The organism is Vogesella oryzae (assembly GCF_902829295.1).
Taxonomy (GTDB): Bacteria; Pseudomonadota; Gammaproteobacteria; order Burkholderiales; family Chromobacteriaceae; genus Vogesella; species Vogesella oryzae.
In genome coordinates, this window is sequence record NZ_CADEPL010000003.1 from 1 (window position 1) to 55,653 (window position 55,653).

Consider the following 55,653-nt stretch of genomic DNA (forward strand, 5'->3'; position numbering starts at 1 on the left):
GCTGGTTGGGGAGCGGGCTGGCCAACGTCTGCGCCAGCTTCAGCCGCCGTGCCAGCGCGGCATAGCGTCCGGGCAGCAGCCAGCCGACGCGGTAGCCCGGCGCCAGCGATTTGGAAAAGGTACCGCACAACAGCACGCGGCCAGTGGAGTCCGCCGCGCGCAGCGGCTGCGGCATCGGCTCGGCAAATCCCAGCTGGCGGTAGGCATCGTCTTCGATCACCGCCACATCGTACTGTGCGGCCAGCGCCAGCAACTGCTGGCGGACCGCTTCCGGCAGGCAGCGGCCGTGCGGATGGGCGAAGGCGGTCATCAGCGCGATGCCCTGCACCTCGCCACGCGCCAGCGCGGCCGCCAGCGGCGCGGTATCCAGCGTGCCGTCCGCCGCCGGCAACAAGGGCAGCAATGCGACGCCGTGTTCGGCCAGCCAGCCGAGCAGGCCGGGAAACGCCGGCAGCAGCACTGCCAGGGTTGGCCGCACCACGCCGTGGGTGACGGCGGCAATCGCCAGCGACAGCGCCTCCATGCCGCCGCAGGTGATCAGCACTTCGTCGGCGTGCAGCTCCCAGCCTTCGGCGGCGGCCTGGCGCGCCAGCTGGCGGCGCAGCGCCGGCAGCCCGGCCAGTGCCGGCTCGGCCAGCGCCTCGTGGTAGTGGCGCATGGCGCCGACAAAGGCATGGCTCAGCGCGCGGGTGTCGTACAAGGCGGGATGGGGGAACGGCGCGCCCAGCGGCGCGATCAGCTGGTCGCCGGCGGTGCCGGCATCGGCGGCCACCACATAGCCGCGCCGCGGCTGCGCCTCGGCATACCCCAGCCGTTCCAGTTCGTAATAGGCGCGACGGGCGGTATTGAGGCTGACGGCATGCTGCTGCATCAGCTGTCGCAGCGAAGGCAGCGCGTCGCCACGGCGATAGTCGCCGCGTTCGATCGCGCTGATGATGCCCTGCACCAGTTGGCCGTATTTGCTCACATGCCGTCTTTCACCCGAAAACGGCGATTATGCCGTGTGCACGCCTGGGCCGGCGAATCAGCGTTGCGGCCGCTCCAGCGCGGCATAGACATCCTGCCGCGTGCTCGCCTGCATGGCGGCGAATTCGCCGCTGTCGCGCATTTTCTTCAGCTCGCGGTTGAAGCGCGCCACCAGCTCGGCGGCGTGCGGGTTCTTGCGCGAGATGGCGACACACAGCGGCGTGCTCCAGTAGGCGCGATCCTGCGGCACGATGCGCGCGGCCTGCTCCGGCAACAGGTTGAGCCGGGTGGTCAGCATGCCGGCCTCGCTTTCCATCGGAAACAGGTCGATGCGGCCGGCGGCCAGCTTGCGCAGGTTGCTGACGTCGTCGCCGGCCACGTCCACGTGCAGCACGCCTTTTTCCTGCAACTGGGTGAAGGTGTCGGAGTAGAAATTGCCGGCGGTGATGCCGAAGCGCTGGCCGGACAGGTCGGCCAGCGTCTGCCACGGGTAGTTCTCGCCGCGGCGCTGGAACAGCACCATGCGGAACGGCAGCACTTCATCGCTAAACAGCAGATCGCGCTGGCGATCCTCGTTCGGCGTCCAGCCGATACTGCCATCCACGTCGCCGTTGCGCGCCAGCTGGATGGCGCGGTTGTTCGGGTACCAGCTGTAGCGCACCTTGACGTTGCCACGGCGGAATACCTCGGTCACCAGCCGCGACATGATGCCGCCGTAGCGCAGCTTCTCGCCCAGCAACGGCAAATACTCCTGGTTGGATAAATGCACACTCAGCGGAACGTCGGTCGCCAGCGCCCAGCACGGCAGCAGCCACAGCCAGCCCAGTAAAAGCTTGCGCCACATAATGCTTCCCTTGTTACCCCTTCTTTTTATAGTCGTAGCGTAAACCGTTACCGGCACGGGCGATATGCGGCAAGCGGCCAGTTGCGGCCAACTACGACTGGCGCAGGCTGCGCGGCGTCTGCCCGGTGAGGCGCTTGAAGAAGCGGATGAAGTAGGCCGGCTCGGTAAAACCCAGCTGGTCGGCGATCTGGTTCACGTTCAGCGTGGTGTATACCAGCAGGCGCTTGGCCTCCAGCAACAGGCGCTGGTGCAGCAGCTGCAGCGCGGTGTGCCCGGTCTGGCGGCGGCAGACGCCGTTGAGGTAGGCGGTGGACACCCCCAGCTGGTGCGCGTAGCGGCTCACCGCCCAGTGCTCGCGATAGTGCTTTTCCAGCAGCACGCCGAAGCGCTGCAGGTGCTGGCTGCCGCGATCCGGCCGCTCGGCCGGCCCGTCGCCCTGCGGCAGCTGCCGGCTGAGCCACACCAGCAGCGCGCACACCAGCGAGCGCAGCAGCACGTCGCGCCCCGGCGCCGGGTTGGCGTATTCGGCGGCGATCGCGGCAAACAGGCTGTCCAGATAATGGCCGTCGCGCCCCACCGGGTAGCAGTGCGGCTGCTGCAGCACCGGCGCGCAGACCCCCAGCTCCTGCTGCAGCCAGCTCACCAGCGGCGCGGCCAGGGTCAGCACATAGCCCTCGATGTCGGCATGGAAGCGGAAGCCGTGCACGCTCAGCGCCGGCACCAGCTGGATCGCCGGTTGCGCCACGCGGGTGTGCAGCCCCTCGACAAACAGCTCGGCCGGCCCGCGCCGCACATACAACAGCTGCCACAGATCGCTGTGGCGATGGCGCTCGATTTCCCAGCCGTACAGCTGGCTGCGGCTGGAAATGGTTTCGCAGTGCAGCAGATCCACCGTCGGCCAGTCGTTGCCTTCACCATACAGCTTGAATACCGGCACCCCGGCCAGCCCTGCCTGCATGCCACGCTCCTTCAGTTTCCAAAAGTCCTGTTTTTGTACGCGATATTGCCTGTTTTGTCTGCCGCCACTCACGAAAAATACAGTCACAGCGCGCCGGTAATTGCGCGACTACAAAACAGAACACACACAGGAGTCACCATGAACATGCGTACCAAGGTCGCCATCATCGGCGCCGGGCCGTCCGGCCTGCTGCTGGGCCAGCTGCTGCACAAGGCCGGCATCGACAACATCATTCTGGAACGCCAGACCCCGGATTACGTGCTGGGCCGCATCCGCGCCGGCGTGCTGGAGCAGGGCATGGTCAACATGATGCGCGAGGCCGGCGTGGCCGAACGCATGGACCGCGAAGGGCTGGTGCATGAAGGCATCGAGCTGATCTACAACGGCAAGCGCGACCGCATCGACCTGAAGGCGCTGACCGGCGGCGACACCGTGGTGGTGTACGGCCAGACCGAAGTCACCCGCGACCTGATGGAAGCGCGCGCCGCCAGCGGCGCACTGACCATCTACCAGGCGGCCAACGTGCAGCCGCACGAGCTGAAGGGCGAGCAACCGTACATCACCTTCGAGAAAAACGGCGAGACCGTGCGCCTGGATTGCGACTACATCGCCGGCTGCGACGGTTTCCACGGCGTGTCGCGACAGAGCATCCCGGCCGAAGTGCTGAAGCACTACGAGCGCGTGTACCCGTTCGGCTGGCTGGGGCTGCTGTCCGACACCCCGCCGGTCAACGACGAGCTGATCTACGCCCAGCACGAGCGCGGTTTCGTGCTGTGCAGCCAGCGCTCGCACACCCGCAGCCGCTACTACCTGCAGGTGCCGCTCACCGACAAAGTGGAAGACTGGTCCGACCAGCGCTTCTGGGACGAACTGAAGACCCGCCTGCCGCAGGATGTAGCCGACAAGCTGGTCACCGGCCCGTCGCTGGAGAAGAGCATCGCCCCGCTGCGCAGCTACGTGGTGGAACCGATGCAGTACGGCAAGCTGTTCCTGGTCGGCGACGCCGCCCACATCGTGCCGCCGACCGGCGCCAAGGGTCTGAACCTGGCCGCCTCCGACGTGTGCTACCTGTATCGCATCCTGGTGAAGGTGTACCAGGAAGGCCGCACCGATCTGCTGGAGAAATATTCCGAGCTGGCGCTGCGCCGCATCTGGAAGGCCGAGCGCTTCTCCTGGTTCATGACCACGCTGCTGCACGACTTCCCGCAGGCCGATGCCTTCGACCAGCGCATGCAGCGCAGTGACTATGACTACTACACCGGCTCGGACGCCGGGCGTAAGACCATTGCCGAGAACTACGTCGGCCTGCCGTTCGAGGAAATCGACTAAGACCGCGATTACTGCTCCCGGTTTTGCTCTTTGCCAGCACCTGCGCCTGACAGGTGCTGGCTTTTTTATTGGCTCCCCGCATGCCGGCCGAAGTGGCACTGGGCAGGGAGCCACCACCGCGGCAGCATCGGGGCATCCCCAAGCCCCCACGGAGCGATGCATGCCGTTCTACCAGCCCCCGTCCTTTACCGCCGCGGCCAACGTTGGCCGCAGGCTGGCCGCCGAGTTTCCGTTCGCCACCCTGATTACCCAGCAGCCGGAGAGCCCGTGGCTCAGCCATCTGGTACTGCTGCCGGACCCGCAGCAGCCGGACTGCCTGCTCGGTCACCTCGCCGCCGCCAACGGCCACAGCGCCGCGCTGCTGGCGGCGCCGAGCGTGGCGATTTTCCACGGCGAACACGACTACATCTCGCCGCGCTGGTATGTGACGCCAGGCATGGTGCCGACCTGGAACTACCGCGTGGCGCATGCCCACGGCCAGGCCGAGGCGCTCAGCGGCGCCGAGCTGTCCGCACTGCTGGCACAGTTGGCCGCGCACTTCGAAGGCAGCGAGGGCTGGACGCCGGCGGCGGTGCCCGCGGCGGCACTGGCGGCGATGCAGCGCGCCATCGTCGGCTTCCGCCTGCGGGTCAGTCACTGGGAGGTGAAGGAGAAACTCAGTCAGAACCGCGCACCACAGGACGTGGCGGCGGTGATCGCGGCGCTGCAGGCTGGCGATGGCAGCCAGCAGCAACTGGCCGCCCGCATGGCGTCAGCTGCTGCCGCGCGCCACTAGCCCGGCGGATGCCTCGCCGATGCCGAGCTGGTCGTAAACCTGCTGCCGCGTCCTGGTGATCAGGCGCGCCAGCTCGCCACTACTGCGCATCTTGCGCAGCTCGCGATTGAAACGGGCCAGCAGCTCGGGCGCCTGCGGGTTCTTGCGCGACAGCGCCACGCACAGCGGCGTGGTCCAGTATTCGCGGGCCTGCGGCACCAGCTTGCGCGCCTGCACCGAGCGCAGCTGGCTGTGCACCAGCAGCTGCCCGGCCTCCCATTCCATCGGGAACAAGTCGATGCGGCCAACCAGCAGCTTGCGCAGATTGCTGTTGTCGTCACCGGCGATGTCCACTTTCAGCACCCCTTGCTGCTGCAGGCGGCTGAAATCGTCGGAGTAGAAGTTGCCGGCGGTAATGCCGATGCGGTAGGGAGCCAGATCGGCCAGCGTCTGCCACGGATAGCTCTCGCCGACGCGCTGGAACAGCACCATGCGGAACGGCACCACCTGCTCGCTGAACAGCAGGTCTTGCTGCCGCTCTTCGTTCGGCGTCCAGCCCAGGCTGCCGTCGCTGCCGCCACTGCGCGCCAGCTGGAGGGCACGGTTGTTCGGATACCAGCTGTAGCTGACGCTGACATTTCCGCGCCGGAACACCTCGCGCACCACCGCCGACATGATGCCGCCCTGCGCCAGCTGCTCGCCAAGGAACGGCGGATAGGCGGGATTGGAAAAACGCACCTGCAGCGGCGTCTCGGCGCCCAGCGTGGACAGCGGACACAGCAGCAGGAACAACAGCATTAAATTGCGCGACATTGTCATATTTATCTCAGGCGCTGCCATTTTTTGGCCATCAGCAGCCTATCGCAAGCAGTTGCTGCCGCCAAGAGGCAATACCGGCTAGCGTCATGAGCGCGGCGGGGGCAAAAGCGGTACACTGCCGACCCTGACCGCAACCTTCCCCCGCGAAAGCCCGCCATGGCACTCAAAGCCACCATCTACAAAGCCGATCTCGCCATCTCCGACATGGACCGCGGCTACTACGCCAGCCACAACCTGACGCTGGCGCAGCACCCGTCGGAAACCATCGAACGCATGATGCTGCGCCTCGCGGTGTTCGCGCTGCATGCCGACGAGCGGCTGCAGTTCAGCAAGGGCATCAGCGCCGACGACGAGCCGGATCTGTGGCGCAAGAATTACGGCGACGAGGTGGAGCAGTGGATCGAACTGGGCGAGCCGGACGAGAAGCGCCTGCGCCAGATCTGCGGCCGCGCCGAAGCGGTATGGATCTACAGCTACGGCGGCCGTGCCGCCGACATCTGGTGGGAAGGCATGGCCGGCAAGGCCAGCCGCTTCGACCACCTCAACATCATGAGCGTGCCGCCGGAAACGCTGGCCGAACTGGCCACGCTGTGCCAGCGCAATATGCAGCTCACCGCCACGGTGCAGGACGGCGCGCTGTGGTTCAGCAGCGAGCAGGGCAGTGTCACCGTCACCCCGCAGCGGCTGTACGGCAGCGGCGAGCGCTAAGCCTGCGCGGCGGCATTGAGTCCGCCGGGTTCGGCTGCTATAGACACATCAACCAGCCACTGCGAACCCGAACATGCGCCGTCTGCTTGCCCTGCTGGTGCTGCTGCTGACCCAGCCTGTGCTGGCCACTGCGGCGCCGTTGTTGCGGCTGTCCACCATCAATCAGGAACCGGTCGGCGATACCGCCGCCGCCGTGCTGCAGCGTGCCTATGCACAGCTGGGCATCAAGCTGGAACTGGTTCATCTGCCGGCAATACGGGCGCTGGCCGCGGCCAACCGTGGCGAAACCGATGGCGACGTGGCGCGCTATAGCGACATCGAGGTCGACAACCCGCAGCTGCTGCGGGTGCCGGTGCCGATCATGCAGCTGGAAATATCCGCCGTTACCCGCGGGCTGGCGTTTCCGCTCAGCGGCAGCGCCAGCCTGGCGCCCTATCGGGTATGCGTCCGGCGCGGCATCAAGCCCACCGACGATTACACCCAGGACCTGAACCGCTTTACCAGCAACAGCGAGTCGCACATGCTGGTGATGCTGCTCGCCGGCCGCTGCCAGGTTGCCCTGCTAAGCCAGTACGTCTGGCCGGAAGTCGAGCGCCTGTCCGCCGGCCCGCTGCGCCTGATCCAGCCACCGCTGCTGCACATCACGCTGTACCACTATCTGCACCAGCGGCACGCCGCGCTGCTGCCCCGGATCACCCGCGTGCTGCAGACGATGCAGCGCCACGGCGAGATCCGCCGCATCGTGGCGCAGGCGGAACAGCCGCTGCAGCTGGCGCGCCAGCGTCAGACCCTGCCCTGAGCCAGCAACAGCGCAAAACCGCGCCGCGCCATTTGCTCGCCATCGCTGCGGCCCAGCAGCTGGCGATCGTGATGCGCACTCTGCACCAGACCGAACAGCATGAAGGCCAGCAAGGCCGGATCGCTGCCGGGCGGCAGTTCGCCATTGTCGGCGGCATCCTGCAGCATGCGCTGCAAGGTGTCGCGCAGCCGGGCCTGGCCGGCGATCAGCGCGTCGCGCCCCACCCCCGGCTGATCGTCGAATTCGTAACACGCCGCCAGCAGCGGGCAGCCGCCGGGATAGCGCCCGCCTGCCAGCCGGCCGACCCAGCCATCGAACAGCGCCGTCAGCCGCGCCAGTCCGCGCGGCAGTGACAGCACCGGCTGCAGCGTTTCGGCGACAAACTGCGCCTGCGCCGCCTCCACCACCGCCAGTTGCAACGCTTCCTTGCTGCCGAAGTGGGCAAACAGCCCGCTCTTGGACATGCCGCTGGCACTGGCCAGCTCGCCGATGGTGAGCGCGGCAATGCCGTTGCTGCTGGCCAATGCCACCGCCTGTTGCAGGATTGCCTCCCGCGTCACTGCCTTTTTGCTCATTGTTGTTGCCTTGACTGCCATTTACTGCAAAATAGCACGATCGTTCTTTTTTGAAAGCCCCCGATCATGACCGTGTTCGACAAGGAAGTAGAAATCCGCTGGGCGGATATCGACGCCAACCAGCACCTGCGCCACAGCGCCTATGCCGACCTGTGCGCGCACAGCCGCATCGAATGGCTGCAGGCGGCCGGTTTCGGCCCGCAGCAGTTCAAGGCGCTGGCCTTCGGTCCGGTGCTGTTCCGCGAGAGCACCGAGTATCGCCGCGAAATCCACCTCGGCGAGCGTATCACCATCCGCCTGAGCCTGGCCGCTGCCAGCCCGGACAATGGCCGCTGGACTTTCCGCCACGAGCTGTACAAGCCGGATGGCCAGCTGGCGGCAATCCACGAAGTCACCGGCGCGTGGATGGACCTGGCGGCACGCAAGCTGATTCCGCCACCGGCCGCGCTGCAGTCGCTGCTGGCCGAACTGGCGCACAGCGCCGATTTCGTCGCGCTGCCGCAGCCGACTTACAAGTAAACCCGCCGGAGCCCTGCCATGACTGTTGCCACCATGATCGCCATCGCCGTGGTCGCGTTGATCCACGTTTACATCCTGGTGCTGGAAATGCTGCTGTGGACGCGGCCGGCCGGGCGCCGCGCCTTCGGCCTGAGCGAGCAGTTCGCCGCCGACAGCAAGGTGCTGGCGGCCAACCAGGGGCTGTACAACGGCTTTCTCGCCGCCGGGCTGCTGTGGAGCCTGCTGCCGGGCAGCCCGGCCGGCATCGCCCCGTTCTTTCTCGGCTGCGTGCTGCTCGCCGGCGTGTTCGGCGCGCTGACCGCCAGCCGCAAGATCCTGTACGTGCAGGCGCTACCGGCCGCCATCGCGCTACTGTTACTGGCGCGGTAACCCTGCGGCCAACGTTGGCCGCATCAGCGCCACAGCCGCGGCAGCCAGCCACGGCGCGGCGCCGGCAGCGCGCGGTATACCGCCTCTACCAGCTCGTCGATCAGCTCGGCGTCCGGCACCGGTTGCCGCGCCGCCACCGTATCGCGGCTGCCGGACGGGGTCAGACTCAGCTCGCGCCCGCGGCGCGCCACGCGGTAGCCGCTGGCACAGTTGGGGCAGTACACCGTGGCACCGTCGCCGCTGCGGCGCGGCACCGCGATGATCGGGCCGCACATCGTGCAGTGTTGCAGCGGAATGCCGGCCTCGCTGTGGCCGATGATGTGCGCCAGCCGCCCGCCCTTGCCCAGCGCCAGCAAGGCGCGGCCGGCGGTGACATCGAACTGGCTGCCGAGGTGGTCCTCGATGATCTGCAGCGCGCGCTCCGGCGGCATGCCGGCGCGGTAGGGGCGGCTGCTGGTCATGGCATCGAAGGCATCGCACACCCCGACGATGCGTGCCGCCTGCGGAATGGCGTCGCCGGCCAGCCCCTGCGGGTAGCCGCGGCCATCCGGCGTTTCGTGGTGCATGAACACCGCCTCGTACGCCAGGCTGGACAGCGGGTGGCCGGCCAGCAGGTCGGCGCCCACCCGCGGATGGGTCTTGATGATGTCGTATTCCTCGTCGCTGAGCCGCTCGCGTTTGTTGAGGATCGCGTCCGGCACCCCGACCTTGCCCAGATCGTGCAGGAAACCGCCCAGCTCGATGCGCGCCACCTCTTCCGAGGGCAGGTGCATGGCCTGCGCCAGCTGGCGGGAAAACTGCGATACCCGCCACAGATGGCCGCCGGTGTAGGCGTCGCGCGCCTCCACCACCATCGCCATGGTGTACAACGATTTGAGCAATTCTGCCGCGTAGTTCATCCGCTTCTCCACAGGTTGGCCGCAATGCGTATCCGTCGCACCGGGTGACGGATTCTTACAGCATAGCCGGCAGGGCGGCGGGCAAACGCGTACAATGCCGCCATCCGGCCGGAGCGTGTGCTACCGGCCGCCCTTTTTTCCGGAAAGAAGCCATGTCCAACCTGACCGAACTGCTGCAGGCCGCCGATAGCCATCGCGCCGAACTGCTTGCCCGCCTGGCGGAAGAAAAAACCACCGCCTACCGTCTGTTCCACGGCAGTGCCGAAGGCCGTCCCGGCCTGACCATCGACCGTTACGGCGATGTGCTGCTGATGCAGACCTTCCACCACCCGCTGAGCGACGACGAGCACGCCGCCATCCTGGCGCATTACGCGCCGCTGGGACTGCACCCGGTGTACAACGATCGCAGCGGCGCCAACTCGCGCATCGGCAACCCGCTGCCGCCGGAAGAGCTGGAACAGGCGCAGCTGCCGCGCACCATCAGCGAGATGGGGGTGAACTACCACTTCCAGGCGCGCCATCAGGGCCAGGACCCGTGGCTGTTCCTCGACCTGCGCGCCGGCCGCCGCCGCGTGATGCAGCTGGCCGAGGGCAAGAGCGTGCTCAACCTGTTCGCCTACACCGGCGGCGTGGGCGTTGCCGCGGCCAAGGCCGACGCCAGCTTCGTGATGAACGTGGACTTTGCCGAATCCAGCCTGCAGGTGGCGCGCGCCAATGCCAAGCTCAACGCACTGGCCACCCGCCCGCGCTGCGTGCAGAGCGACTGCTTTGCCGCGCTGCGCCAGCTGTCCGGCATCGGCCAGCCGAAGATGGTACGCGGCAAGAAAATGCCGCCGTTCCCGGAGCTGGAAGCCCGCCAGTTCGACGTGGTATTCCTCGACCCGCCGCGCTACGCCAAGAGCCCGTTCGGCGTGGTGGACCTGATCAACGACTACCCGGCGCTGTTCAAGCCGGCACTGCTGGCCACCGCGCCCGGCGGCGTGCTGATCTGCTGCAACAACGTGGCACAGGTGGACCGCGATGCCTGGCTGGCACAGCTCAAGCGCAGCGCCGAGAAAGCCGGCCGCCCGGTACACGACGCGGAATGGATCACCCCGGAAGACGACTTCCCCAGCTTCGACGGTCAGCCGCCGCTGAAGATGGTGCTGCTGCACGTGTAAGACCTGCGGCCAACCAGGTTGGCCGCAAGCGCCGGCAGGCAAGCATGCCGTTCACCCTCGCGGGTGGACGGCATTTTTCATGGCCGCGGCATGCCTGCGCTGCCGGCGAGCGCTGCTGCTGGCGTTACAGACAACTTCATGATTGGCGAAGGGTTTCCTACACTGAGACTGGTACCCGGAGAAAACCCATGCAAGCTCCAGCCACGCCTGCCGGCGAGAAGGCCAGACTCGCCCTGCTACACCGCACCGCCCTGCTGGACACGCCGGCAGAACCGGAACTGGACCGTATCGTCAGCCTGGCGGCGGCGATGTTCGGCACCCCTACCGCGCTGCTGAGTCTGGTCGATCACGACCGGCAATGGTTCAAGGCGCGCCACGGCATGGCACTGACCGAAACGCCGCGCGAGTTATCGCTGTGCGGCCACGTGGTGGCCGACGGCAACATGCTGGTGGTGGAGGATACCCGGCAGGATGCCCGCTTTGCCGACAATCCGCTGGTCACCAGCCTCGGCATGCGCTTCTACGCCGGCGCGCCGCTGCTGCTGGATGACAACCATGTCATTGGCACCCTGTGTCTCAACGATAGCCAGCCACGGCAATTCGGCGCCCACGAGCAACACCAGCTGCAGCTGCTGGCCGATACCGTGTGCGTGCTGCTGCGCCAGCGCATGGCCAACCACGCCATCAGCCAGCAATGCGAGCGGCTGGTCAGCGTCAACCAGGCGCAGGCCGGCTTTCTGCTGGACCGCAATATGGAGCCGGCCTGCGCCTGGTTGACGCTGACCAGCGCGCAGGATGGCACGCACGCGCTGCAGCGGCCGCAAGGCGCGGTTGATGCCGACCGCCACCAGCAGTGCCGCCACCGCGCCGATCAGCCACTGCTGTAGCAGCAGTTCGCGGAACAGCTGCCGCGCCAGCGCCTGGCGGGAGAGGGTGGTTTCGCTGACCTGCACCAGCAGCAGCCGTTGGCCGCCGCCATAGTGCAGAGGCTGCGCCAAGACTACGCTGCGGATGGCTTCGCCGCTGAAATGGGCATCGTAGAAACGCAGCTCGCCGGCGGCAGGCAACTGCGCCGGCAGCGGCAGCTCGGCATCGCCGGTAATGGTGGAGCCGCCGGCAAATCCGATGCGGTAGAACACGCGGTCCTGGAAGTGCGGGTCGAACATCTCCAGCGCCGCCACCGGCAGATCGACCACCAGTTCGCCATCCTGCAGCGTGATGCGCTCGGCAATGCTGCGCGCCGAGGCCTGCAAGGTGCGGTCGAAGGCGGCGTTGGCCGCATCGCGCGCGTTGTCCTGTGCCAGCCAGGCCGTGGCGGCGGCCAGCGGCAGCAGCGGCAGCACCACCCATTGCACCAGCTCGCGGCGCAGCGAGCACTTCATTTGGCCACGTCCAGCATATAACCCAGCCCGCGCAGGGTGAGGATCACCACGCCGCTGTCGGCCAGCTTCTTGCGCAGACGATGCACATAGATTTCCATCGCTTCCGCACTCAGCTCCTGATCCAGCCGCACGATCTGCTCGGCCAGGGTGTCCTTGCTCACCGGCTTGCCCTGGCGGTAGAGCAGTACTTCCAGCACCGCCATCTCGCGCGGGGTCAGCGCCAAAGGTTGGCCGCGCACGCTGTAGCGTTTGCTGTCCGGCTCGAAGCGCAACTCGCCACACTGCAGCGCGCCGTCTTCCTTGCCCTGCGAACGGCGCAGCAGCGCGCGCACCCGCGCTTCCAGCTCGGCCAGCTCGAACGGCTTGCCGAGGTAGTCGTCGGCGCCCAGATCGAGGCCATGTACCCGCGCATCCACCCCGGTCTGCGCGGTCAGCACCAGCACCGGCACCTTGTTGCCGCGCCGGCGCAGGCGCTTGAGCACCTCGAAACCGTCCATGCGCGGCAGGCCGATGTCGAGGATCACCAGCGAATACGGCTCGTAGCCCAGCAGTTGGTCTGCCTGCACGCCGTCGGCGGCGACATCCACCGCATGGCCGGAGGCGGACAAGGCCTTTTGCAGCCACAGCGCGATATCCGGATTGTCTTCCACCAGCAACAGTCTCATGCTCTCGCTCTCTTGTTTTTGCCTGTCATGTTGTGCGCCTGCCCGCGGCAGCCTGTGCTGCGGGAAGCCGTGTGTTCTTTTATCGTATCACCCGTGCCAATGGCTGCCGCAGCCGGCACCATGGCACGGCGACATTGTTGCACGCAGCAACGCGATAATCCGCTATCGACAGCGCAATGAAAGCCGGTCTGGCCAGACTGGCGTGACACAGAAGGAAACCCGCATGAAGCGCTTGCACCTGGTGCTATTACTGCTGGCAGCCAGCCCGGCGCTGGCCGGTGTCGTGCCGCGCAGCACGCAGGAAGAAACCGCGCGCCGCGAGCAGCGGCTGGTGGTGGACTCCACCACCGACCGCGAGCAGGTAACACCGCTACTGGCGGCGTTTCGCCAGCGTTATCCCTACCTGCAGGTGGAGTACCGCGATCTGTCCGGCGCCGATATTTATCGCCGCGCCTTCACCGCTACCCAGCATGGTGATGTGCTGTGGAGCTCGGCGATGGACCTGCAGATCAAGCTGGTCAACCTGGGACTGGCACAGCGCTACAGCTCGCCGCAAAAACTGGCGCTGCCCGGCTGGGCATCGTGGCGTGACGAAGTCTACGGCACCACCTTCGAGCCTATCGTGCTGGCCTACAACCGCCAGCGCATCGCCGATGACAACATGCCGGACAGCCACACCGCACTGCGCCGCGTGCTGCGGGCCGGCACCTGGCGGGTAGCCAGCTACGACGTGGAAAGCTCCGGTGCCGGCTATTTTTTCTTCAGCCAGGATTCACGGCACAACCCGGAGTTCTGGGATCTGGCGACGGTGCTGGGACGCAGCATCCGCTACCAGGAAGGCAACAGCCTGACCCTGCTCAAGCGCCTGCAGCGCGGCGAGGCCGATATCGCCTATAACGTGCTGGGGCCGTATGCGTTGAGCTTTGCCCGCCAGCATCCTGAGGTGGGCTGGTTGCTACCGCAGGATTACACGCTGGTGGTCAGCCGCCTGCAGCTGATCCACAAACGGGCACAGCATCCGGCGGCGGCGCAGTTGTGGATGGATTTTGTGCTGTCGCGCGACGGGCAGCAGGTCCTGGCCAAAGCCAGCGGCCTGCCGCCGATCCGCGATGACCTGCCGCGCTGGTTTGGCAATATCGATCTGACACAACAGGCCGCCAGACTGCGGCCGATCCAGGTCGGTAGCGGCCTGCTGGTGTATCTGGACGCCGCCAAGCGCAGCCTGTTCCTGAAACGCTGGCGCGAGCAATTGCCGGCCGCAGCGCAACCGTGAGGGTTGCGGCCAACCTTGTCGCGGCGGCGCGGGCCACCGTGTGTGCTCCCGTTAGCCGCAGTGTTGTAGCTCCCAGCCGCCGGCAGTCGCCATGACAAAGGGGGCCGCAGCCCCCTGTGCCGTGCCTGCCGCGCTACAGCAATGGCAGCAGAATCAGCGCCACCAGCAGGCTCCACACCAGCGCGCCGACGCTGAACACGGTGTAGGCCAGCGATTCGGTCCGCACCGAATCATCGTGCTCGAACAGCGCATCCAGCCCGTGATACAGCAGCAACGCCGAAGCCACCAACCCCAGCACGCCAACCGCGGCATTGAACAGCGGCCACGGCAGCAGCAGCCCCAGCGACGACAGCCAGATCGGCAGCGCGGTGAGGCCGGCCAGCCGGTAGCAATCGGCATATGGCGGGCGGGCGGCGGCATGCACCGCCTTGCGGATAAACGCGGCCATCAGGTGCACGCTGCCCCAGCAGGCCAGCCAGAACAGCAGCACCATCATGTCCCAGCCCGGCAGCGACAGCGCCGGCGAGTAGACGTGGCCATTGATATGGCCGGCATACAGCAGCATCGCGGCGCACAGCGTGGAGGCCGGCAGCACCACGCGCATGAAGCTGTGCATCAGATCGGGGTGGCGGCCGGCCAGTTCGTCCCAGCCGTGGTGGGACGACAGCAACATTCGGAACGGGGTAAGCGGGGTCATGGCGGTACTCCCAGGCAAAGGGCGGGTGACACTTTATTTATATCGCAGCACGATACAAATACAAGCCGGTGCGCCAGCCAGGTGCGCGCTGCCTCGCCACGAGGCACGCCTGCACCAGCTTCTGGCCGCCAGCCCCGCCGGGCGCTGCCGAATCCGGGCACGGCTTTTGCAAAGTAACGCGCAATACCTTGCGCCGGAGATCACCATGCTCGCCTGCTTTGCCAAACCCAAACCCGCCCACACCAGTGAAGCGGTGATATTCAATTACCAGCGCCCGACGCGTGCGCGGCTGGTGGCACAGGACAACAAGGGCGGCCTGTGGCTGGTGGAAGCGTTCGATCCGCTGCACAAGGTGTGGGTATGGCAGGACGAGAGCCACAATATGGAAAAGGCGGTGGACGATGCCCGCCGCCTGAGTCTGTTTCCGGGCTGAGCCGCCGCCAGCCTGGCGGCCAACGTTGGCCGCAGCCAGTCATATCGCCGGATCGCCGTCCGGCGTGGCCTGCAACAGGATTTCCAGCGAGGCGAAGCCGCCCAGCTGGCGCAGCGCCAGCAGTTCGTCACGATGCGCGCGCGCCATTTCTTCCACCAGCTGCTCGCCGCGCGGCAGCAGGCTCACTTCCACACAGCGCTTGTCGTCGCGGCCCGGCGTGCGCTGCACCAGCCCAAGCGCCTCGCAACGCGACACCAGACCGACCACGCTGTGGTGCTGGGTCTGCAACCGTTCCGCCAGCTCGGCCACCGTCGCCCAGTCGCGCCCCGGATAGCCGCGCAGCTGCAGCAGCACCTGGTACTGCTGCGGTGTCAGCCCGTGCTGCAACGCCAGATCTTCACTGAAACGCAGAAAGCGCCGCAGGCGGTAGCGGAAATCGGCAAGCCGCTGGTAATCGTCCTTGCTGAGCGGGGCAGGTTGGGTCATGGCACGGTGGCGTGGGCAAACAAGCGCCACCGTATCACACTTCACCATGCTGCTCGACTTGAGCGGCGTAGCACACCGGCGACGCCAGTGTGTCGCCAGCCGCCTGCCATTGCACGGCGGCCAACCGTGCGGCGAGAAACTCGGCCAGCGCCTGCGCCGGATTGGGGTCGTCCGCCGAGGTATCGTGCAGCAACACCAGCTCGCCGTATTGCAGCGCCGCCTGCAGCAGCGGCTGCCAGCGTGCCGGGTTGGCCGCCAGATCCGCCCAGTAGCTGTCGCAGAAGCAGTCCCAGCGCCCGGCATCGCGCTGCAGCCAGCTCATCAGCCCCGCCGCCGGCGCCAGCCGCGGCAACCAGTGGGCGCGGGTGATGCTGCGCCGTGGCAGGCCGACCGGCCAGCTGGCGGTCACCAGAAAAACATTGTCGGCGCGCTGGCGGTAATCGGCAGCCGCCAGCAGACGAATGCTTGGCGTCATGATGTGCTCCTTGCGAGGTCTGGCCGCCGGCGATTGCCGCAGCATTAATGTATCGTAGAACGATATATTTACCCCGGCATTGATCCAGAACACTTTCTGCCCAGTTAACGCCAGCCATAAAAAAAGCGGGCCTTGCGGCCCGCTCAACACCCTCGAAACATTGTCCGTTACGCTGCCGCCCCCTTGCGGGCAGACGGCGACGCTTCGAACCCTTTGCGCAGCTCGGCCAGTTTCAAGCGGGCCTGCTTCAGGCCGGCATCCTTGACGTGGCCGAAGCCGCGAACCCCTTCGTACTGCTTGACCATCTCGGTGGCGGTTGCCAGGTTGCCCAGCTGCAGCTTGCCGATCAGCTCGTCCACCAGCTGCTCGAACTCGACGATCAGCGCGCGCTCCAGCTTGCGGTCGGCCTGCCAGCCGAACGGATCCAGCGCGCTGCCGCGCAGGCCCTTGAAGCGGGCGATGATGCCCATCGCCTTCAGTGCCCACGGGCCGAGGTTGATCTTGCGCGGCTGATGGCCGGTCATCCAGCTGGCACCGAAGTGGAAGGTGAGCTTGAGATCGCCGTCGAACTGCGCCGCCAGCTCGCGCTGGAATTCGCCATCGCTGTACAGCCGTGCCACTTCGTACTCGTCCTTGTAGGCCAGCAGGTGGTAGTAGTTTTTCGCCACCGCCAGCGTCAGCACGCTGCTGGCCGGATTCACCTGCTCCTCGGCCTGCTTCACGCGCTCCACGAGTGCCTTGTAGCGAGCGGCCAGTTTCTCGTCCTGATAGGCCACCAGCTCCTTGCTGCGGTGATGCAGTACGCCTTCCACCGTTTCACGTGGAACGAACTGCACCACGGCGGACGGCGCTACCAGCGCTTCCACCTTGGCCTGGTCATGGGCGGCATGACGGCCCCAGGCAAACGCGTCCTGGTTGAATTTCACCGCCGCGCCATTCAACTCGATGGCGTGCATGATCGCTTCCAGCGATACCGGCACCAGCCCGCGCTGCCAGGCAAAACCCAGCATGAACATGTTGGCCGCAATGCCATCGCCCAGCAGGCTGGTGGCGATACGGGTGGCGTTGACCTCGGCAAAGTTGGCCGCACCCACCGATTCGATGATGGCGTCCTTCATGGCCTTGGCCGGGAAGCGCACGTCCGGATTCTTCAGGAAGGCGCTGGTCGGCGATTCGTAGCTGTTCACCACCGCATGGCTGAAGCCGTCGCGCATCTTGGCCATCGCTTCCTCGGCGGCGGTCACCACCAGGTCGCAGCCCAGCACCAGGTTGGCGTCGCCGGCGGCAATGCGTACCGCGTGCAGCTTGTCCTGCGTGTCGGCGATGCGCACGTGCGACCACACCGAGCCGCCTTTTTGCGCGAGGCCAGCCATATCCAGCACCGTCACCCCTTTGTTGTCGAGGTGGGCGGCCATGCCCAGCACCTGGCCGATGGTCACCACACCGGTACCGCCGATGCCGGTGACCATGATGCCGTACGGCTCGTGTGACGACGGCAGCTGCGGCATCGGCAGTTCGCCCATGCTGTCCAGGCTGGCCTTGCCGTTGCTGCCTTTTTTCAGCTTGGCGCCGGCAACCGACACGAAGCTCGGGCAGAAGCCTTCCACGCAGCTGAAGTCCTTGTTGCAGCTGCTCTGGTCGATCTTGCGCTTGCGGCCGAGCGCGGTTTCCACCGGTAGTACCGACAGGCAGCCGGATTTCTTGCTGCAGTCGCCACAGCCTTCGCACACACGCTCGTTGATGAAGACGCGGCGATCCGGATCCGGATATTCCTTGCGCTTGCGACGGCGGCGTTTCTCGGCGGCACAGGTCTGGTCATGGATCAGGATGGTGACGCCTTCGATCTCGCGCAGTTCGCGCTGCACGCGGTCCAGCTCGCGGCGATGGAACACTTCCACCCCCGGCGCCAGATTGTCTTTCAGGCCATGCGCGGTACGGTACTTATCCGGATCATCGCTGGTGATCACGATGCGGCTGACGCCTTCGGCATGCACCTGACGGGTAATCATCGGCACATCCAGATAACCGTCCACATGTTGGCCGCCGGTCATCGCCACTGCGTCGTTGTACAGGATCTTGTAGGTGATGTTGACCTTGCCTGCTACCGCGGCGCGGATGGCCAGCAGGCCGGAGTGGAAGTAGGTGCCGTCACCGAGGTTGGTGAAAATGTGCTTGGTGGTGGTGAACGGCGCCTGGCCCAGCCAGGTAATGCCTTCGCCGCCCATCTGGGTAAAGGTCTTGGTGCTGTCGCCCTCGATCCAGTGCGCCATGTAGTGGCAGCCGATGCCGGCCACCGCGCGGCTGCCTTCCGGCACCTTGGTGCTGGTGTTGTGCGGGCAGCCGGAGCAGTAATGCGGAATACGCGCGATAGCTTCGCGCGGCTGCACCAGCTGCGCTTCTTTTTCTTCGTAGAACTTCAGCCGGTCGTGGATCACCGGGCTGTCGTAGATATTGGCCAGCCGTTTGGCGATGGCGCGGGCGATCATCGCCGGGGTCAGCTCGCCGGCCGCCGGCAGCAGCCAGTCGCCGTGCGGCAGCGCCCATTCGCCTTTCTCGGCGAACTTGCCCACCACGCGCGGCCGTACGTCGTCGCGCCAGTTGTACAGCTGTTCCTTCAGCTGGTACTCGATGATCTGGCGCTTTTCTTCCACCACCAGGATCTCGTCCAGCCCTTCGGCAAAGTGGCGCACGCCTTCCGGCTCCAGCGGCCACACCATGCCCACCTTGAAAATGCGCAGGCCGATGTCCGCGGCCAACGCCTCGTCGATGCCGAGGTCGTCCAGCGCCTGCATTACGTCGAGGTAGCTCTTGCCGCAGGTGATGATGCCCAGGCGCGCCTTGGGCGAATCCAGGGTGATATGGTTGAGCTTGTTGACGCGCGCATAGGCCAGCGCCGCATACAGGCGGTGGTGCAGCACGCGTTTTTCCTGCGCCAGCGGGGTATCCGGCCAGCGGATGGACAGCCCGTCTTCCGGCAGCGGGAAGTCGTCCGGAATCACGCAGTTGACGCGTTCCGGGCTGATATCGACCACTGCCGAGCTTTCGATGGTGTCGGTAATCGCCTTGATCGACACCCAGCAACCGGAATAGCGGCTCATCGCCCAGCCGTGCAGACCGAAGTCGATCACTTCCTGCACCCCGGACGGCGACAGCACCGGGATCATGCTGGCAGCCAGGATGTGGTCGGACTGGTGCGGGAAGGTGGAAGACTTGGCGGCATGGTCGTCGCCGCAGATCAGCAGCACACCGCCGTTCTTGCTGGTACCGGCTACGTTGCCGTGCTTGATCACGTCGCCGGAGCGGTCGACCCCCGGCCCCTTGCCGTACCACATGGCGTACACGCCGTCGTACTTGGCGCCATCGAACATGTTCACCTGCTGGGTGCCCCATACCGCGGTGGCGGCCAGGTCTTCGTTGAGGCCCGGGTGGAACACCACATTGTGCGCGGTCAGGTACTTTTCGGCCTTCTGCATGTTCTGGTCGACGTTGCCCAGCGGCGAGCCGCGGTAGCCGGTAACGTAGCCGGCGGTATTGAGGCCGGCGGCGCGGTCGCGCTCCTGCTGCATCATCGGCAGGCGCACCAGCGCCTGAATACCATTGAGCAACACTTGGCCGGTGGGGGCGGTGTACTTGTCTTCCAGTTCGACGTGGCGAATCGACATGGTTTCTCCTCCATGTTTTTGCTTGTGGCAACGGGTCGGGTGAGCCTTGTGAGCGGTCCCGATCTGGCATGCTCTCTGTCTTTATAGGTGGCTGGACGTCTGTGCGTCGGCTGCTGCGGACATTAATTGACGTAAACGTAAACGTCAAAGTGTTTGTCGTTTTTTGCGGTCTCTACCGAATGGACTGCGGCAAATGTGCCATTGCAGCAAATGCGACCTGAACAGTGCGTTTCCGGTACAGCAATTGAGCGCGGCAAGGCAGATGGTTACAGTGCAGGCTCTATTCCTGCCGCCCGGCCACAAGCCGCTGCGGCCAACGTTGGTCACTATCATGTCGAACACCCATCACGAAACCAGCCGCGGTGTGCTGTACACCATCGGCGCCTTCTTTATCTGGGGGCTGTTTCCGCTGTACTGGAAGCCGCTGCACCAGGTGCCTGCACTGCAGATCATGTGCCACCGCGTGGTGTGGTCGGCACTGTTCGTTACCTTCATCCTGCTGTGGCAGCGCAATTGGGCGTGGCTGGGCCAGGCGCTGCGCGAACCGCGCCGCGTCGCCATCTTCGCGCTGTCGTCGCTGCTGCTGTCCGGCAACTGGCTGATCTACATCTGGGCAGTGAATGCCGGCCACGTGGTGGAGAGCAGCCTCGGCTACTTCATCAATCCGCTGGTCAACGTGCTGCTGGGACGGGTGTTCCTCGCCGAGCGGCTCACCCGGCCGCAGACTGCCGCGGTGGCGCTGGCCGCCATCGGGGTCGGCTGGATCACGCTTCATTCCGGCACGCTGCCGTGGATCGCGCTGAGCCTGGCCGGTACCTTCGGCTGCTACGGCCTGCTGCGCAAGAAAGCGCCGCTGCCATCACTGGAAGGGCTGGCGCTGGAAACCTACCTGCTGACACCGCTGGCGCTGGGCATGCTGCTGTGGTTCCAGTGGCAGGGCAGCGGCGCTTTCGGCCACCAGGAGCTCGGCAAGGATGCGCTGTTGCTGGGTGCCGGCGTGGTGACTGCCGTGCCGTTGCTGATGTTCGCCAGCGGCGCACGCCGCCTGAAGCTGGCCACCGTCGGCCTGATCCAGTACCTGGCGCCTTCCATCGTGCTGGCGCTGGGCGTGTGGTTGTACGGCGAACCCTTCGACCAGGCGCACGCGGTCGGTTTTGCGCTGATCTGGCTGGCGCTGGCGCTGTACTCCGGCCACGGTCTGTTGAGCTACTGGAAAGAACGCCAATTGCAGCAGGCATGACTACAGCCCTGCTTTAGCTGTGACAGCACAGCGCCGGCAAGCGTTCAGCACGCACAAGATGCGGCCAACCTGGCAACGGGTTGGCCGTTTTTGTTTCCGCGGTAGCGACATGCCGAAACATTAATGACATTTACATCAAATATGACAATCGCTAAAATGGTGAAAAATAATTTTTATAAACAAAACCTTGTCGCCGGAGCCTGTCATGCCATTCCACCCACCACCATCAGAACATCTGCTCAGGGACATCCTGCCGGATGAAATGCCCGCCAGCGAATACCAGTACCTGCGGCAGCAATTGCTGCAGGGCGCCGCACTGGATCAGCCGGCACCAGCCGCCGGCAAAACCGCCGCGCCAACGTCATCGCCACTGCGCTGGCTGTGGCTGAAACTTGCCGCCAGAGCCTGATACCGCAAACCTCGGCGGCGGCACACACACTGTTCTGCCGCCGGCGCTTGTCGCCATGACCAACCAGCAGTAGCGTTAGCGGCTGCAAGGGAGTCAGACATGGCCATCGAATTCGATACCGACAAGCAGCGGCTGGACCGCGACATGGTGTACCGCTACCTGAGCGAGGAATCCTACTGGGCGCGTGGCCTGCCGCGCGACATCTTCGAGCGCTCGCTGGACGGCGCACTGTGCATCGGCGGCTACGACCAGCACGGCCAGCAGGTGGCGTTTGCACGCGTGATCAGCGATTTCGCCACCTTCGCCTATCTCGGCGACGTGTTCGTACTGGACAGCGTGCGCGGCCAGGGCGCGGGCAAGGCGCTGATGACCTACATCCAGCAGCACCCGCAACTGCAAACCCTGCGCCGCTTCATGCTGGCCACCGCCGATGCCCACGGCCTGTACGCGCAATATGGTTTTACCGCACTGAGCGCGCCGGAGTGGATCATGGAAAAGCGGGACCCGGACGTGTACCAAAGGTTGGCCGCAGAGCGGGGCCAGGCATGACGCACAAGGTTTTCTGGGACGACCCGTACCAGACTGAACTCGCCACCCGCATCGCCACGGTGGATGGCAACCGCGTCACGCTGCAAGCCACCATCTTCTACGCCGAAAGCGGCGGCCAGGAGAGCGACCGCGGCAGCATCGCCGGCCTGCCGGTGCAGCAAGCGGAAAAGCAAGGCCGCGACATCGTCTACACCCTGCCCGCTGGCCACGGCCTGCATGCCGGAGATGCCGTCGCGGTACGCATCGACTGGCCACGCCGTTACCGGCTGATGCGGCTGCACTTCGCCGCCGAACTGGCGCTGGAAACCATCTACCGCGACTTTGACGGCGTACAGAAAATCGGCGCCCACATCGGCGAACACAAGGCGCGTATCGACTTTGCACTGCCGCAGCCGATCACCTCGCAGCTGGCCGCCATTACTGCCAAAGTGCAGGCGCTGATCGACGCCGATTCCGCCATCATCAGCGCGTTTTCCGATGCGGCCAACGAGCGCCGCTATTGGGAAGTACCCGGCTACTGCCGCGTACCCTGCGGCGGCACCCACCTGCAGCGCACCGGCGAGGTTGGCCGCATCGCGCTGAAACGCAAGAACGTTGGCCGCGGCAAGGAGCGGGTGGAAATTACCCTGCTGGCGGAGACGGCGCATGACTGAACACCACTTGCACGGCAGCTGCCTGTGTGGCGGCGTGCGCTATCAGGTGGACCGGCTGGATCTGCCGATCCAGCATTGCCACTGCCACACCTGCCGCAAGGCGCATGCCGCCGCCTATGCCAGCACCGCCGGCGTGCTGCGCCAGCATTTCCGCTGGCTGCAGGGGCAGCAGCTGCTCAGCAGCTATGAATCGTCCACTGGCAAACTACGCCACTTCTGCCGCGTTTGCGGCAGCCAGCTGCTGGCGGAGCGGCCAGCCCAGTCGCATGTGATCCTGCGCGTCGCCACCCTGGACGAGGCTCCGCCACAACGACCTGCCGCACATATCTGGTGTAGTCATGATGTGGCCTGGCTGGCACATGATGGCGTGCCGAGCTTTGCCGAATGGCAAGCCTAGGCACAAACCGCCAGTGGCCGGTGCTCAAGCTCATCCTCGACGCGGCACCGGCTGCTGGCTACTCCATTGCACCGCCAGCACACTGCCCAACACCAGCAACAGCCCGCCCAATGCCCAGCCGCGCAGCGACTGCCCCAGCAACAGCCAGCCCAGCAACACCGCACACAGCGGGCTGAGCAGCCCCAGCGACGACACCGCCACCGCCGGTAGCCGCGCCACGCCGCGGAACCACAACGCATAAGCCAGCAGCGCGCCGGCCAGCGACAAATAGCCATAACCCAGCCACTGCCGGGGGGCCAGTAACGGGAGTGGCGGGTCCAGCTGCCAGGCCAGCGGCGCCAGTAACACACCGCCCAGCAACAACTGCCAGCCGGTCAACGCCAGCACCGGCAAGCTGCTGCCCCAGCGACGGGTAAGATACGTCCCACAGGCCATACAGGCCGCACCACCCAGTGCGGCTAACACGCCGAGAGCATCCCAGTGGGCCGCCGGCGATAGCAGCAACAGTGCCATGCCTGCCATGCCTCCGCCGGCAGCCAGCAGCGCCAGCCGACGCGGGGCTTGCTGCTCAAGCAGCCACAGCAGCGCCATCACCAGCAGCGGCTGGCAGGCACCGACCACGGCAGCAATACCGCCGGGCAAGCGATAGGCCGCCACGAACAGCAGCGCCTGGAACACGCCGATGTTCAGCGCCGATAGCAGCCACAACCGCCACCATTCACCCGCTTGCGGTCGCCGCCGGCTCCACGCCAGCAGCAACAGGCCAGCCGGCAACACGCGCAGCAGTGCGGCGGTGAACGGCCGCTCCGGTGGCAGCAGTTCGGTGGTAACAATGTAGGTGGAACCCCAGATGGCAGGTGCGAGGGCGGTCACGGCGACATCGCGCCAGAAGCGGGAGCTGGTAGTCATCTCAATTACCTTGAATTCAAGATATAATTTACGCTACCGCAAAACAATCTTGAATTCAAGACAAATAGCAAGGAAGCCGCATGCAACGCACAGATACCTCCGGCGACGCTGTCGCCGCCATCCTGCAGCAATGGCAGCGCGAACGGCCGGATCTGGATGCCAGCCCGATGGGCATCATCGGCCGGCTGGGGCGCTGCACCGCGCTGCTGCGCGGCCGGCTGGACGAAACCTTTTCCCGTTTCGACCTCAGCAGCTGGGAGTTCGACGTACTGGCTACCCTGCGTCGCGCCGGCAGCCCCCACTGCCTGGCGCCGACCACCTTGTTCCGCACGCTGATGATCACCTCCGGCACCATGACCCGCCAACTGCAACAGCTGGAAGGCCGCGGTCTGATCAGCCGCCAGCCCAACCCGGACGATGCCCGTAGCCAGCTGGTGCAACTCAGCCCCGCCGGTCTGGCGTTGATCGACGAGGCCGTGGCCGCGCACGTTGCCAACGAACACGCCATCCTGGCGCCGCTGGCAGCGGCAGAACGCGCACAACTGGAGCAAAGCCTGATTCGCTTGCTGGCGATACTGGAAACCCCGGGAGACTGAGCATGCTGTTCTACGATCTGGCGGCATTGGGCGCCGCCGGCTGCTGGGCACTCAGCTCCATCATCGGAGCCACCCCGTCGCGGCAGCTGGGCTCCTTCGGCTTCACCCGCATCCGCCTCAGCCTGCTTACCCTGCTGCTGGGCAGCATCGCGCTGGCCAGCGGCGGCTGGCAAGGCCTGAGCAGCAGCCAGCTGGCACTGTTGGCCGCCTCCGGCCTCACCGGCATTTTTCTCGGCGACACACTGATGTTCGCCGCCATGAACCTCATCGGCCCGCGCCGCACCGGCCTGCTGTTCGCTACCCATTCGGTGTTCTCGGTGTGTCTCGGGGTGATGCTGCTCAGCGAAACCCTCAGTCTGGCGGCGGCGGCCGGCAGCGTGCTGGTATTTGCCGGCGTGTTGGCCGCCATCGCCTTCGGTCGCCGCGACAACCCGCAGCATCACTGGGAGCACAGCCACGGCCTCAAGGCAGGCGTGGCGCTGGCCTTGGGCGCGGCGCTGTGCCAGGCACTGGGCACCTTGCTGGCCAAACCGGTGATGGCCGCCGGCATTGACCCGATTGCGGCCAACGGTCTGCGCATCGCCATCAGCTGCGCGGCGCACTGGCTGCTGTGGTTCAGCGGCAATCGCCACGCACGGCTGCAAAGCCCGCTGCAACCGCGACTGTTCGGCCAGACCGTGCTCAACGGTCTGGTGGGCCAGGGCGTAGGCATGACACTGGTGATGCTGGCACTGAAAGGCGGCAATGTCGCCAGCGTCGGCATGCTGTCGGCGATGACGCCGGTGCTGATCCTGCCGATGCTGTGGGCAGTGATGGGCCAGCGTCCGCCGGCGCTGGCCTGGCTGGGCGCCGCCGCCAGCGTGGCCGGCAGCATGCTGATCGTGCTGCGCTAAGACCCGGCTTCACATACTTGCGGCCAACCCGGACCAGGTTGGCCGGGTTGGCCGCACGTTTTTTAGCGACTGCCAAACCGGCGGCATTGTGTCGCCAGCAGCAACAATCCTTTTCTCCAACAGCGGTTTATTCACCACCACTGCGGCGGCACAATGCCGCTTACCCCACCCGCAGCCAAGGAACACCGCATGACCGCCAGCAGCCTGCCACCCGCTATCGAAGATACCGCCTCCGGCCTGATCTACCGTGCACTGCCACGAGACAACACGCAAGCGGCCGAAGTGTTGCTGTTGCTGCTGCATGGTGTCGGCGGCAACGAGCTGAACCTGGCCGGCCTGCAGCCACTACTGGACGAGCGGGTACAGCTGGTACTGCTGCGGGCGCCGCTGGTGTTCGGGCCGCAGCAGTATGGCTGGTTCCAGGTCAGCTTCGGTCCGGATGGCCCGCGCATCGATGCCCAGCAGGCGGAAAGCAGCCGCCGTCAGCTGCTGCAGCTGTGCACCAGCCTGCAGCAGCAATACGGCATCAATGCCGCGCATACCGTGCTGGCCGGTTTCAGCCAGGGCGGCATCATGAGTGCCGGTGTGGCGCTGACCGCACCGGACAGCGTCGCCGGCTTCAGCCTGCTGAGCGGACGCATCCTGCCGGAAATCGCACCGATCATCGGCGAAAAATCGGCGTTATCGCAGTTAACAGCATTCATCGGCCACGGCGAGCTGGACGACAAACTGCCGATTGCCTGGGCCGAGCGGGCCGATGCCTGGCTCACCGAGCTGGGAGTACCACACCAGCTGCAGCGCTATGCCCACGGCCACCAGCTGGGTGCCGAGATGGCACAGGATTTTGCCGCCTGGCTGGCGGCGGGCAGCTGGTTCAGCGCCGGCTGAACCCGGCGGGCTGCACTCAGGACAGCAGGCTCATCAGCCAGTCCGGGTGCAGCATCCAGCCAAAGAATCCAGCCATCCCGAATACGGCGCCAAATGTGCCGAAAGCCCAGGCCACCACTAGTGGCAGCCACATGTCGACCAATGCCGCTACCGCTGCGCAGGCAATGCCGATAGAAATCGCCGCATCACTGAGGTCGAACTGGTCATCGTGGAAGTTCAGCCGGTTGTATTCCGCCTCGCGATCCTTGGCCTTCGCGGCAGTCGCCGGGATCGCCTGGTTGTAGGCAGCAATTTTCTGCTGCAGTTCGTTGCGCTGGCGAGCCAGCGACGCTACCAGCGCCGGATTGGACGCCCCTGCAATTTCCAGCTGCTGTAATGTGCTTTCGGCCAGCGATTTCTTGATGCTGCGGCTCTGGTATTCCGACCACAAATCCACCGCATCCGATTTGGCCAGCTGCATTGCCTGCACCAGGTTGTCGTCCTTGATCTTGGCAATACCCATGAACACCGATAGCAACACGACAGTCATTGCTACCGCGGTGTTGATTCGCCGCTGACGGCCTTCCACACTCAGTTCTACTTCCATGGCACGCTCCGACCGGTTTCACTAGCAGCCAGTATCGCGGCGGCAGCGACGGGCGACTGCAACGATAGGTAGCAACGGGTAACCGCTTGCAATGCAAACGGCCAGGCATTGGCCTGGCCGTGGTCGCGAAGCGATGCTGGCGCTACTGGTTGGCACGCACCCAGCGGTGCCACTGGGCGAACAATGCCGGATCCAGCGCGGCAATGGCGGAACGTTTCCACACCGTATCCGCCCAGTAGTCGTCGGTATTCAGGCTGGCGATACGGCCACCGGCTTCTTCCAGGATCACCGCACCGGCGGCGTAATCCCACAGCCGCTGCCCGCCGTGCAGGTACAGGTCGTAACGGCCGGCGGCGAGGAAGCACCAGTCCAGGGTGCTGGAGCCCATGCTGCGCTGGCTGCCGAACGGCGCCACGCTGCCCATGCGTGCCGCCAGTTTGCCGGAACGCAGATATTTGATTTCCACCGCGGCGATGGCGTCGCCCATGCTGTTGGCCATCGATTTCAGTGGCAGACGCTGCCCGTTGAGATAGGCACCGTGGCCGCGGCGGGCATAGAACACTTCGTCCGACACCGGGTTGTAGATCACCCCCAGCTCGCTTTTGCCATCCACCATCAGCGCTACCGAGATGGCGAAGTACGGCAGGCCGTTGACGAAGTTGGTGGTGCCATCGATCGGGTCCACTACCCACAGCCCATGGGGGTTGGCCGCCCACAGCGCGTCCTGCTCCTCGATGCTCATTTCCTCGCCCAGCACCGGGTGCGGCAGGATCTGCGGCAACTGTTGCTGCAGCGCCGACTGGCAGGCCAGGTCCGCCTCGGTAAACAGCGAGCCGTCTTCCTTGCGCGTTTTGCCCACGCGCAGGAACCGCGGCATCACCTCGCTCTGGGCTACCGCGCGTACGACCTTGATCACCTCGTCGACTACCTGCAAAGCTCTCTCCCGCTGTGGTGGTATGGAACCGCGGCGGGTAGCCGCGGTAACGCCGATGGTCCGGATGCGGACCCTGCTGCACGCCGTGGTTGTTGCAACTGCAGCAAAACAAGCAAAATACCGTCATCGACAGTTACGGGCAACACGCAATGCCAAGGTTTTTCATCGACGCTGTGTTGACCACGGCAGAACAGTACGCGCTGCCGGACACGGTGGTGCGCCACATCCAGGTGCTGCGCCTGCGCGAGGGCGATGCCATCACCCTGTTCAATGGCCGTGGCGGCGAATTCCAGGCCACGCTTACCAGCATCGGCAAACGCGACGCCAGCTGCGACATCCAGCGTTTTGACGACACCAGCCGCGAGTCGCCGGTATGGCTGGGACTGGCGCAGGCCATTTCCAGCGGCGACCGCATGGAGTTCACGCTGCAGAAAGGCGTGGAAATGGGCGTCAACGTGTTCCAGCCGCTGGCTACCGAGCGCAGCATCGTCAAGCTGGCCGGCGACCGCGCCGACAAGCGCGTGCAACGCTGGCAGGAAATCGTCATCGCCGCCTGCGAACAGAGCGGCCGCAACGTAATCCCGCAGGTGTTGCCGATCCTGACCCTGAAGCAATGGTTGGCCGCACTGCCGCCAGCCGATGCCCACCTGCTGCTGTCGCCGCTGGGTACCCGCCGTCTGGCCGATATCGCGCAGCAGCCAACACAGGCGTGGCTGCTGGCCGGGCCGGAAGGCGGGCTGTCTGCCGCCGAGGAAAACGCGGCGATCAGCGCCGGCTGGACCCCGCTGAAACTGGGTCCGCGCATCCTGCGTACCGAGACCGCGGCGCTGGCCGCGGTGGGTGCCATCCAGACCGTGTGGGGCGACTACAGCGTCTGAGCCGTTGCCACCGCCGCAACAGGCTGGCAACCGTCGCACCGGCACGGTTTAAAACATTTGGCATAAATGTCTTTTGCATAGAAAATGATCGCAGATTCAACAGCGATTGCTTTCAGACATGCGTATACAGGGCAGACTTCACAACTGGCATGACGAACTGGGTATCGGTTTCATCACCCCGCGCCATGGCGGCAAACCCGCCTTTGCACAGCGCCGCGCCTTCCGCCATCTGCAGCGGCCGCCACGCAATGGCGATTTGCTGAGTTACTGCGTGAGCCGCGATCCGCAAGGGCGTCTTAGCGCGCTCGACATCCGCCAGCAGGAGGTACGCATGCCGCGCTTCAGACCACCCTACGCGCCGCCCCGGCGGCAGCGCGGTATATCGCCACTACTGTTGCTGTTTGTCCTGCTGCTAGCAGGTAGCACTTTGCTGGGCTATCTGCCGGCAGCAATCGGCGGGCTGTACCTGCTGTTGAGCCTGCTGACCTACGCGGTGTACGCCCGCGACAAGCGCGCCGCGCAACAAAACCGCTGGCGTGTCCGCGAAAACACCTTGCACCTGCTGGCCGTGCTGGGCGGCTGGCCCGGTGCGCTGCTGGCGCAGCAACGCTTGCGCCACAAGTCCAGCAAGCCGGGTTTCCAGTGGCGCTACAAGGTCAGCATTGCGGCCAACCTTGGCCTGCTGCTGTGGCTGCAATACACCATCAGCCGCTGATTACTCGCCACCGGCAGCCTGCCACTGCCGTAGCTGCGCCCTGCCGGCGGCGACCTCCAGCCGCGCCCAGGCACCATTGAGCAGGCTCCACTGCGGCGGCACATGGCCGATATCGGCATCCACCACCACCGGGCAGGCCAGTCCGGCCAAGGCCTGCAACAAGACATCCTGGTAACCCAAATCGCAGTCCGCGGTCGTATCCGGCCCGCTGCTGCGTCCCAGCACCAGCCCCGCCAGATCCTCGAGCACCCCGGCCAGCCGCATGCCGCTCAGCGCGCGCAGCAATTCATACGGCGCCAGCTCGCAGTTTTCCAGATACAGCAGCGTTGGTTGCTGCTTGAACGCCGTCAGATCGAAATACGGCGTACCCACCAGCCGCGACAACACATCCAGACAGCCGCCCAGCAATCTGCCTTCGATAACGGCGCTGTCGCTGCCCAGCACGCGTACGCGGCTGCTTTCCGTTACGCTGGGGTCGCCAAAGCGCCAGAAACGCGTGGCGGCCTGTTGCTGTGGCGGCAAACCGTATTGCCAGCTATGCCACAGCGGTTGCATTTCCTGAACCCGTGCCGGATCGGCCAGATCAAACACATTGGGAGAGTGCAGCGTGGCCCAGCCGGCCCGCAGTGTCAGCGGCACAGCCAGGGTGGAAATATCGGAAAAACCGCACAACCACTTGGGAGCCATGCCGGCCAGGCGCGGGAAGTCGATACCGGGCAGCAGCTGGATCGCCAGCTCGCCGCCCCACGGCGGCAGGATGGCGCGGATGGCAGGGTCGTACAGGAACTGCTGCAGATCGGCCAGCCGTTCGGCGGCGCTACCGCTGGCGCCTTTTAGCTGCCGGCGCAGGGTCGCGCCTTCCACCACCTGGAAACCGGCATCCCGCAGCGCCTGCAGCGAGGCATCCAGCCGCCCTTGCAGCACTTCCGGCACCCCGGAGGACACCGCGCAAACGGCAACGCGGTCACCAGGCCGTAACGGGTCAGGAAAACGTATGTGCATGGCAGTGGCTGTGGATAAAGGTTGGCCGCCTAGCCTGACACAAGCGATGCCACGAAAAAAGTGCTATTCGCCCGACACCGGCATCAAGTCCATGTGTGTCTGTGGATAACTGTCAGTGGCGCCTAAAGGGCCACGCTCTGCCGCCAGTTATCCACCATTTACCGCATCAGCTAGCGGCTTAGCGGCGGTTTCGCCAGCCGGTGCAGCTCGATCAGCTTGGCGTATTTGCTGTAGCTGTTGAAGCAGCCGATGCTGATGTGGACAAAACCGGGCAAACCGTCGCGGAAACCCTGGCGGAACAGGTAAAACTTTACAAAGCGCAGCAGCGGGCTGAATAACAGCTTGGCTATCCCCACCTTTTTCCCGCGTTGATACAGCGTTTCTGCCTGCAAACTGGTGTAGCGGTTCTGCTTGCCCAGATACAGCGCGATGTCTTCCCCCGATTCATGCATCAGGTCGCCGGCCACGATGCCAACCGGGCCATTGCTGCGGACAAATTCATGTACCAGGTCGTCCGACCAGTTGGCACGGCGGCGATCAAACAGCCGCAGACTGTAATCCGGATAGCCCTCACCGAATTTCAGAAACCGCCCCATGAACTTGTTGCTGCGCGCGAAGCGCCAGGCACCGGTTGCGGCCAAGCGCTGGTTATCTGCCAGCAAGTTCATGATTTCATTGGCCAGTTTTTCCGACAGCCATTCATCCGCATCCAGACACAGCACCCAGTCATGACTGGCCTGTGCCACGGCAAACTGCTTCTGCGGACCAAAACCCAGCCACTCCTGGTGGATAACTTTTGCCTGATAGGCAGAAGCTATTGCCAATGTCCTGTCGCTGCTTCCCGAATCCACCACCACGATCTCGTCTGCAAAAGCACAGCTTTGCAGACACTTTTCCAGTAGTGCCTCTGCGTTTTTGGTAATGAGCACCAGACTTAGCGGTTCAGACATATATCTAGGTTTGTCCAATTTTTAAAAAGAAGAGGGCAGATGAAGGTCGTCAACAGCTGTTGATAACCGTAATTTCTGCTTTGTTTTCAATATTTTGTCGCGGCAGGAAAGCTGTGCTTTGCCAGCAGGATGGCTGGTGCAGCAGTTGTGGATAATTCTACGGTTTTTCTGCAGGGTGGAGTTTTCCACATGCTGGCAGCCAACTGTTCCACCTGGGCTGTGCAGTACCGTTTTTTTACGGCACGCACTGCAGTCATCCTGTTGTTCCCTGTTTTCCCATTTTTATATTGAAGATAAAGATAAAGGCGCCAGAAAATGTGGATAACAGTCAAAAACCTTGACCTGACAGTAGCTTAGCTTGTTGATGAGCGGTGGGTTACTACTACCGGCAGTGTTCTGAGCAGTTGTGGGTAAATCTGGCGTTTCTTATCCACAGCGCCTTATCCACAAACGGTGCGGGCGGATTTTACTTGGTTAACCACAGGGCCGCTCGTACAATCCGGCGCATGCAAAACCTCCTGTTATTGCGCACTTCCTCGATGGGAGACCTGATCCACACCTTTCCGGCGCTGTCCGATCTGGCGCGTGCGCGCCCGGATGTGGCAGTGACCTGGCTGGCAGAAGAAGCCTTTGTGGATATTCCCGGCCTGCACCCGCAGGTCACGCGCACCATTCCGATTGCCTGGCGCCGCTGGCGCAAACATCTGCTGCAAGGCGCCACCTGGCGCGAGATGGCCGGCTTGCGCCGTGCCCTGGCCGACACGCGCTGGGATCTGGTGCTGGATGCCCAGGGCCTGCTGAAGAGTGCGCTGCCGGGCAAACTGGCCAACGGCCCGCTGGCCGGTTACGACGCGGACAGCATCCGCGAGCCGCTGGCCAGCCGCTTTTACGACCGCCACTACCGTGTGGCGCGGCAATTGTCCGCCATCGAACGCAACCGCCAGCTGTTTGCTGCCGCCTTCGGCTACCAGCCCAGTGGCGCGCCGCAATTCGGCATTCGCGCCGGTGCCCGGCCGGACTGGCTGCCGGCCACGCCGTACTGGGTGCTGCTGCATGCCACCAGCCGCGACAGCAAGCTGTGGCCGGAGGCGCACTGGGTGGCGCTGGCGCAGGCGCTGCAGGCACAGGGACTGGCGACGGTGATTCCGTGGGGCAATGCCACCGAACAGCAACGTGCGCAAAGGTTGGCCGCCGCCATTCCCGGCGCGCTGGTGGCACCGAAAATGCGGCTGTCCGCCGCCGCCGCCATGCTCGGCCATGCCGCTGCAGTAGTGGGGGTGGATACCGGGCTGACGCATCTGGCCAATGCGCTGGATGTGCCGCTGGTGGCGATCTACACCGATACCGATCCGGCGCTGACCGGGGTGGTAGAGACCGCGCGTGCGGCCAACATCGGCGAAGCCGGGGTGATTCCGCCGGTTGAAGCCGTGCTGGCGCTGTTGGCGCGTTGCCGGAGCGCGGCGTGATCGCGCGGTTGCTGTACCGCGCGCTGTGGCCGCTGCTGACGCCGCTGGTGAAGCGCTACCTGCGCAAGCGGGCGCGCAAGGCGCCGGCCTATCTGCAGCATTGGGACCAACGCTTCGGCCGCGACCTGCCCCAGGGCGATGGCCGCGAGGTGATCTGGCTGCACGCGGTGTCGGTGGGCGAGACCCGCGCCGCGCTGCCACTGGTGAAGCTGCTGCGGCAGCAGTATCCGACCGCGCGTTTCGTCATCACCCAGATGACGCCGACCGGGCGCGCCACCGCGCTGGAGCTGTATCCGGACGCCGAGATTCGCTACCTGCCGTATGACAGCGCCGGCAATATGCGCCGCTTCATTGCCGCGCTGCGGCCGAAGTTCGGTGTGCTGATGGAAACCGAGCTATGGCCCAATCTGCTGCACGCCTGCCGTGCCGCCGCGGTGCCGCTGTTCCTGGTCAATGCCCGGCTGTCGGAAAAATCGCTGCGCGGTTACCGCCGCATCGGCGTACTGATCCGCCCGGCCATGCGCGCGCTCACCGCGGTGGCGGCGCAGAGCGAGGCCGATGCCGTGCGGCTGCGGCAGCTGGGTGCGGCCAACGTGCAGGTGTGTGGCAACAGTAAATACGACTTCACCCCGCCGGCAGACAAGCTGGCGTTGGGGCAGGATTTCCGCCAGCGCATCGGCCAGCGGCCGGTATGGGTGTGCGCCAGCACCCGCGATGGCGAAGAAGAACTGATCCTGCGAGCCTGGCGGGCAGCGCCGCGCGGCGATACGTTGCTGCTGATCGTGCCGCGGCATCCGGAACGCTTCGACAGCGTGGCGACGTTGGCCGCAGAGCTGGGCTTTAGCGTGCAGCGCCGCAGCGACGAGCAGCCGGTCGCCGCCGGCACCCAGGTCTGGCTGGGCGACAGCATGGGCGAGCTGTTTGGCTACTATGCCGCTGCCGATGTGGCTTTTGTCGGCGGCTCGCTGCTGGATTTCGGCTCGCAGAACGAACCTGATCGAGCCGGCCAGCGTCGGCCTGCCGGTGCTGATCGGGCCATCCACCTTCAATTTTGCCGAGGCCGCCACGCTGGCGTTGGCCGCCGGCGCGGCGCGGCAGGTCGCCGATGCCGACGCGCTGGTGTCGGCGGTGCTGGCGCTGTTGCAGGATGATGCTGCGCGCCAGCAGATGCGGGCGGCGGGGCTGGCGTTTACCGCGCAGCATCGCGGTGCCAGCGAGCGCATGCTGCAGCTGATCCGCAGCCAGCTGCCGGCCTAGCCAAAGGATGGCGCAGCGCTGTCGTGCTGCCGGACGTAAAAAAACCCGCCGGTTCACTGGCGGGTTTTTTCTTTCAGCCGAGGCGTGATTCACGCCTGCTGCGGGGTGACTTCCTTGTAGATCAGCCGGCCGTCGAACAACACTTCGCCGGCCTGTAGCTGGAACTGGGCATCGCTGCCGGGCGCGGCGCGGTCAAACAGCAGGGTGCGGCCGTCGTGACGCAGCCAGGCATAGATCGGCAGGTTCTGGAACCGGCCAACGATATCGGCGGATTTTTCCACCCCCGGGCTGTCGGCCAGCAGCCGGTTGGCCAGCTGGCTGACGGCTTCTTTTACTTCCTCGCTGTCCATCGCTTCCACCAGCCGCTTGGCGCGCTGCCATTCCGGTTGCTGGCGGAACAGCTTGAGCTGGCGCTTGGCGCCCCAGCGCAGCAGCCAGCGGAACAGGAATACCGGCAGCTGTACCGGGAACACCCGCTTGTAGGCATCGATCACGCACTTCACCACGAAGCGGTGCTGGCAATGCGGGCACAGGCCATCGGCCAGCACGAATACCTTGTCCTGCAGCAACATCGCCACCCCTTGCATGGCCGTGGCTTTGACCAGCTGCTGGCAATGCGGGCACGGTTTGGCAAAACGGCTGACCGTGGCGCCGTTGGGGTAGGTGATGGGAAAGAACCGGTCGAGCCGGTCGGGTTGCATCATCATTGCTGCAGATCTCGATAAAACGGATTCAAGCCGGCGATTATAGCGCCAGTACGCGCAGTTGCTGGCGCAGCGTATGGCTGCTGTCCGGCGCCAGCTCGCGGGCATCGCTGCCGGCGTTGGCCGCTTCCACACACAGGAAGTGCTGCCAGCCATCGTCCGGCAGATCGGCCAGCTGTGCCGCCCCCTCGCGCCACGGGGTCCACACCACGGTGCTGGCCGAGCCGCTGCTGCTGATGGCGATGCGGCGCTGCCAGAGAGGATCGTGCAGCTGGCACGGGCCGGCGTAGTGCACCACCGCGTCGGTGGCGGCGTCAAATTGCCAGGCATCGGCCGGCAGATTGCCTTTGCCGCCGCTGAGTTTGTCGTGGTAGGTGGCGCCTTCCAGCCCGGACAGGCTGACTTCATGCAGATCGCCCACTGCCAGGTAGCTGTGCAGCGCGGCAGAAACGGTGAGCGGGGTGGTGCCGCGGTTGTGGCTGGTCAGCGCGATGTCCACGCTGCTGCCCAGTTGCAGCGTCAGCACCACGTCCAGCTCGCCGTGGCGCGGGCCGGCCAGTTTCACGTGGAACCCGTCGTCGCTGCGCGCTACCGCGCTGACACTCCACAACGCGGTGCGCGCCACGCCGTGCTGCGGCTGGTTCGGGTCCAGCGGGTGCGGGCCGAACCATGGCCAGCACAGCGGAATACCGCCGCGGATCGCCTTGCCGGCTTCCAGCCGCGCCTGCGGCGACAGATACAGCAAGGGTTGGCCGCCGCTGGGGGTGAAATCCAGCAACTGGCCACCGTACAGGCTCAGCGTGGCGCTGAACGATGGATGGTTGAAGGCCAGGCCGGGTACACCGGGCGCCAGTTCGATGGCGCGTACGCCGGCAGGGAGCAGGTCGGGATGGACGGGGTGGGACATGATGGCATCCTTGTCTGGTGCGTGCTGGCTGGTGCCGCATCAGCTGGGACAATCGTCCGCAACTTATGTTCTTGCGGCGGTGGCTACTGCTTTATCAATGGCTGCTGCCGGCTACAATGCAGCAGTTCGTGGCACATTGCCAACCCCGCCATCGTGCGGCCAACCTGTTACAGGAGTGCAAGAGTGAATTCTCGCTGGATCGATCTGCAAACCGCCAACGGCGAAACGTTTTCCGCTTATCTGTCGCTGCCGCCGGCCGGGCATGGTCCGGGCATCGTGCTGGTGCAGGAAATCTGGGGCGTGAACGAGCACATCCGCAGCATGGCGGACCAGTACGCGCAGGACGGTTACGTGGTGCTGGCGCCGGATCTGTTCTGGCGGCTGTCGCCGCGGGTGGATCTGGCTTACGACGACGCCGGCAGCCAGCAGGCGTATGACTACCTGCAGCGGGTGGACATGGACCTGGGCGCCAGCGACGTGGCCGCCGCGGTCGGCGCGCTGCGCGCCATGCCCGAGGTGGACGGCAAGGTGGCGACGCTGGGTTACTGCCTCGGCGGGCAGATGGCGTTCCGCGCCGCGGCGCTGGCACAGGCCGATGCCGCGGTGTGCTATTACGGCGGCCGCATCCACCAGCACCTGGCGCTGGCCGACCGGCTCACGATGCCGATCATGTTCCACTATGCCGGGCTGGATGCGCACATCACCCAGGACTTGGTGGCACAGGTGAAGCAGGCGTTTGCCGGCAAGCCTAACGCGGTATTCCACGACTACCCGGATGCCGACCACGGCTTCAATTGCTGGGGCCGCCCCAAGATGTACAACCAGCGCGCCGCCGCGCTGGCGCACGGTCGCAGCCTGCAATTCCTCGCCGAACACCTGGGCTAGGCTGTCGACTTTCCAACGTTGGCCGCCGCCGTGCGGCCAACCTGTTATCCCGCTTTCACTTACAATGCCGGCATGAGCACGCCCAAACCCGCATCCAAGCCGCACTATCTGCGCATCCGCGATTTCATTCTCGATGGCATCAAGAACCGCAGCTTCGCGCCCGGCGCCAAGATTCCGCCCGAGGTTGAACTGGCGAAGCAATTCGGCGTCTCGCGCATGACCGTCAACAAGGCGATCCGCGATCTGGCCGAGGCCGGCGTGCTGCTGCGCTACGCCGGCGACGGCACCTATGTTGCCGAGCGCAAGGCAGAGTCGCCGCTGCTGGACGTGAACAATATCGCCGAGGAAATCGCCACCCGCGGCCACCAGTACCGCGCCGCGGTGCATTATCTGCGCCAGGAAGCCGCCAGCGAGGAAGTGGCGCTGCGGCTCGGGCTGGCGGTGACCGCGCCGGTGTTCCATTCGCTGATCGTGCATTTCGAGGACGACAGCCCGATCCAGATCGAGGAGCGCTACGTCAGCCCGCAATGGGCGCCGGATTATCTGGCGCAGGATTTCAGCCGCGAAACCCCCAATGCCTATCTGATGCGCACCTGCCCGTTGTCCGACGTGGAACACACGGTGGAAGCGGTATTGCCGGCGCCGGACGAATGCCGGCTGCTGGGGGTGGAGCCCAGCGACCCGTGCCTGCGCGTGCTGCGCCGCACCTGGTCCGGCAAGCATCTGGTGAGTTTTGCCCGCCTGCTGCATCCGGGCGCCAAGTACAAGCTGCGTTCGCAGACGCGGGTACGCAAGCGCTGAGCAGGCAATGCAAGGTAAATGTATATACATTTACGCAACAACCGCAAACAGGCCACGTTACGACGTGGCCTGTTGTTTTTTAAGGGTTTTTGCTGTGACTGCAGTCTGGCCGCTGCCGCAGCATCGCAGTTGGCCGCAACAGAAAATCCTTGACGTGCCGCCGGTGATCGACTAAATGTATATACAATTAATCGCGCAACACCGGACAGCACCATGAGCCAGCCCCAAGACACCCTGTGGATCAACGCCCGCCTCGCCACCTGCGATGCCGCCGTCACCGCGCCCTACGGCGCGCTGGACGGCCACGCGCTGTGGCTGCGTGACGGCAAGATCCACGCCGTGCTGCCGCAGGATGCGGCACTGCGTGCCTTTGGCAACGGCGACATCATCGACGCCAAGGGTGGCTGGATCACCCCCGGCTTCATCGACTGCCACACCCATCTGGTGTACGGCGGCAACCGCGCCGCGGAATGGGAAAAGCGCCTCACCGGCGTGCCGTACCAGCAGATCGCGGCCGAAGGCGGCGGCATCATCTCCACCGTGCGCGCCACCCGTGGTCTGGACGAGGACGAGCTGGCGCTCACCAGCCTGCCACGGCTGAAGGCGCTGATGAAGGAAGGTGTCACCACCATCGAGATGAAGTCCGGCTACGGCCTGACGCTGGCCGACGAACTGAAACAGCTGCGCGCCGCGCGCCGGCTGGAAGCGGCGCTGCCGGTAGAAGTGGCCACCACCTTGCTGTCCGCCCACGCGCTGCCGCCGGAATTTGCTGGCGATGCCGATGGCTACATCCGCCACGTGTGTGAGGTGATCATCCCCGCCGCGGCACAGGAAGGGCTGGCCGAAGCGGTGGACGTGTTCTGCGAAGGCGTCGGCTTCTCGCCGGCACAGACCCGCTGCGTGTTCGAGGCGGCGCAGGCGCACGGCCTGAAAGTGAAAGGCCACGTCGAGCAGCTGTCCAACCTGCATGGCGCCGCGCTGGTGGCCGAATTCGGCGGCTTGTCCGCCGACCATATCGAATACCTGGACGATGCCGGCGTCGCTGCATTGGCCGCGTCCGGCCCCGTGGCGGTGCTGCTGCCCGGCGCCTACTACTTCCTGCGCGAAACGCAGAAACCGCCGGTGGACAAGCTGCGGGCCGCCGGTGTGGCGATGGCGGTGTCCACCGACCTCAACCCCGGCACCAGCCCGTTTGCCTCCATCCGTCTGGCGATGAACCAGGCCTGCGTGCTGTTCGGCCTGACGCCGGAAGAAGCGCTGCTGGGCACCACCCGCCACGCCGCGCTGGCACTGGGCCGCGCCGCGACTCACGGCCAGCTGGCTGCCGGCTATGTTGCCGACCTGCTGCTGTGGGACATCGAACATCCTGCCGAGATCGTGTACGGCCTCGGCACCAATCCGCTGACCCGCCGCGTATTCCGTGGCGTGGTGCAGCACGAGGGTTAAACCATGACTATCGACATGAGCATGTGGACTGGCCGCGTGGATGCCGCCGAGGGCGAAGCCGCCCGCCGCTGGCACCAGGTGGTGCAGCCGCTGGCTGCCGGCGCCGCGCCGGGCATCGCCATTCTCGGCTTCGCCTGCGACGAAGGCGTGCGCCGCAACCAGGGCCGCACCGGCGCCGTCGCCGGCCCGCTGGCCTTGCGCAAGGCGCTGGCCAATCTGGCCTATCACCCGACGCTGCCGCTGTACGACGCCGGCACCGTGGTGTGTGAAGACGGCGATCTGGATGCCGCACATCAACGGTTGGCCGCAGCGGTCACCGCCATCGTGCAGGCCGGCCATCTGCCGCTGGTACTGGGTGGCGGCCACGAGACCGCCTACGGTCACTGGCTGGGGCTGGCCAACGCCAGCGCCGGCAAGCGCATCGGCATCGTCAACTTCGACGCCCACTTCGACCTGCGCAGCGCGGAACAAGCCACCAGCGGCACGCCGTTCGCGCAGATCGCCGCCGAATGCGCGCGTCGCGGCCACAACTTCCGCTACCTGTGCCTGGGCGTGGCGGAAACCGCCAACACCCGCGCGCTGTTCGAATCTGCGGCCAACCTTGGCGCCGAATGGCGGCTGGACAGCGACATGACTGCCTGGCAGCTGGCCGATGCCCGCCACCAGCTGGCCGAGTTCATCGACAGCGTCGACGTGGTGTACCTGACCATCGATCTGGACGTATTGCCGGCAGCACAGATGCCGGCGGTGTCGGCCCCGGCCGGTTACGGCGTCGATATCAGCGTGGTGGAAGCGCTGGTGTCCAAGATCGCCAAGAGCGGCAAGCTGATCGGCGCCGACCTGGTGGAATTCAACCCGACTTTTGATCAGGACAGCCACGGCGCCAAGGCGGCCGCGCGACTGGCCTGGAGCATTACGCGCCAGCTGCGGCGCTAGACGGATACCGCGGCCGGACTGACAGCCGGCGGCGGCGAAAGCAGTGAACAACACCTGACAGAGCACAACCTATTTAGGAGCACTCCCATGACTGACCCGCGTTTTGACGCTAGCCGCGTAATCCGTGCCCCGCACGGCACCGAACTGCACTGCAAGAACTGGATCGCCGAAGCGGCCTACCGCATGATCCAGAACAACCTCGATCCGGACGTGGCGGAAAACCCGCAAGGTCTGGTGGTGTACGGCGGTATCGGCCGCGCGGCGCGTAACTGGGAGTGCTTCGACCAGATTCTGGCCAGCCTGAAAGACCTGAACGAAGACGAAACCCTGCTGGTGCAATCCGGCAAGCCGGTAGGCGTGTTCAAGACCCACGCCAACGCCCCGCGCGTGCTGCTGGCCAACTCCAACCTGGTGCCGAAATGGGCCAACTGGGAACACTTCAACGAACTGGACCGCAAGGGCCTGTTCATGTACGGCCAGATGACCGCCGGTAGCTGGATCTACATTGGCTCGCAGGGCATCGTGCAGGGTACTTTCGAGACCTTCGTCGAAGCCGGCCGCCAGCACTACAACAACGACCTGTCGGGCAAGTGGATCCTCACCGCCGGTCTCGGCGGCATGGGCGGCGCGCAGCCGTTGGCCGCCACCCTGGCCGGTGCCTGCTCGCTGAACATCGAATGCCAGCAGAGCAGCATCGACTTCCGTCTGCGTACCCGCTACGTCGACAAGCAGGCGCGCGACATCGACCACGCGCTGGAACTGATCAAGGAACACACTTCCCGCAAGGAAGCCGTGTCCATCGCGCTGCTGGGCAACGCCGCCGAAATCCTGCCGGAGCTGGTAAAACGCGCCAAGGCCGGCGGCATCAAGCCGGATCTGGTGACCGACCAGACCTCCGCCCACGACCTGATCAACGGCTACCTGCCGATCGGCTGGAGCGTGGAGCAGTGGAAAGACGCGCAGACCAAGCCGGAACTGCACGCCCGCCTGACCGACGAAGCCGCACAGAGCTGCGCCGTACACGTACAGGCGATGCTGGACTTCCAGGCCATGGGCATCCCGACCGTCGACTACGGCAACAACATCCGCCAGGTCGCCTTCGACAAGGGCGTGAAGAACGCCTTTGACTTCCCGGGCTTCGTACCGGCCTACATCCGTCCGCTGTTCTGCGAAGGCAAGGGCCCGTTCCGCTGGGTGGCGCTGTCCGGCGATCCGGAAGACATCTACAAGACCGATGCCAAGATCAAGGAACTGTTCCCGGACAACAAGCACACCCACCGCTGGCTGGACATGGCGCGCGAGCGCATCAGCTTCCAGGGTCTGCCGGCACGTATCTGCTGGCTCGGCCTCGGCGAGCGCCACCTGGCTGGCCTGGCCTTCAACGAAATGGTGAAGAACGGCGAGCTGAAGGCCCCGATCGTGATCGGCCGCGACCACCTCGACACCGGCTCGGTAGCCAGCCCGAACCGCGAAACCGAAGCCATGAAGGACGGCACCGATGCCGTGTCCGACTGGCCGCTGCTGAACGCGCTGCTGAACACCGCCGGTGGCGCCAGCTGGGTATCGCTGCACCACGGTGGCGGTGTCGGCATGGGCTACTCGCAGCACTCCGGCATGGTGATCGTGGCTGACGGCACCGACGCCGCCGCCGAGCGCCTGGCGCGCGTGCTGGTGAACGACTGCGGCTCCGGCGTAATGCGCCATGCCGACGCCGGCTACGAGCAGGCGATTGCCGCTGCCAAGCGCTTCGGCCTGAAACTGCCGATGATCAAGTAATCCGCGTGCGGCCAACCCACAAGGTTGGCCGCCACAGGCTGCCGAGAAAGTGTGTTGTTCAGGCGCTGCCGGGCCGATCCAGCTAAGTAGTTGAATCGGCAGCCTTCTTGGTTACAAAACAAAGCGATTGCGGCCAACCATGCAAGCATGGCCGCAATCCGGAAACATCAGTCGCGGCCAACCTGCGCCGCGCAAAAGGAAAGACCATCATGACCACCATCACCATTACCCCGGGCAAGCTGACGCTGGCCCAACTGCGCCTGATCGCCCGCGACGCCTCCGTGCAACTGGCACTGGATCCGTCCGCCCACGCTGCCATCGATGCCTCCGCCGCCACCGTGGCGCGCGTGCTGGCCGAAAACCGCACCGTGTACGGCATCAACACCGGTTTCGGCCTGCTGGCCAACACCAAGATCGCCGCCGACGAGCTGGAACTGCTGCAGCGCTCCATCGTGCTGTCGCACGCCGCCGGTATCGGCGAGCCGATGAAGGACTCCACCGTGCGTCTGGTGATGGCGCTGAAGATCAACTCGCTGTCGCGCGGCTTCTCCGGCATCCGCCGTCTGGTGCTGGAAGCGATGATCACCCTGTTCAACAAGGGCATCTACCCGGTAATCCCGCAGAAGGGTTCCGTCGGCGCTTCCGGCGACCTGGCCCCGCTGTCGCACATGAGCGCGGTACTGATCGGCGAAGGCGAAGCCTTTGTCGACGGCAAGCGCGTGCACGGTGGCGACGCCATGCGCGCCGCCGGTCTGGAACCGATCGTGCTGGCACCGAAAGAAGGTCTGGCACTGCTGAACGGCACCCAGGCGTCGACCGCCTTCGCGCTGGAAGGCCTGTTCGCCGCCGAAGACCTGTACGTCGCCGCTTCCGTGGCCGGCGCCATGTCGGTGGAAGCCGCCCAGGGCAGCCGCACCCCGTTCGATGACCGCATCCACCAGGTACGCGGCCACAAGGGCCAGATCGACGCCGCCGCGCAATACCGCGCGCTGCTGGGAACCGGCTCGCAAATCGCCGACAGCCACGCCAACTGCGGCAAGGTGCAGGACCCGTACAGCCTGCGCTGCCAGCCGCAAGTGATGGGCGCCTGCCTGACCCAGATCCGCCAGGCCTCCGAAGTGCTGCTGGTGGAAGCCAACTCGGTGTCCGACAACCCGCTGGTATTTGCCGACGACAACGACATCCTGTCCGGCGGCAACTTCCACGCCGAGCCGGTAGCGTTTGCTGCTGACAATCTGGCACTGGCGATTGCCGAAATCGGCTCGCTGTCCGAACGCCGCATGGCGCTGCTGATCGACAGCAACCTGTCCAAGCTGCCACCGTTCCTGGTGAACAACGGCGGCGTGAACTCCGGCTTCATGATCGCCCAGGTGACCGGCGCGGCTTTGGCGTCCGAAAACAAATCGCTGGCGCACCCGGCCTCCGTTGACAGCCTGCCGACCTCCGCCAACCAGGAAGACCACGTGTCGATGGCGACCTTCGCTGGCCGCCGCCTGCGCGACATGGCCGACAATACCGCCGGCATTCTGGCCGTCGAGCTGCTGGCAGCCTGCCAGGGCGTGGACTTCCGCGCGCCGAACAAGGCAGCTGAAACGCTGGAAAGCGCCAAGGCCATGCTGCGTGAAGAAGTGTCGTTCTACGACAAGGACCGCTACTTCGCGCCGGATATCGAAAAGGCCTGCGCCCTGATCCAGCGCGCCGAGTACAACCGCTTCGCCATCCCCGGCCTGCTGCCGTCGCTGTAAGGGTGGGGTAGCTTGCGGCCAAGGTTGGCCGCATTGAATGTGTAAGGGCAGATCATTACGATCTGCCCTTTTTTCATGCTAGTGGTATGATCAGGCTGTCCGCTTCACCTACCTGACGGATGGTGAGGCCTAATTAAGAGTTAGGTTTTCAAATGTCATCATTCATTGTTGATTTTTGGTCAGGCACATTTAATTTGCTCTCAAAAATTTCAGTATTTTCACTTGTGCGAAAGATTGCTCCATCCGCAATTAATGCTCGTTTCGTGGATTTTTGGGTTCTTGGCCATTTATTATTTTCTGTAGTAGCCATATTTATTGCCGTTAGTTCTCCCTATCCGCTAATCGGGTATATACTGATGAGTTATGGTTTTCTAAGAACATTTGAAATAGTAGTTTACCAAACGAATGTTCTACTTTTTGATGAATACCGAGTAGTAAAATCAGGTGGTGAATATCATCTTGAAGGATATCGTCGCATAGTCTTATTACTGCTACATAACTACTTTGAAATAATATTTTGGCTCGCATGCACATACACAGTTATGACGGAGAGTTTCGATCATAAGTGGCAACTTGGCACAGGTACTGTTCTGGGTGGTATTTATAGTAGTTTTATAACAATGACGACATTTGGAGATTTTGATTTATCACCTAAGTCAAATTTGGCGGCAATTGTACTTCTTTTCCACGCTACGGTTGGACTATTCATGACTTTGTTGAGTCTCGCTAGATTTATTAGCCTTATTCCGGCACCAAAAACACGAGATGCAGTAGAGAAAAAGCAAATAGAAAATTCAAAGACCTAATCTTTCATCCAAAGTTTATTTCATATGCCTCACATTTCTTAGATTAAACTTTATTAAATAACAGGTTGATCACAAATATTATAAAAAATTCGACATAACAGCTGTTATGCAAAAACAAGGTTGGCCGCAAACCGTCACGGGTTTGCGGCCAACCTTGTTTCTATCTGGGGTATCCGCTATGCGGATGTTTTTATCTGCCGCATTCCGCGCTGACTGAGCGAGGCAAGCGCAGTGTCGCGAAGGAATGGGCGGGTTACCTTCTTTTGCTTTGCCAAAAGAAGGTAACCGAAGACAAGGCGCCCCGACGGCGGTTCGAAACCCCGGGCCAATCGGCACGCCCCAGGCGCCGCCGAACTCACCGCGTGCTAACGTCGTGCGGCTCAGACAAAGCGGCGGCTTAATACCCGGGGCGCACCGTTTCGCCCGGCTCGCGCCAACGGGATCGGGCGAGTTGGTCCGATGCTGCTGCAAGCAAGGCTGAAATGCAGCTTGCCGTAACACAATCGCCTGCTTAGGCGATACTGTGAACAGGATTGAAGTTGAGGTGCCATCGCAATTGAACATCACCAGATTACTGCCGGCATTGCTGGCCGTGTGTGCCAGCCTGGCGGCGCAGGCGGCCGAGATTGTCAGAGTCGGCTTTCCCGAAAGCATTCCGCCGTGGGTGCGGGTCGATAACCGGCCGGGCATCGCGGTGGAGCTGCTGACCGAGGCGCTGCGCAGCGAGGGGGTAACCGTCGAGCCGGCGTTCTTTCCCTTCAGCCGCCGCGTCAGCGCCTACCGCCTGGGCGAGCTGGATGCGTTGTATGACGTGTCGCCGGCGTTGCAGCATCAGCACCTGTTGTATGGCTATACCAGCCGGGCGCTGCATAGCTTCAACAATGTGGTAATCGCCCTGCAAAAGCGGCAGCTGAAACTGGATCGGTTGCAGGATATGCAGCCATTGCGGGTGATTGCCTGGGGCGGGGCGCAGGCGGATATTCCCGGTGGCTATGATGTGGAGCAGGCGAAGGCGGCGGGCAAATACAGCGAGCTGGACAACCAGACCACGCAGCTGCAAGCGCTGTTTCTGGGGCGCTGCGATGCGATTCTTGCCGACCGGCTGATTTTTGAATGGAACCGCCACCAGCTGGGCGGGCAACAGCCGGCTGTCAGCATGTATCCACTGCTGGCGTCCAAGGCGGCCACGGTGCTGTGGCAGGACCCGACCATGCGGCAGCGCTTCGAGAACGGCCTGCGCCGCATCAAGCAGGATGGCCGCTACGATGCCATCTACCACCGCTACCAGAGCGAACCTCAGCCTTGAGCTTCTGCCGCCTCCGTGGCGGCTGACCCACGCAATCGGCAGCAGATTGGCGGTGCTTGATGGCCATCGCCTGCCGGCTGTGTCAGGGTCGCGGTGAGTTTTCGTAGCGCGAGCGGGCAAGCAGGGCCGCCGTGTAACATGCCGCGGAGCTTGCGGCCAACCTTTTTCATGCTACGTCTGTGGTGTGCTCAGGTTTTGGCGGACATCGCGGCGCGCCAGTATTAGGCGGGTCTGCTCACGCCGGTTTCAGCTCGCCGCTCTGTACCCTGGCCAGGTCTTGCTGGAATTGCTGGTAGCTGGCCGGCGAGAAGCGTACCGCCAGTACCAGCATGCCCAGGCTGGCAATGCTCATCAGCATCCAGATGTAGGACAGGTCGTTGAAGACTTCGCGCAGGCTGCCGGCCGTCAGCGGCACCAGGCTGGCAATGACGAAGCCGCCACCTTGGACGAAGGCGGTGAAGTTGCCGGCCAGCGTCGGGTCTTTCAGATGGTCCATGGCCACGATGATGGACAGCGGGAACAGGATGCCGATACCGACGCCCAGCAGCGACACGGCAAAGTAGGGGGCCAGCAGCGGTGCCGCGATCAGCAGCAGGAAGCCGGCAGCCACCAGCAGCAGCGAGGTGAACAGCAGGCCGCGACGGTCGGGAAAGCGGCTGATGGTAAACGACAGCCACAGCGCCGTCAGTGCCTCGACGATAGTCAGCACCGACAGCAGCAGGCCGGCGGTCGCCTTGCTCAGACCGAGGCCGATGTAGAACGGCGAGACCCACGCCATCGCCAGCATGAAGGCGCCGGTGCCGATGCCGAAGAACAACAGTAGCGACCAGCAGCGGGCGATGCGCCAGAACGGCACGCTGCGGGTGGTGGCCTGTACGCTGCTGCGTGCCTCGTACTGGCTGCCATGCGATGCGAGCAGCCAGAACACGGTTGCCAGTACCGCGGGCAGCGACCAGCCAGCCAGGGTGGACAGCCAGCCGAACTGATCTTCCAGCCACGAGGCGGTGCCGGAGCCGATGGCGGCACCGGCCACAATGCCGGTGGAGTAGAGGGCGATCACGCTGCTGGTACGGGCGCCGAAATTGCGCTTGATGAAGCCCGGCAGCAGCGCCTGGATCACGGCAATGCCCAGCCCTACCAGCGCAGCGCTGAGGAACAGGCCATTGCGGTCATCTGCCCACAACCGCAGCAGGCAGGCAACGCCGATGAGGATACTGCCGGTAGTGATGCCGCCGCGTTCGCCAAGCGCCTGGCGGATGCGTGCGGCGTAGATGGCGCCCAGCCCCATCATCAGCACCGGGATGGTGGTCAGCAGGCTGATGCCGACCGAGGTGACCCCGGCGTCGTGGCTGATGGACTGGATCAGCGGGCCGATGGCGGCGATGGCCGGTCGCAGGTTAAGCGACAGTAGCAGGATGGCCAGCAGCAGCAGGATGCCTGCCGGCTTGGTGTGTTGAGTCATGACGATTCCTGTTTGAACAGTGGGTAGAGTGCGCGGTGGTACGGGGCCACCGCGCAGGGTGAATCAATAGCGGTAGTCGGGTTGGCGCAGCAGCGCGGTTATGCGCGGTTCGATCAGTGGCTGGTAGACCTGCTGTTGCCACTGTGCCGGTGTAACCGGTTGCAGATCGATCGATACCGCTCCGGCGCGGCATGACAGCTCTTGTTGCAGTAGCTGCACCAGCGATTGCTGGATCCGCTCGCGTGCGGCAGCGGGGAGTGCGGTATCGAAGTAATGAATAACGACATGTGGCATGGCATGTGCTCCGGCTCAGTCCAGTACCGCGGCTTGCATGGCGGCAATGCCTTCCGCTTTCAATACGGCGTAGTGGCCGACGGCCAGGTCGTGCCATTGGATGTTCAGGCCAACCTGCTCGCCGCCGGCGATGAAGGACGGGCCGTCACCGCTGGCCCGCCAAACCGAAATCGGGCAGCGCAGAGGCTTGCTGGCCAAGTCGATCTGGTAATCCGGGGAGTAGGTCACGGTGACAACATTGACGATGGCATCGATCAGGGTGCGGTCAATGGTGGGAAATTTCTCTTCCACAAACCGGATGAAGGCCGTGCGGTTGTCTACACGCTGCAAGCAATCGGCGTTCAGGGCCGGGTTAATGTCGTGGGCGAATACCGATAGCAGGATGCTCAGGAATGCCGGGTTGGCAAACAGTACGCTTTCATCGCGGCTGACCGGTTCGGCGTAGGGCAGCTGTGGCGATCCTGGCGCCAGCAATACCAGCTGGCTGACAGTTTCTCCTTGCTGTTCTAGCTGGTGGGCCACTTCATAGGCGACGCGGGCACCAAAGGAGTACCCCCACAGGTTGTATGGGCCTTTGGGTTGCAGACTGCGGATCAGCCGCATGTCCTCGCGCGCCATGGCTTCGATGCTATTGAAGGCGGTTTCACCGGCATTGATGCCACGAGACTGGATGCCATAAAAACGGCGTTTGCCAGCCATGGCTTCACCTAGTAGCCGCAAGTTCATCGGGTAACCTCCCAGTCCCGGCCAGCAGAATGTGGCAAACGGACTGTCCTGTCCGGCCAGCGCAATAGCACGGCTGGCTGTTTGCCCGTCACCGGTGTTGATGACGCGGGCCAGCTTTTCGATGGTGGGCGCACTGAAGAGCACCTGGATCGGTACCTTGACGGCAAACTGGCGGTTGATGGCGCGGGCAATGGCTACGGCCTGGATAGAGTTGCCTCCCAGCGCAAAGAAGTCCGTGATGACAGAGACTTCTTCCAGCTGCAGGATCTGGCACCAGATCTGGCTGATAGCCTGTTCAGTTGTATTACGGGCGGCAACATGGGGTTGTTCCTGATCGGCCAGCTGGAAATCGTCGTGCTGTTTCAGGGCTTGTACATCTACCTTGCCGGAAGTGGTGTGCGGCATCTTGTTGATGATGGCAATGCGACCGGGAACCATGTAGTCGGGCAGGCTATTTAGCAGGTCGGCGCGAATCAGCTCGGCAGGGCCTTTCATGTGAACCGCGTCTTCATCCATGCCCTGGTGGCGGATTTGTGCCGCACTGACTTTGCCGAGTAGGCAGAAGTAGCTCGGTCCTGCACTGCGGCCGGCATCACTGACAATGTCGTTCAGCCGCAGAGCGGTGGCGAGGTTGTTGCCGCTTTTGGAACTGTAGCCGGAAGACATGGTGCCCAGGCCAAGCCGGTTCATCTGTATCCGCTGCAGGCTGCGGCCTAGGTCGATGTAGTACCGCCAAGATGCTTGGTGACGGTTGACGAAGGAGAGGCCGCCACTGGCACGCTGGTAGACCTGCTGGTTGATGGCAATCACATGGCGCTGTTCGATCAGATGGTTGGATACCTTGTCCAGCTTGCCCTGGCGGTACAGGTAGTTGCCATCGGTCAGGTCGCGGATACGGCCTTGCTGGGCCTGGACATAGATATCGATGTCAAGATCGTCAATGCGATTGGCCAGCGGGACAATGTCGTAACTGCCGAGGTACTCGTGCTCCTCCGGGCAGTCCAGCCTTGGTATTACATCAGGGGTATGCAGACCCTGGCCGATGGCGTAACCGTAGTCCGGCAGAATATGGTCAAGCATGCCCAAGATATGGCCGCTTTCCATTTCCAGTACTTCAAGGATGTTGTTCTTGTAAACCTCGCGTACGGCCGGAATCTTGCCGGCAAAGTGCAGCCGTAGACGGGGTTCGTGGGCATTGCTGTCGGCTTGTTTGTACAAACGGTGCTGCAGCGGATGGTAGTAATAATAGCCATCAGGCAGGCCTGCAATCCGGTTCAACTCGATATACACCTGGGTCGCGTAGAGTGCGCCAGGCGATGCGTAGCCAAACTTCGGCAATAATCGCTCTTCACTGCCGAATTGCCCCAGATAGCGCAGAATTTCACCCAATATGGTGGGGGTCAGATCAGCCAATCCGGCGGAGGTTACCGCTTCTGGCTGTGCGGCCAGCAGTTGCAGGATATCGGTGGCGGTGACGGGGCCGCCGTGGAAAAAGCGGTAGGTCTTGCGGGCGAACACCCGCTCACGCTGGGCGGTGGTTTCCTGTTGTCCCGGTAGGGCAATCTGCTGTTTACCGGCCAGATCGGTATCGCTGCGGAAACCGCCTCCTGATAGCTGGGCCTTGATCTGGTGACGGCTGGCCTTGGTCTGATGATGCATTTCGGCGTTACCCTGATCCATCAGTTTCGCTTCGTTCGGGTTCAGCTCCACCGCACCGATCAGCTGGGTATGACCATTGCGCGGGGAATCCTTGATGAAGACAGCGGCCGACTTCACCCAATCATGGTTTTCGATGGCAAGCCGGATCTCGTCCAGTTCGATACGGTAGCCTCGGAACTTAACCTGGTTATCGGTGCGGCCAACAAAATGCAGGATGCCATCCTGACCGGTCCTGACCAGGTCGCCGGTGCGATACATCCTTTTCGGCGGGGTATCTGCATCCGGTTGCAAGAGAGGGAACTTCTCCTCGGTTTGCTCTGGGCGGAACAGGTAGCCATTTGCCAGCTGGGCTCCGCCGATGAACAGCTCTCCGGTCTGTCCAGGAGGCACCGGTACGAGTTGTTCATCCAGTACCTGGCAATAAAGCCCAGTCACCGGCAAGCCGATCGGCGCGATCTCCCACTCCTGCTCCAGGCTACGTTGGTCAATCCGATAATGTGTGGCATTGATGGTGCACTCGGTAGGACCGTACAGATTGATCAACCGGCAGTCCGGAAGTATCTGCAATAAATTCCTGGCCAATTTGCGTGATAGCCCCTCGCCACCGCTGAACAGGCTATGGAGGGTGTCGCAGTTGGCGAAGGCGGGTAATTCGCTTAGTGCTTGCAGTAGAGTCGGGACGCCTTGCAAGGTGGTAACGCCGTGTTGCCGGATCTGGCTCACCAGCATTTCCGGATCACGGTAGACACCGGGTAGTCCCATGACTACGCGGGCACCGCAACACATGCCTAGCAGCTCCCACTGTGCCGCATCAAAGCTGACCGGAGTTTTCTGCAGGATGCGGTGGCCAGGCAGTAGATAGCCTTCGTGCGTGAGCCAGGCCAGTTGATTGGCAATCGCCTGCTGCGAAATGGCTACGCCTTTGGGTTTGCCTGTTGTACCCGAGGTGTAGATCACATAGGCCAGGTCTTCGCCATCCTGTTCGAGCAAGTCGGTCAGTACTTGATCGACCTCGGCAATGCTTGCCGGTGTGACATCGTCGATGTTGAACAGACTGACTCCCGGCAGAAGTATGCTGGCCAGACGTTCGTGGCTGCGATTGTTGGTGAGCACCAGTTTGACCTTGGCATCACTCACCATATAACTGAGTCGGTCTTGCGGATAATCGGTTGCCAACGGCAGATAAGCGGCTCCCGCAAACAGGATGCCCCATGTCGCAAGTGGCAGGTCGGCAGAGGCATCGATAAACAGACCGAGGCAGTCGTTATAGCTCACCCCTTTTTTGCGCAGAGCTGCCGCAATCCCGATGGCGTGCAGCAGGGTGGTTTCATAGCTGTATTCTTTTTCCTGGTCGGCAATCGCGATATCGCTTTTACAGCGATGCACCTGTGCCAGCAGCATTGCCGGCAGCGTGTGCAGATAGGGGCCGGGTTGGATGTAAGAAGATTGGATATGTTGTTGCAGGAATGCCTGCAAGGTATGCATCTGAGTTGACATGTGATGTGCTCGGGATGGTTTTGGATGGTGACGTGCTGCTGTCAGCAGCTGTTAGCAACAGCTGAATAAACGCCCAAATCCATCTAACTGGTCATCAATGCCGCTCATGCGAAGTGCATGCCAGTACAAAGCTGTGTTGTTGGCAATCACTGGTTTTCCGGTCCACTGTTCAGCGGTCTCGGCAAAGCCGGCCATCGGTACATTCGTGCCCACCTGCACAATCACTTGGACACCCGGTGCATTGGCTTTTTCGACTGCGGAGCGCAGATCCTGGTGGCTTACTTCCGAGATGCGTGAGGGGCTTTGGCCGCCAAGGTTAGCCAGGGCAATAACTTCATAGCCCTTGTCATTAAAGAACTGTGTGACGGCATCGTTGCCGATCTCGGTGTAGGGAGAGATCAGGCCGATATGGCGAAGGTTGCCCAATCGAACCAAGGCTTGTTCGATGGCATCGGCACTGCAGGTGATGCCGACGCCTTCTGCCGTGTCCTGCAGCTGCGCCAGCATTTGCGTATGCGCTTCAATACCGTGCCAGTACGCATCCGGAGACACCGCCACGATGATGCGGTCCAGCTGGCAATCTTTCAGGCTCTTGATGGCGGGTGCTGTCGAGCGGCGCATGGTCTGAATCACGCTGTTGAAACCGGGCTCCTCAATCAGTGGCTCGTCCACAATGACCATCCGGCCCACATGGTTGGTCACGCCACGTGGCCGCATGTCGTCCATCTCCGGTTGGGCCGAGGTATTTGTCGATGGGATGACCACGCCAATGCGCAAGCGGTGGCCGAGAATTTTGTTGGCATTATTCATTTTTATCTGTCCTGTCCTTGGCAAACGGTGCAAATCGCGGATTCCCAGGAAAAATGTCATATGGGTTGACCGCAACCGAGCGGCATCTTACATTATCTGGAACGATCATTCCAAATTTGATTATTCATTTTGAATTTCCGGTTTATCCGGTAACCAAGGACAAGGTAATGAACACGACACTCCCCACGATCGCGGTATTAGGCTGCGGTTTGATCGGCGCTCCTGTCGCACGCAATCTGGCGAACAAGGGTTTCAAGGTAAAAGTCTGGAACCGGACAGCAGCCAAGGCACAGGTACTGGAGCAAGACAATCTGCAAGCATGTGCCAGCGTAGCCGATGCTGTTCGTGATGCTGCTTTCATCGTGACGGTGCTGAAAGACGGCGACAGCGTTGCCGCCGCCATGACTGCCGGTAGCGGTCATTTCTGCCCGGGTGCCAAATGGCTGCAGCTCAGTACGGTAGGGATTGATGCGGCCAACCAACTGGCGCTCTTGGCAAGTCAGCAGCAGTTGGTGTATTTCGATGCGCCGGTTCAGGGTACTCGTCAGCCGGCCGAGCAAGGTCAACTGATCATTCTGGCCTCTGGTCCCCAAGCCGGGCGGGAGGGCGTACAAACCGTATTTGACGCCATTGGCAAGCGCACGCTATGGGTGGCAGACGAGGCCGGCCAGGCAAGCCGCCTGAAGTTGGCACTGAATAACTGGGCCTTTACGCTAACTCACGGGCTGGCAGAGAGCTTGGCGTTGGCCAAAGGTTTGGGGGTTGATCCGGCACTGGTCATCGATGTGGTGAGTAACGGGCCGATGGACTGTGCCTATTTCCAGCTTAAGAGTGCTGCCATGCTGTCAGGTAATTACACGGCAAGTTTCTCGGTTGCCAATGCGGTGAAAGACAGCAGGCTGATTCTCGATGCGGCTAGTCGAGCCGGCTTGCATGCCGAGGTTGCTGCAGCGGGTTTGCATCGCTTCGAACGCGCTCTTGAAGCCGGCCATGGCGACCAGGATATGGCTGCCAGTTTCCTGGCTTCAGACCTGCACGACTGAGTTGCTCAGCGCTAGGGGAGGCCACGCAAGTCAGCCAAGGTGTAGACATTGTCGGCATCGAAGGTGAATTGGACCGCAAACGGCAGGATATGCTGGTGCCACTCGCTGTCGGGAGCTGGTGCCAGCCACAACTGGCCGGTACTTTGATCCAGCTGGCAGACTTCAAACTCGGTAAAGTCAACAATACGCCCAAAACGATGCGACAAGGCCTTGTAGCCAGCCTCTTTCGCCGAGAAGATCAGCGTGGCGACCATGTTTGGCGTCTTGTCTGGTAGACAGGCACGATCTGCTGCAGTGCAACAAGTCGAAACGATATCAGCCAGTTGTTGCCTGGCTACCAGCGGCTCGCAATCTACTCCCAGTCCTTCCGGACGTGGACTCCAAGCAGCGACAGCTGCTGCCAGACTTTGGCTATGGGTAATAGATCCGGTTACGCCGGTAGGCCACACTGGCCGACCGCTGATATCACGATCCAGTACGGCAGATATCAGTGGCAAACCGGCAAGGGCCCGCTCGGCACACAGGCAACCGGCCAGAAAAGACAATTGTCGGGAACGTACAAAACGGGCTGGTATGGCTGGGTGCAGGCTGGCTGGAACGATATGCTCCAGTAGCGCGTCAAGCACCGGCAGGGACAAGGCAGCAACCGAGCCATCTGCTATCTGCAGCGGCCACTGTTGCCAGAGTGTGGCTACACCAGCGCTGTCCTGCGGAAACAGCACATGCTGCAGTGTCGGCAACAGACCCGTCGGTAAAACAGCGCCTGACATGATGTGATAGCCTTTCGGGCTTGCAAATTCGGCACATAGTAACAGGGTGCCTGCCACTGCAAGCTGCTCCCCTCCATCCTTGCCGGCGACTGCACTATCTTTATCCTTCATTACTGACTATGCATACAGCCCATTTCGATCCTGATGATGCCGCCGATGCGGCGATGCACGTTTTCTGGCAAAAAGGTTATGCCGCTACTTCGATCCAGGACCTGGTGAATGGTACTGGCCTGTCGCGAAGCAGCCTCTACAACACCTTCGAAAGCAAAATCGGGCTGTTCCAGCATGCGTTGCAGCGTTATCACGGCCAGACGGCTGCCAACGTTGCGTTGCTGGCGGAAGACGGTTCTGCGATTGGCCGTGTGCGCGCGCTGTTGCAGCAAATTGCTGCTGACGAACTGGCCGGTACAGACAGCTGCGGCTGCCTGGTGGCCAATACCGCTCTGGAACTGGGTAGGCGCAATCACTCGGTGAACGACCTGCTGCAGCAGCACTTCTCGACATTGGAGACCGCACTGGCCGCCCTGATGCAACGGGGGCAGCAGCAGGGCGAAATCGCGGCCAGCAAATCACCTGTGGCGCTGGCGCGATTCCTGGTTGCCATTATCCAGGGCCTGCGCGTGCTGGGCCGTGGCTACGACGGCGAGGGGCAGGCCCAGCGTTTGAACGATGTGATTGAAGTGGCAATCAGCAGTCTCTGACCCCTCTGCAGTGTCCACTATTCCGCGTCGCATCGTGTTATGGCGCTAGGGCTGGCGCCACAGGCATACAACTGCCCTCCGTCGGTCCGCGAGAGCCATTTTCCTGAGAAACGGATCAGCGGGATGAGCGGCACAAGCCAAGCACCCGCTCGGCAATGGCAAGGCAGGCGGTGAGACCGGGCGATTCGATGCCGTACAGGTTGATCAGCCCCGGCACGCCATGCACTGCGGCGCCCTGGATCACGAAGTCGGCATCCGGCTGGCCGGGGCCGGTGATCTTGGGGCGCACGCCGCTGTAGGTCGGTGCCAGTGCAGCATCCGGCAGTGCCGGCCACCAGCGGCGGATGCTGCTGTAGAAACGCTCGGCGCGCTGTGGGTCGACGCTGTAATCGACGCCATCTATCCATTCCACGTCCGGGCCGAAGCGCGCCTGGCCGCCCAGGTCCAGCGTCAGGTGGGTGCCCAACCCGCCGGCTTCCGGCAGCGGGTAGATCAGTTGCGAGAACGGGCTCTTGCCGCCGAGAGCGAAGTAGACGCCGCGCGCGTAGTGCGCTTGCGGCACGGTTTCACGTGGAACGCCGTGAATCCTGCCGGCAACTGTGGGCGCCCACAGCCCGGCGGCGTTGATCACTTGCCGCGCCAGCACTTGGTAACCATCGGCCAGCGTCAGCACGATGCCGTCGGCGCTGACTGCGCCACCCACAATCGGCGACGCCAGCGCCAGCAGCGCGCCGGCATGTTCGGCATCGGCCAGCAGCGCCTGCATCAGCGCATGGCTGTCGACGATGCCGGTGGACGGCGACAGCAGCGCGGCATGGGCCTGCAGCGCCGGTTCGCGCTGGCGCAGCGCGGCGGCGTCCAGCCATTGCAGGTCGTGCACACCGTTGGCCGCCGCCTTGTCCTGCAGCGCGGCCAGGCGCGGGGCGTCGGCGTCGCTGACGGCCACCAGCAGTTTGCCGATGCGCTGGTGCGGGATGGCGCGTTCGGCGCAGTAGCGGTACAGCAGCTCCTTGCCGGCCACGCACAGCTGCGCTTTCAGGCTGCCGGCGGGGTAGTAGATGCCGGCGTGGATCACTTCGCTGTTGCGGCTGCTGGTGTGCTGGCCGATGTCCGCTTCCTGTTCCACGATCATCACCTCGCGGCCGGCCTGCGCCAGCGCGCGGGCACAGGCCAGGCCGACCACACCGGCGCCGATCACCACGGTATCGAGTTTGTCCATGTTGTTGTCTCCTTTGGCCGCTTTGTACTGCCGTAGCGGCGGCAGGTAAAGCCGGCTCGCGGGCGC

The 55,653-nt window shown here is 63.8% G+C and carries 55 protein-coding genes and 2 pseudogenes; 32 read left to right on the forward strand and 25 right to left on the reverse strand.

Annotated features, from left to right (window positions below):
- The 3 genes from HU218_RS01320 to HU218_RS01330 all read right to left on the reverse strand — a co-directional run.
- On the reverse strand, window positions 1–967 hold a 967-nt coding region (locus HU218_RS01320), incomplete at its 3' end, for an aminotransferase-like domain-containing protein (RefSeq protein WP_174873124.1).
- Window positions 968–1,024: 57 nt separating this feature from the next.
- Window positions 1,025–1,810 carry a substrate-binding periplasmic protein gene (locus HU218_RS01325; RefSeq protein ID WP_174873125.1) on the reverse strand — a complete coding sequence of 262 codons (786 nt, stop codon included), beginning with the start codon at window positions 1,808–1,810 and terminating at the stop codon, window positions 1,025–1,027.
- A gap of 91 nt (window positions 1,811–1,901) precedes the next feature.
- Window positions 1,902–2,768, reverse strand: coding sequence for a helix-turn-helix domain-containing protein (locus tag HU218_RS01330; protein ID WP_174873126.1), 867 nt, complete (start codon window positions 2,766–2,768; stop codon window positions 1,902–1,904).
- Window positions 2,769–2,906: 138 nt separating this feature from the next.
- Between HU218_RS01330 and pobA the strand changes: the two genes are divergently transcribed.
- A complete protein-coding gene (gene pobA / locus HU218_RS01335) occupies window positions 2,907–4,097 on the forward strand; it encodes a 4-hydroxybenzoate 3-monooxygenase (RefSeq protein WP_246210691.1) in 1,191 nt (396 codons plus the stop codon).
- Window positions 4,098–4,257: 160 nt separating this feature from the next.
- Window positions 4,258–4,872: an FMN-binding negative transcriptional regulator gene (locus HU218_RS01340; RefSeq protein WP_174873127.1), complete on the forward strand. Its 615-nt coding sequence runs from the start codon at window positions 4,258–4,260 to the stop codon at window positions 4,870–4,872.
- Here HU218_RS01340 and HU218_RS01345 read toward each other — a convergent pair.
- Window positions 4,849–5,664: a substrate-binding periplasmic protein gene (locus HU218_RS01345; protein WP_217450677.1), complete on the reverse strand. Its 816-nt coding sequence runs from the start codon at window positions 5,662–5,664 to the stop codon at window positions 4,849–4,851. The two genes, HU218_RS01340 and HU218_RS01345, sit on opposite strands and share 24 nt — an antisense overlap.
- Before the next feature lie 162 nt (window positions 5,665–5,826).
- Here HU218_RS01345 and HU218_RS01350 point away from each other — a divergent pair, with 162 nt between their 5' ends.
- A complete protein-coding gene (locus tag HU218_RS01350; protein ID WP_174873128.1) occupies window positions 5,827–6,378 on the forward strand; it encodes a YaeQ family protein in 552 nt (183 codons plus the stop codon).
- Window positions 6,379–6,451: 73 nt separating this feature from the next.
- Window positions 6,452–7,177 carry a substrate-binding periplasmic protein gene (locus HU218_RS01355; protein ID WP_174873129.1) on the forward strand — a complete coding sequence of 242 codons (726 nt, stop codon included), beginning with the start codon at window positions 6,452–6,454 and terminating at the stop codon, window positions 7,175–7,177.
- On the opposite strand, the gene HU218_RS01360 is transcribed toward HU218_RS01355, so the two are convergent.
- Window positions 7,162–7,752: a TetR/AcrR family transcriptional regulator gene (locus tag HU218_RS01360; RefSeq protein ID WP_174873130.1), complete on the reverse strand. Its 591-nt coding sequence runs from the start codon at window positions 7,750–7,752 to the stop codon at window positions 7,162–7,164. The two genes, HU218_RS01355 and HU218_RS01360, sit on opposite strands and share 16 nt — an antisense overlap.
- Window positions 7,753–7,818: 66 nt before the next feature.
- On the opposite strand from HU218_RS01360, the gene HU218_RS01365 reads away from it, so the two are divergent.
- Window positions 7,819–8,271: an acyl-CoA thioesterase gene (locus HU218_RS01365; RefSeq protein ID WP_174873131.1), complete on the forward strand. Its 453-nt coding sequence runs from the start codon at window positions 7,819–7,821 to the stop codon at window positions 8,269–8,271.
- Between the two features lie 18 nt (window positions 8,272–8,289).
- A complete protein-coding gene (locus tag HU218_RS01370) occupies window positions 8,290–8,640 on the forward strand; it encodes a DUF1304 domain-containing protein (protein WP_174873132.1) in 351 nt (116 codons plus the stop codon).
- A 23-nt stretch (window positions 8,641–8,663) separates the two neighbouring features.
- Here HU218_RS01370 and HU218_RS01375 read toward each other — a convergent pair whose 3' ends face one another.
- The gene (locus HU218_RS01375; RefSeq protein ID WP_174873133.1) at window positions 8,664–9,539 is read right to left on the reverse strand and encodes an HD domain-containing phosphohydrolase; all 876 of its coding nucleotides are present in this window, start codon (window positions 9,537–9,539) and stop codon (window positions 8,664–8,666) included.
- Window positions 9,540–9,691: 152 nt separating this feature from the next.
- Between HU218_RS01375 and HU218_RS01380 the strand changes: the two genes are divergently transcribed.
- Window positions 9,692–10,699, forward strand: coding sequence for a class I SAM-dependent rRNA methyltransferase (locus tag HU218_RS01380; protein WP_174873134.1), 1,008 nt, complete (start codon window positions 9,692–9,694; stop codon window positions 10,697–10,699).
- A gap of 308 nt (window positions 10,700–11,007) precedes the next feature.
- Window positions 11,008–11,586, forward strand: a complete 579-nt coding sequence (locus tag HU218_RS17155) for a GAF domain-containing protein (protein ID WP_425509240.1) — start codon at window positions 11,008–11,010, stop codon at window positions 11,584–11,586.
- Between the two features lie 27 nt (window positions 11,587–11,613).
- Here the strand turns inward: HU218_RS17155 and HU218_RS17160 are convergent.
- Together HU218_RS17160 and HU218_RS01390 are read right to left on the reverse strand one after the other, a co-directional pair.
- Window positions 11,614–12,081, reverse strand: a pseudogene (locus HU218_RS17160) (sensor histidine kinase N-terminal domain-containing protein); the annotation flags it as partial.
- Window positions 12,078–12,746 (reverse strand): response regulator, encoded by a 669-nt coding sequence (locus tag HU218_RS01390; protein WP_174873136.1) that lies wholly within the window; start codon window positions 12,744–12,746, stop codon window positions 12,078–12,080. The pseudogene HU218_RS17160 and the gene HU218_RS01390, both read right to left, overlap by 4 nt.
- 223 nt (window positions 12,747–12,969) lie before the next feature.
- Between HU218_RS01390 and HU218_RS01395 the strand changes: the two genes are divergently transcribed.
- Window positions 12,970–14,019, forward strand: a complete 1,050-nt coding sequence (locus HU218_RS01395) for an ABC transporter substrate-binding protein (protein WP_174873137.1) — start codon at window positions 12,970–12,972, stop codon at window positions 14,017–14,019.
- Window positions 14,020–14,152: 133 nt separating this feature from the next.
- Here HU218_RS01395 and HU218_RS01400 read toward each other — a convergent pair whose 3' ends face one another.
- A complete protein-coding gene (locus tag HU218_RS01400) occupies window positions 14,153–14,716 on the reverse strand; it encodes a YIP1 family protein (RefSeq protein ID WP_174873138.1) in 564 nt (187 codons plus the stop codon).
- Window positions 14,717–14,921: 205 nt separating this feature from the next.
- Between HU218_RS01400 and HU218_RS01405 the strand changes: the two genes are divergently transcribed.
- Entirely contained in the window at window positions 14,922–15,149 is a 228-nt protein-coding gene (locus tag HU218_RS01405) for a hypothetical protein (protein ID WP_174873139.1), read from the forward strand.
- Window positions 15,150–15,188: 39 nt separating this feature from the next.
- On the opposite strand, the gene HU218_RS01410 is transcribed toward HU218_RS01405, so the two are convergent.
- The 3 genes from HU218_RS01410 to HU218_RS01420 form a co-directional block, all read right to left on the reverse strand.
- Window positions 15,189–15,635: a MarR family winged helix-turn-helix transcriptional regulator gene (locus HU218_RS01410; protein ID WP_174873140.1), complete on the reverse strand. Its 447-nt coding sequence runs from the start codon at window positions 15,633–15,635 to the stop codon at window positions 15,189–15,191.
- Between the two features lie 34 nt (window positions 15,636–15,669).
- Window positions 15,670–16,110 (reverse strand): DUF488 domain-containing protein, encoded by a 441-nt coding sequence (locus HU218_RS01415; RefSeq protein WP_174873141.1) that lies wholly within the window; start codon window positions 16,108–16,110, stop codon window positions 15,670–15,672.
- Between the two features lie 167 nt (window positions 16,111–16,277).
- A complete protein-coding gene (locus tag HU218_RS01420) occupies window positions 16,278–19,772 on the reverse strand; it encodes an indolepyruvate ferredoxin oxidoreductase family protein (RefSeq protein ID WP_174873142.1) in 3,495 nt (1,164 codons plus the stop codon).
- Window positions 19,773–20,103: 331 nt separating this feature from the next.
- Here HU218_RS01420 and rarD point away from each other — a divergent pair, with 331 nt between their 5' ends.
- The 5 genes from rarD to HU218_RS01445 all read left to right on the forward strand — a co-directional run bounded on the left by rarD (window position 20,104) and on the right by HU218_RS01445 (window position 23,020).
- A complete protein-coding gene (gene rarD / locus HU218_RS01425) occupies window positions 20,104–21,012 on the forward strand; it encodes an EamA family transporter RarD (protein WP_174873143.1) in 909 nt (302 codons plus the stop codon).
- Window positions 21,013–21,217: 205 nt separating this feature from the next.
- Window positions 21,218–21,421: a hypothetical protein gene (locus tag HU218_RS01430; RefSeq protein WP_174873144.1), complete on the forward strand. Its 204-nt coding sequence runs from the start codon at window positions 21,218–21,220 to the stop codon at window positions 21,419–21,421.
- Window positions 21,422–21,520: 99 nt separating this feature from the next.
- Window positions 21,521–21,970, forward strand: a complete 450-nt coding sequence (locus tag HU218_RS01435; protein ID WP_174873145.1) for a GNAT family N-acetyltransferase — start codon at window positions 21,521–21,523, stop codon at window positions 21,968–21,970.
- Window positions 21,967–22,623, forward strand: a complete 657-nt coding sequence (locus tag HU218_RS01440) for an alanyl-tRNA editing protein (protein WP_174873146.1) — start codon at window positions 21,967–21,969, stop codon at window positions 22,621–22,623. The genes HU218_RS01435 and HU218_RS01440 overlap by 4 nt, the downstream gene beginning before the upstream one ends.
- Window positions 22,616–23,020 carry a GFA family protein gene (locus HU218_RS01445; RefSeq protein ID WP_174873147.1) on the forward strand — a complete coding sequence of 135 codons (405 nt, stop codon included), beginning with the start codon at window positions 22,616–22,618 and terminating at the stop codon, window positions 23,018–23,020. The genes HU218_RS01440 and HU218_RS01445 overlap by 8 nt, the downstream gene beginning before the upstream one ends.
- Window positions 23,021–23,050: 30 nt before the next feature.
- Here the strand turns inward: HU218_RS01445 and HU218_RS01450 are convergent, their stop codons facing one another.
- Window positions 23,051–23,929, reverse strand: a complete 879-nt coding sequence (locus HU218_RS01450) for an EamA family transporter (RefSeq protein ID WP_174873148.1) — start codon at window positions 23,927–23,929, stop codon at window positions 23,051–23,053.
- A gap of 80 nt (window positions 23,930–24,009) precedes the next feature.
- Here HU218_RS01450 and HU218_RS01455 point away from each other — a divergent pair, with 80 nt between their 5' ends.
- From HU218_RS01455 to HU218_RS01465, 3 genes are all read left to right on the forward strand, one after another.
- Window positions 24,010–24,525, forward strand: coding sequence for a MarR family winged helix-turn-helix transcriptional regulator (locus HU218_RS01455; protein ID WP_174873149.1), 516 nt, complete (start codon window positions 24,010–24,012; stop codon window positions 24,523–24,525).
- 2 nt (window positions 24,526–24,527) lie between these two features.
- Entirely contained in the window at window positions 24,528–25,418 is an 891-nt protein-coding gene (locus tag HU218_RS01460; protein WP_174873150.1) for a DMT family transporter, read from the forward strand.
- Window positions 25,419–25,607: 189 nt separating this feature from the next.
- Window positions 25,608–26,306 carry an alpha/beta hydrolase gene (locus HU218_RS01465; RefSeq protein WP_246210692.1) on the forward strand — a complete coding sequence of 233 codons (699 nt, stop codon included), beginning with the start codon at window positions 25,608–25,610 and terminating at the stop codon, window positions 26,304–26,306.
- Between the two features lie 16 nt (window positions 26,307–26,322).
- Here HU218_RS01465 and HU218_RS01470 read toward each other — a convergent pair whose 3' ends face one another.
- A complete protein-coding gene (locus tag HU218_RS01470; protein WP_174873152.1) occupies window positions 26,323–26,892 on the reverse strand; it encodes a DUF4337 domain-containing protein in 570 nt (189 codons plus the stop codon).
- Window positions 26,893–27,034: 142 nt separating this feature from the next.
- Complete coding sequence (locus tag HU218_RS01475) at window positions 27,035–27,808, reverse strand: inositol monophosphatase family protein (protein WP_174873209.1); 774 nt, start codon at window positions 27,806–27,808, stop codon at window positions 27,035–27,037.
- 167 nt (window positions 27,809–27,975) lie between these two features.
- Between HU218_RS01475 and HU218_RS01480 the strand changes: the two genes are divergently transcribed.
- Both HU218_RS01480 and HU218_RS16830 read left to right on the forward strand, forming a co-directional pair.
- Entirely contained in the window at window positions 27,976–28,704 is a 729-nt protein-coding gene (locus HU218_RS01480; protein ID WP_174873153.1) for a 16S rRNA (uracil(1498)-N(3))-methyltransferase, read from the forward strand.
- A gap of 118 nt (window positions 28,705–28,822) precedes the next feature.
- Window positions 28,823–29,419, forward strand: coding sequence for a DUF1294 domain-containing protein (locus tag HU218_RS16830; RefSeq protein ID WP_174873154.1), 597 nt, complete (start codon window positions 28,823–28,825; stop codon window positions 29,417–29,419).
- Here the strand turns inward: HU218_RS16830 and HU218_RS01490 are convergent, their stop codons facing one another.
- Both HU218_RS01490 and HU218_RS01495 read right to left on the reverse strand, forming a co-directional pair.
- Entirely contained in the window at window positions 29,420–30,421 is a 1,002-nt protein-coding gene (locus HU218_RS01490) for a S66 family peptidase (protein ID WP_174873155.1), read from the reverse strand.
- Between the two features lie 170 nt (window positions 30,422–30,591).
- A complete protein-coding gene (locus HU218_RS01495) occupies window positions 30,592–31,371 on the reverse strand; it encodes a glycosyltransferase family 2 protein (protein ID WP_174873156.1) in 780 nt (259 codons plus the stop codon).
- A 506-nt stretch (window positions 31,372–31,877) separates the two neighbouring features.
- Here HU218_RS01495 and waaC point away from each other — a divergent pair.
- The gene (gene waaC / locus HU218_RS01500) at window positions 31,878–32,837 is read left to right on the forward strand and encodes a lipopolysaccharide heptosyltransferase I (RefSeq protein WP_174873157.1); all 960 of its coding nucleotides are present in this window, start codon (window positions 31,878–31,880) and stop codon (window positions 32,835–32,837) included.
- A pseudogene (gene waaA, locus HU218_RS01505) lies at window positions 32,834–34,094 on the forward strand (lipid IV(A) 3-deoxy-D-manno-octulosonic acid transferase). Before waaC ends, waaA begins: the two are co-directional and overlap by 4 nt.
- 89 nt (window positions 34,095–34,183) lie before the next feature.
- Here the strand turns inward: waaA and HU218_RS01510 are convergent.
- Both HU218_RS01510 and HU218_RS01515 read right to left on the reverse strand, forming a co-directional pair.
- On the reverse strand, window positions 34,184–34,801 hold the full coding sequence (locus tag HU218_RS01510; RefSeq protein ID WP_174873158.1) for a hypothetical protein: 618 nt from the start codon (window positions 34,799–34,801) through the stop codon (window positions 34,184–34,186).
- Window positions 34,802–34,838: 37 nt separating this feature from the next.
- Entirely contained in the window at window positions 34,839–35,705 is an 867-nt protein-coding gene (locus HU218_RS01515; RefSeq protein ID WP_174873160.1) for a D-hexose-6-phosphate mutarotase, read from the reverse strand.
- 183 nt (window positions 35,706–35,888) lie between these two features.
- On the opposite strand from HU218_RS01515, the gene HU218_RS01520 reads away from it, so the two are divergent.
- The 8 genes from HU218_RS01520 to HU218_RS01555 all read left to right on the forward strand — a co-directional run bounded on the left by HU218_RS01520 (window position 35,889) and on the right by HU218_RS01555 (window position 45,406).
- The gene (locus HU218_RS01520) at window positions 35,889–36,590 is read left to right on the forward strand and encodes a dienelactone hydrolase family protein (RefSeq protein WP_174873162.1); all 702 of its coding nucleotides are present in this window, start codon (window positions 35,889–35,891) and stop codon (window positions 36,588–36,590) included.
- Window positions 36,591–36,662: 72 nt separating this feature from the next.
- Complete coding sequence (gene hutC / locus HU218_RS01525) at window positions 36,663–37,391, forward strand: histidine utilization transcriptional repressor HutC (RefSeq protein WP_174873164.1); 729 nt, start codon at window positions 36,663–36,665, stop codon at window positions 37,389–37,391.
- Window positions 37,392–37,604: 213 nt separating this feature from the next.
- Window positions 37,605–38,837 (forward strand): imidazolonepropionase, encoded by a 1,233-nt coding sequence (hutI, locus tag HU218_RS01530; protein WP_174873166.1) that lies wholly within the window; start codon window positions 37,605–37,607, stop codon window positions 38,835–38,837.
- A gap of 3 nt (window positions 38,838–38,840) precedes the next feature.
- The gene (gene hutG / locus HU218_RS01535) at window positions 38,841–39,773 is read left to right on the forward strand and encodes a formimidoylglutamase (protein WP_217450679.1); all 933 of its coding nucleotides are present in this window, start codon (window positions 38,841–38,843) and stop codon (window positions 39,771–39,773) included.
- Window positions 39,774–39,860: 87 nt separating this feature from the next.
- Complete coding sequence (hutU, locus tag HU218_RS01540) at window positions 39,861–41,549, forward strand: urocanate hydratase (protein WP_174873167.1); 1,689 nt, start codon at window positions 39,861–39,863, stop codon at window positions 41,547–41,549.
- Window positions 41,550–41,758: 209 nt separating this feature from the next.
- The gene (gene hutH / locus HU218_RS01545; protein WP_174873168.1) at window positions 41,759–43,294 is read left to right on the forward strand and encodes a histidine ammonia-lyase; all 1,536 of its coding nucleotides are present in this window, start codon (window positions 41,759–41,761) and stop codon (window positions 43,292–43,294) included.
- 152 nt (window positions 43,295–43,446) lie between these two features.
- The gene (locus tag HU218_RS01550; RefSeq protein ID WP_174873170.1) at window positions 43,447–44,100 is read left to right on the forward strand and encodes a hypothetical protein; all 654 of its coding nucleotides are present in this window, start codon (window positions 43,447–43,449) and stop codon (window positions 44,098–44,100) included.
- A 523-nt stretch (window positions 44,101–44,623) separates the two neighbouring features.
- Entirely contained in the window at window positions 44,624–45,406 is a 783-nt protein-coding gene (locus HU218_RS01555; RefSeq protein ID WP_174873172.1) for a substrate-binding periplasmic protein, read from the forward strand.
- Window positions 45,407–45,641: 235 nt separating this feature from the next.
- Here the strand turns inward: HU218_RS01555 and HU218_RS01560 are convergent, their stop codons facing one another.
- The 4 genes from HU218_RS01560 to HU218_RS01575 all read right to left on the reverse strand — a co-directional run bounded on the left by HU218_RS01560 (window position 45,642) and on the right by HU218_RS01575 (window position 51,854).
- The gene (locus HU218_RS01560) at window positions 45,642–46,868 is read right to left on the reverse strand and encodes an MFS transporter (protein WP_174873173.1); all 1,227 of its coding nucleotides are present in this window, start codon (window positions 46,866–46,868) and stop codon (window positions 45,642–45,644) included.
- A gap of 63 nt (window positions 46,869–46,931) precedes the next feature.
- A complete protein-coding gene (locus HU218_RS01565) occupies window positions 46,932–47,162 on the reverse strand; it encodes a tautomerase family protein (protein ID WP_174873175.1) in 231 nt (76 codons plus the stop codon).
- A gap of 15 nt (window positions 47,163–47,177) precedes the next feature.
- Window positions 47,178–51,044: an amino acid adenylation domain-containing protein gene (locus tag HU218_RS01570; RefSeq protein WP_174873177.1), complete on the reverse strand. Its 3,867-nt coding sequence runs from the start codon at window positions 51,042–51,044 to the stop codon at window positions 47,178–47,180.
- Between the two features lie 51 nt (window positions 51,045–51,095).
- Window positions 51,096–51,854: a maleate cis-trans isomerase family protein gene (locus HU218_RS01575; protein WP_174873179.1), complete on the reverse strand. Its 759-nt coding sequence runs from the start codon at window positions 51,852–51,854 to the stop codon at window positions 51,096–51,098.
- Window positions 51,855–51,919: 65 nt separating this feature from the next.
- On the opposite strand from HU218_RS01575, the gene HU218_RS01580 reads away from it, so the two are divergent.
- Window positions 51,920–52,897: an NAD(P)-dependent oxidoreductase gene (locus tag HU218_RS01580; RefSeq protein ID WP_217450680.1), complete on the forward strand. Its 978-nt coding sequence runs from the start codon at window positions 51,920–51,922 to the stop codon at window positions 52,895–52,897.
- A gap of 11 nt (window positions 52,898–52,908) precedes the next feature.
- On the opposite strand, the gene HU218_RS01585 is transcribed toward HU218_RS01580, so the two are convergent.
- On the reverse strand, window positions 52,909–53,778 hold the full coding sequence (locus HU218_RS01585) for a 4'-phosphopantetheinyl transferase family protein (RefSeq protein WP_174873181.1): 870 nt from the start codon (window positions 53,776–53,778) through the stop codon (window positions 52,909–52,911).
- A gap of 8 nt (window positions 53,779–53,786) precedes the next feature.
- Between HU218_RS01585 and HU218_RS01590 the strand changes: the two genes are divergently transcribed.
- The gene (locus HU218_RS01590; RefSeq protein WP_174873183.1) at window positions 53,787–54,368 is read left to right on the forward strand and encodes a TetR/AcrR family transcriptional regulator; all 582 of its coding nucleotides are present in this window, start codon (window positions 53,787–53,789) and stop codon (window positions 54,366–54,368) included.
- A 115-nt stretch (window positions 54,369–54,483) separates the two neighbouring features.
- Here the strand turns inward: HU218_RS01590 and HU218_RS01595 are convergent, their stop codons facing one another.
- On the reverse strand, window positions 54,484–55,587 hold the full coding sequence (locus HU218_RS01595; RefSeq protein ID WP_174873184.1) for an NAD(P)/FAD-dependent oxidoreductase: 1,104 nt from the start codon (window positions 55,585–55,587) through the stop codon (window positions 54,484–54,486).
- Between the last annotated feature and the right edge of the window lie 66 nt (window positions 55,588–55,653).

Bases quoted from the DNA above. Each gene is read 5' to 3' on its own strand.
- HU218_RS01325 (WP_174873125.1), bottom strand. From the start codon at position 1,810: ATGTGGCGCAAGCTTTTACTGGGCTGGCTGTGGCTGCTGCCGTGCTGG.
- HU218_RS01330 (WP_174873126.1), bottom strand. From the start codon at position 2,768: ATGCAGGCAGGGCTGGCCGGGGTGCCGGTATTCAAGCTGTATGGTGAA.
- pobA (WP_246210691.1), top strand. From the start codon at position 2,907: ATGAACATGCGTACCAAGGTCGCCATCATCGGCGCCGGGCCGTCCGGC.
- HU218_RS01340 (WP_174873127.1), top strand. From the start codon at position 4,258: ATGCCGTTCTACCAGCCCCCGTCCTTTACCGCCGCGGCCAACGTTGGC.
- HU218_RS01345 (WP_217450677.1), bottom strand. From the start codon at position 5,664: ATGTCGCGCAATTTAATGCTGTTGTTCCTGCTGCTGTGTCCGCTGTCC.
- HU218_RS01350 (WP_174873128.1), top strand. From the start codon at position 5,827: ATGGCACTCAAAGCCACCATCTACAAAGCCGATCTCGCCATCTCCGAC.
- HU218_RS01355 (WP_174873129.1), top strand. From the start codon at position 6,452: ATGCGCCGTCTGCTTGCCCTGCTGGTGCTGCTGCTGACCCAGCCTGTG.
- HU218_RS01360 (WP_174873130.1), bottom strand. From the start codon at position 7,752: ATGAGCAAAAAGGCAGTGACGCGGGAGGCAATCCTGCAACAGGCGGTG.
- HU218_RS01365 (WP_174873131.1), top strand. From the start codon at position 7,819: ATGACCGTGTTCGACAAGGAAGTAGAAATCCGCTGGGCGGATATCGAC.
- HU218_RS01370 (WP_174873132.1), top strand. From the start codon at position 8,290: ATGACTGTTGCCACCATGATCGCCATCGCCGTGGTCGCGTTGATCCAC.
- HU218_RS01375 (WP_174873133.1), bottom strand. From the start codon at position 9,539: ATGAACTACGCGGCAGAATTGCTCAAATCGTTGTACACCATGGCGATG.
- HU218_RS01380 (WP_174873134.1), top strand. From the start codon at position 9,692: ATGTCCAACCTGACCGAACTGCTGCAGGCCGCCGATAGCCATCGCGCC.
- HU218_RS17155 (WP_425509240.1), top strand. From the start codon at position 11,008: ATGTTCGGCACCCCTACCGCGCTGCTGAGTCTGGTCGATCACGACCGG.
- HU218_RS01390 (WP_174873136.1), bottom strand. From the start codon at position 12,746: ATGAGACTGTTGCTGGTGGAAGACAATCCGGATATCGCGCTGTGGCTG.
- HU218_RS01395 (WP_174873137.1), top strand. From the start codon at position 12,970: ATGAAGCGCTTGCACCTGGTGCTATTACTGCTGGCAGCCAGCCCGGCG.
- HU218_RS01400 (WP_174873138.1), bottom strand. From the start codon at position 14,716: ATGACCCCGCTTACCCCGTTCCGAATGTTGCTGTCGTCCCACCACGGC.
- HU218_RS01405 (WP_174873139.1), top strand. From the start codon at position 14,922: ATGCTCGCCTGCTTTGCCAAACCCAAACCCGCCCACACCAGTGAAGCG.
- HU218_RS01410 (WP_174873140.1), bottom strand. From the start codon at position 15,635: ATGACCCAACCTGCCCCGCTCAGCAAGGACGATTACCAGCGGCTTGCC.
- HU218_RS01415 (WP_174873141.1), bottom strand. From the start codon at position 16,110: ATGACGCCAAGCATTCGTCTGCTGGCGGCTGCCGATTACCGCCAGCGC.
- HU218_RS01420 (WP_174873142.1), bottom strand. From the start codon at position 19,772: ATGTCGATTCGCCACGTCGAACTGGAAGACAAGTACACCGCCCCCACC.
- rarD (WP_174873143.1), top strand. From the start codon at position 20,104: ATGTCGAACACCCATCACGAAACCAGCCGCGGTGTGCTGTACACCATC.
- HU218_RS01430 (WP_174873144.1), top strand. From the start codon at position 21,218: ATGCCATTCCACCCACCACCATCAGAACATCTGCTCAGGGACATCCTG.
- HU218_RS01435 (WP_174873145.1), top strand. From the start codon at position 21,521: ATGGCCATCGAATTCGATACCGACAAGCAGCGGCTGGACCGCGACATG.
- HU218_RS01440 (WP_174873146.1), top strand. From the start codon at position 21,967: ATGACGCACAAGGTTTTCTGGGACGACCCGTACCAGACTGAACTCGCC.
- HU218_RS01445 (WP_174873147.1), top strand. From the start codon at position 22,616: ATGACTGAACACCACTTGCACGGCAGCTGCCTGTGTGGCGGCGTGCGC.
- HU218_RS01450 (WP_174873148.1), bottom strand. From the start codon at position 23,929: ATGACTACCAGCTCCCGCTTCTGGCGCGATGTCGCCGTGACCGCCCTC.
- HU218_RS01455 (WP_174873149.1), top strand. From the start codon at position 24,010: ATGCAACGCACAGATACCTCCGGCGACGCTGTCGCCGCCATCCTGCAG.
- HU218_RS01460 (WP_174873150.1), top strand. From the start codon at position 24,528: ATGCTGTTCTACGATCTGGCGGCATTGGGCGCCGCCGGCTGCTGGGCA.
- HU218_RS01465 (WP_246210692.1), top strand. From the start codon at position 25,608: ATGACCGCCAGCAGCCTGCCACCCGCTATCGAAGATACCGCCTCCGGC.
- HU218_RS01470 (WP_174873152.1), bottom strand. From the start codon at position 26,892: ATGGAAGTAGAACTGAGTGTGGAAGGCCGTCAGCGGCGAATCAACACC.
- HU218_RS01480 (WP_174873153.1), top strand. From the start codon at position 27,976: ATGCCAAGGTTTTTCATCGACGCTGTGTTGACCACGGCAGAACAGTAC.
- HU218_RS16830 (WP_174873154.1), top strand. From the start codon at position 28,823: ATGCGTATACAGGGCAGACTTCACAACTGGCATGACGAACTGGGTATC.
- HU218_RS01490 (WP_174873155.1), bottom strand. From the start codon at position 30,421: ATGCACATACGTTTTCCTGACCCGTTACGGCCTGGTGACCGCGTTGCC.
- HU218_RS01495 (WP_174873156.1), bottom strand. From the start codon at position 31,371: ATGTCTGAACCGCTAAGTCTGGTGCTCATTACCAAAAACGCAGAGGCA.
- waaC (WP_174873157.1), top strand. From the start codon at position 31,878: ATGCAAAACCTCCTGTTATTGCGCACTTCCTCGATGGGAGACCTGATC.
- HU218_RS01510 (WP_174873158.1), bottom strand. From the start codon at position 34,801: ATGATGATGCAACCCGACCGGCTCGACCGGTTCTTTCCCATCACCTAC.
- HU218_RS01515 (WP_174873160.1), bottom strand. From the start codon at position 35,705: ATGTCCCACCCCGTCCATCCCGACCTGCTCCCTGCCGGCGTACGCGCC.
- hutC (WP_174873164.1), top strand. From the start codon at position 36,663: ATGAGCACGCCCAAACCCGCATCCAAGCCGCACTATCTGCGCATCCGC.
- hutI (WP_174873166.1), top strand. From the start codon at position 37,605: ATGAGCCAGCCCCAAGACACCCTGTGGATCAACGCCCGCCTCGCCACC.
- hutG (WP_217450679.1), top strand. From the start codon at position 38,841: ATGACTATCGACATGAGCATGTGGACTGGCCGCGTGGATGCCGCCGAG.
- hutU (WP_174873167.1), top strand. From the start codon at position 39,861: ATGACTGACCCGCGTTTTGACGCTAGCCGCGTAATCCGTGCCCCGCAC.
- hutH (WP_174873168.1), top strand. From the start codon at position 41,759: ATGACCACCATCACCATTACCCCGGGCAAGCTGACGCTGGCCCAACTG.
- HU218_RS01550 (WP_174873170.1), top strand. From the start codon at position 43,447: ATGTCATCATTCATTGTTGATTTTTGGTCAGGCACATTTAATTTGCTC.
- HU218_RS01560 (WP_174873173.1), bottom strand. From the start codon at position 46,868: ATGACTCAACACACCAAGCCGGCAGGCATCCTGCTGCTGCTGGCCATC.
- HU218_RS01565 (WP_174873175.1), bottom strand. From the start codon at position 47,162: ATGCCACATGTCGTTATTCATTACTTCGATACCGCACTCCCCGCTGCC.
- HU218_RS01570 (WP_174873177.1), bottom strand. From the start codon at position 51,044: ATGTCAACTCAGATGCATACCTTGCAGGCATTCCTGCAACAACATATC.
- HU218_RS01575 (WP_174873179.1), bottom strand. From the start codon at position 51,854: ATGAATAATGCCAACAAAATTCTCGGCCACCGCTTGCGCATTGGCGTG.
- HU218_RS01585 (WP_174873181.1), bottom strand. From the start codon at position 53,778: ATGAAGGATAAAGATAGTGCAGTCGCCGGCAAGGATGGAGGGGAGCAG.
- HU218_RS01590 (WP_174873183.1), top strand. From the start codon at position 53,787: ATGCATACAGCCCATTTCGATCCTGATGATGCCGCCGATGCGGCGATG.
- HU218_RS01595 (WP_174873184.1), bottom strand. From the start codon at position 55,587: ATGGACAAACTCGATACCGTGGTGATCGGCGCCGGTGTGGTCGGCCTG.